Consider the following 57,671-nt stretch of genomic DNA (forward strand, 5'->3'; position numbering starts at 1 on the left):
TGTGCACTCCCTCACCTATGCGCCAGTGCAACCAGTTTGGGGCGAAGCCCTTGGGCGAGCCAAGCAGCATCAACTGGTGACTGTTGGTGGCCAACTCGGCCCAAACGCCGGCTATCTGGGCAAATCTTTGCAGTAACTGCGGAGGCAGGTAACTGAGGTTGAAGCGCCAGCCTTCGCTGGTCTCGAATCCACGGTCGCCGGGCAGCAGCATCAGGCCCAGATCGGGGACCACACGCAGGCTCTGCGCGGCGGTACGCCAGAGCATTTCGGTGCCAAGCCGGGTGTAGTCAGGTTCGTCCCAGAGCCTGCCGGCTTCGAGCAGACTGTAGGCGATCCACAGGTCGGAGTCGGTGGCGTTGTTGCTGTCGAGCACCCGCCACTGACCTTCGCCGTCACGCCCCCATTGCCAGGCTGGCAGCTGTTGGCTCAGGTCGCCGCCGGCCAGGTTGTTGCTGGTCCAGCGCACGAGCTTGTCGAAGCTTTCCCGGTCGTTGGCCAGCAGGGCGAAGAACATGGCATAGCTTTGCCCCTCTGAGGTAGTGATCAACTGGGCTGATGAGCGGTCAATGATGCGCCCGTCCTCGCTCATCATGGCCTGGCGGTAGCGCTCCCAGGCCGGCCACTGGCACTCAGCAGCCATGAGTTGCCAGGGCAGAGCCAGTAGCGACGCGAGTGCCAGGGCGCGCATGGTTGTCCTCAATCCTGTTGGTGCAGACGTCGTTCAGAAACCCAGCGCAGCGCCTGCCACAGCAGGAATGCCGCCAGCAGCATGCACAGGACCGCCATGACCGCCAGCCAGACCGGGTGGTTGGACAGCAGATACCAGAGTTTCAGCCACCAGGGCAGGTAGCCGACGAAGTATTGTGGCCCAACCAACTGACTCTGGACGCCACTTTCGCGGATCACCGCCACCGAGCCACGTACTGCATCCAGCTTGCCCGAGTCGCCCAGCGTTTCACGCAGCAGGCTGAAGTCGGCATCATCGTTGGCCATGAAGGCCACGACGCTGCGCTGGTTGTGGAATGGCGACTGCATGCCGGCAATGGCCGCAATTGGGGCGCGGGCGGTGACGTCAACCCGTGAGTCAGCTGGGAAGGCGGTATGGTCGATACGGTCGACTTTTTCCCGCAGCGGGCTGGAGGCATGCATGATCCAGTCGCTGGAGCGCTCAAGAACCAGGTTCAGATCGGAGCGATCATGTAGGTCGGGAGCCAGTGAGCCCAGAACCAGCAGGTCGGCGTTGGTCTGCCGGGCGGCACTCCAGTCGTCGCTGATCTCGAAGGCCATGGCCGGGTAGCCGGTCTGGGCACCGACGCTGGCAAGAATCTCCAGCAGTGTGGAGAGCTGGACGGCGTTGGGGGCGCTGGGCACGATCACCAGGGTTTCCGAGAGGTCAGCCATACGGCTGAACGGGAAGCCGCTGTGGGCGAAGGCCCAGAGATCCGGCATGGCCATGTAGTGGTAATAACCGGACAGGTCGATGCTGGAGTCTTCATCGATCAGGGCGCGGGTATCGACCGGCAGCGAGGTCTGACAGAAATCGCGCTGGGCGCTGCCGTAGGTACTGGCAAAGCTGAAGTCATAGCGCAGGGTGTTGCGGGCGCCAAGCTTGAGCGAGGGGACCAGCAACCGATCCTGGGCATTGGCGGTTTCTACCGCGGTGACGGCCAGACGCATGCGCTCCAGACGGTTATGAGTGCCGCGCGAGAGTGACAGGCCGGTGATGAACTGGTCATTGAGGCTGATGCTCAGACGTGATTCATCCTTGGTTGCCGGCGGTGTGTAACGATATTTGGTCTGCAGGGGAATGCCCTGGTTGCGCCAGACGAACAGATCTGGCGGCAAGTTGATGTCCACTGTGATCGGGCGCGGTTGCAGGCCGGAGGTATGCAACTGTGTGGGGTAGTCGATCAGCTCGGCAAAGCGCACGGGGCGGTCGGTTGGTGTCCAGTTGGGCGCGTCATAGGGTTTGCGCGGCTGCAGGGTTTGCACTTCGTTGACAACGACCCGCGAACCACGGAACAGGTTGCCGCCCAGGGCCAGAGCGCGGGCACCGTCGAGCAGATCCTGCTCATCCCGGCCCCAGATCACCAGCACTTTGCTGTAGCTGTGCTCGGGGTGGTCGATCAGTTCGACCACGGGGGCTTCTACCGCTGGGAAACGTTCCAGGTCAGCGAGGAAGCTCGGACGCCGGTCATTGGCAGCGAACACAACCGAGCTATGCACTTGGTCCCGGTTTACCCCGGTTGAGGGCAGACGATCGAACAATACTGGGAATTCCGTGCCACGCCAGCCGGCCAAACTGCCGAAATACGAGGCCAGGACCCCGGCAGCTTTCTGCTCACCGAGCGTGGGCTGATCGTGAAAGACCATGTGAACCTGGGTCTTGCCATGATCGCGGGAGTCGAAGAATGGCAAGGGGAAGAATGCCAGGTCATTTCTCAGGGCCACGGCATGCTCGCGCAGGGAAATCTGGCTGCCATGGGCGACATTCAGCCACAGCGCGCTGTTGCCCGGATCTTCGCAGATGTCGGTGTAGTGACCGATGAATTCCAGGCGCACCCGGTTGAAGTCCGACAGCAGGTAGGGGGCCAGGGCGACCTGACGGCGAGTCCGGGTGCCCAGTTGCTCTTCATCGATAACCACTGTGCCCATCAGTACGTCGTTGAGGTAAACCCGCAGGTGCGACAGGTTCGGCAGCAATGCTGGCGAAGGGGTGTAGTCGAGCATCAGGCTGGCGTCACTGGCAATCCGGTCACGGCGCAGGGTGAACTCGATCTGCTGGCTGTTATGAATCCCGAGCAACAGGCTGTCTTTGGGATCACCCAATTCGCCAAAGGTGTGGTTGCTGATCCAGGTCGGCGTGCGCACAACCTCTTCGGTAACAGGCTGCGCAGTCTCGTCTGGCAGAGAGTCTGCTTCTTGAGCGTTGACACTGGCCAGGGCCAGCAGCGCGACAGGGGCGATCAGAAGATGTTTAAAGCGGCTCATATGTTGCCAACCGTTGCTGTGAAGTGGGAATGGTGACGGGCGCAGGGCCGGTCGGCCAGCGCGGGAAAAAACTGCCGATCCAGGCCAGCAGGGACAGAATCGGGTCGATGAATATACGCAGCCAGGCCGGCAGGAACTGATACAGCCGGTAATAGCCTTTGGCACCGACTCGCAGCATGTCCATAAAACTTTGCACCGGGCGTTCCGGGCCGTTGTCCAACTGCCAGTTCAGCCAGGCGTCGGCACGGGCGAAGGTGCACTGGACGAAGTCGATCTTTTGCTTCTGACTCAGTTCGGCAAAGCGGATCCCGACAAACCGTGCGTCGCTGCGGCTGATAACACCGGGGAAGGTGAATTCCTGATCGCCACGGCGCATCAGCAGGGATACCTCCGAGCCAATCGGCAGCGACAGGCTGGTATTGAGTACCAGACCAACCCCGCCGCCTGAGTAATCCTGCAGAACTCCGGGGTAGAGGTGCCCGCTGCCAAGCTTCAGAGCGGCCGGCAACTTGACCTGAACGCGATGGTTTTCACGTACCTGCCGCACTTCGGCAGCAATCGCCACGGCGGCGCCGATCAGCAGCAGGTTGTAGAGCACCCAGAGCGAGGTGATGATCACAGTGCCGACTTCCTGCGGCGGGCCGTAGAGAAAACGCCAGACAGCAAACCCCAGGCCGGTGAAGTTCAGCGCTGCCAGTACCAGGTAGGGGCGGGCGATTTTCCAGTCGAACTGGTTTGACTCGATCAGCCCGCCTTTGGCGGTGACGTTGAACTTGCCCTTGCTGGGGTTGATCAGGGCAACAGTAGTTGGGCGGGCGATATACCAGGCCAACACTGTTTCGTAGACCTCGCCCCAGAAGGTTTTACGATGCTGGCCCTGCATTCGTGAACTGGTCAGGCTCGAGTGCACCATGTGAGGTATCACGTACAGCACGATCATCAAGGCTGGTGCGTAAATGATGTAGGCATGCAGAAGCAGGAAGGCCAGCGGAGCCAATAGGAAGATCAGGCGCGGCAGGCCGGCCAGAAAGTGCAGCATGGCATTGGCGTAACAGATCCGCTGGAACAGGCTCAGGCCCTTGCCGAATAAGGGATTGTCGATACGGAAGATCTGCGCCATACCGCGAGCCCAGCGAATCCGCTGACCGATATGCGCGGACAGGCTTTCGGTTGCCAGACCCGCCGCCTGGGGGATACGCACATAGGCCGAGTTCCAGCCACGCCGGTGCATACGCAGGGCGGTATGAGCGTCCTCGGTCACAGTTTCCACCGCGAAGCCGCCAATCTCTTCCAGCGCCTTGCGCCGCAGTACGGCGCAGGAGCCACAGAAGAAGGTGGCATTCCACATATCGTTGCCGTCTTGAACCAGCCCGTAGAACAGCTCGCCCTCATTGGGGTTGCGGCGAAACACATTGAGGTTGCGCTCGAACGGGTCCGGAGACAGAAAATGGTGTGGGGTCTGGACCAGCGCCATTTTCGGGTCACGCAGGAACCAGCCAACTGTAAACTGCAAAAATGAGCGTACCGGGATATGGTCGCAATCGAAAACTGCGATCAGTTCACCGTCGGTTTTGGTCAGCGCATGGTTGAGGTTCCCCGCCTTGGCGTGGTTGTTGTCGGGGCGGGTGATGTAGCCCACACCGACTTCTGCGGCAAATTTGCGGAACTGTTCGCGACGACCATCATCAAGCAGGTAGATGCGCAGCTTGTCTTTGGGCCAGTCAACACCCATGGCGGCGTAGACAGTGTTGCGGACGACGGACAGTGGCTCGTTGTAGGTGGCGATCATCAAATCCACAGTGGGCCACTGGCTGGAGTCTTTGGGCAGCTCGACAGGTTTGCGTTTCAGCGGCCAGCAGGACTGGATGTAGCCCAGTATCAGGATCAGCCAGGCATAGGTTTCGGCCGCCAGCAGTAACAGGCCGGTGGTCAGGTCGAGCCAGTCGTTCCAGTTCAGTGTTGCGGTGTAGCGCCACCACAGGTAACGACACGAAATCAGCACCGATAGCATGATCATCAGCAGGGTCGGAAATCGCCCTGGCATATGCCGTACCAGCATGGCTACGACCCACAACAGCAACACGAAAACCAGCTGGGCCATGTAACCGAAGGGCTGCGTTATACAGAAAATACCAAGCGCCAGGGTTACCACTCCCAGCAATATATTGACCAGGCGTTGCTGCTGCCGGCTGCTGCGATTCCACCAGTGCCGGCTGCGCTGCATGGGGCGGCTGTCCATGGTTCTGAACGGGACAGACTCCAGATAACCGCGCAGGCGGATGGCAGATGTGCGGTAACCGGCCCGGAATGAGCGCCAGGCATCGCGAATGGCATAGGCCTTGGGCTTGGGTTGATGGTGGATCAGCAACAGCCAGATCGACTGCACTGCATAGCGCAACGGGTCGCCCAGACGCGGCCGCTGGGCGCTGGCGATCTGTGGGAACCAGTAATCGGCATACTTGCGTACCGACCGCCAACTGGGATTTTCCAGGCGCAGAAAGGTCCAGGCCAGCAGGGTACAGAAAGCCAGGAGCAGGGCGGTCAGGGGACCGGCACCGCGCTCTTCGCGCAAGCGACTGTAAGGGAAATAGCGGTCCATCAGGCCGGCTCCCCGCGCAGGGTCAGGCACCAGGTGGCCAGCGTCAGCAGTTCATTGGCTACCAGACTTTGCGGCGCGTGCAGGCCGACCGGAGCCTTGAATGCCAAGGCTTCGCGCATGGCCTCGTCGCGATGAATGATCAAGGGGACTAGGCGGGCAGCAAAACGTTCGCGCCAGAGCAACAGCAGATCACTCTGCAGCCGGCTGGCCGGATCATGGCGGTTGACCAGCAGCAGCCGGTTTGAGGGCTGTTGCTCAAGCAGGATATGGCAACTGGCGTCAGCTTCGACGACCTGAATCTTGATGTCGCAGTTGCTGGCAGCCGTGTGTCCGGGCAGGCGCTGGGGCAGGTCGAGCAACGCCCAGTCATACTGATCACGCAACTGAGCGGTGCGCTCAGCCCAAAGCCCGGGGGAGCTGGCCAGTTTTTGTTCGACAATCCGCTGTTCTGACGTGCTGACCTTGCCATAGGGCAGTATGCAAAGCCCGGGTTCTATCTCCCAGGCCTGCTCGTGCCATGGTTGACCGTCAAGCATTGCCCGGGCCCAGCCGCCGGACTCGCTAACGGCCAGATTGAAATGCAGGCGCAACAGGTTTTCCGGGCATAGGTCCACCAGTATTACCCGCTCCCCAAGAGCATGTAGAGCGTGCCCCATCGCGGCCAGTAGAGAAGTTACCCCCACACCGCCGCGCACACCCTGAAGACTCAAGGAGATCAACGTGTGATCTCCTGTTCCAGTTCGGCCAGTAGCGGCCAGTAGCTACGGGCCTGTTGCACCCGGTTCAGCAGCGAGGTGTCCTGGTAACGCAGTTCCGGCACCCCAGCCTCTGTCAACAAGCGCCCGGTGTCGTTGGCATCCAGTGCCTGCTCAAGGCCCAACTGACTCAGGGGAAGCGTGCGGGGTAGGGTAGCCATGTCCCATTCTCCTTGATACGAACATAGGGTTTGCCGTCATACTCGAGCACCACAGTGCCGGAGTTTTCGGCCACCCAGGGGGTTTCTGGCAGGTCGGCCAGCAGACTGTCCCATGCCAGTGGGGAGTCAGGGCCAGCGGCATGTAGGCGATGAATGATTTCAGCCAGAGCCAGATAGCTGCTTTGGCCGCCGATGCGTGCAGGCTGATTTCGAGCTTCTATATCCATGCCGATGAATTTGATTGCGACCGGCACATGGGTAATGGCCTGGCTGGGGATTTCACGCATGCCTGAGATCTGCATTCGGTCGCCATGCAGGTTGGCGCCATGTTCGGGGACTATCATCACCACGATCCGACGGCCACTGCGTTCAAGTTGCTGAATGAAGGCCGCCAGGTCGTTGACAAGGGTGTTGGCCAACTCCTGATAGTCGGCCCGACGGGTACTGCCATTTGGCAGGACCATGCGGTTGCCGTCATGCAGGGTGGTGGTGTTATAGAACAGGGCGACCGATTCGTCTGCACGGTTTTCGCGCTGTTGCCACCAGCGCGCCAGGACTTCCCTGTCGCGCCAGATTGGCGAGCTGTCGAAGCTGACTACCGCGCGCTGCATGCCGGCGGTATCCAGTTGCGGTTCAGGCAGGTTGCCCTGGGCGCGAACGTCACCGATAAAGTTGTCGAACTGACCATTGTGGTTGAGCAGTACGTTATTGTTGAAACCAAGCTGGCGCAGCTGATCCATCAGGAAACATTGTTCTGGGGTCGAGGCATACAGGCGCTCATGCGAGGACTGTCCGCATCCGGCCCGCAACAAACGTATGGCCGCGGGGCCGCTGTAGGCAGTGGCCGAGTTGAAGTTGTCAAAGATCACGTCCATCTGCTCGAACAGACGGTTTTCCTTCAGGCCAGCGGCGCTCAGGTCATCCCAGGCCAGGGAGCAGACATTGAGCAGCAACAGGTCAAAGGGCTCTGCCGGCGTAGCTACTTCACTAAAGTCGATAAAACGCTCGGCTTCACGGTTGTAGAAGTCCTGCAAGTAGCTGTTCAGAGTCGGGGTGTCCGGCTCAGCACGAGGTGCCTGACCCGGTTGCGTTAGGGTGGCCAGTTCGGTACCGGGAATCTGGGCCAGTACTGGCTGATTGAACGGGGTGAAGTCGGTGAACTGCTGCAAACTCAACCAGCCTAAGCCCAACACAGTAAAGGTGGTTAGCCTGACCCAGTGCTGCAGGTAGAGGTACACGACCAACATGACCAGAATCAGAGCGCTTAACTGCCAGTTGATGAAGCGCTCCAACAGCTCCAGCATGTACATCCAGCTGAAGTCGAGCACTCCGGGTTGTTCCAGCAGTCTGGAAAATGGTGGGAACCAGGTGTCCTGGTAAAACAGGGCAACCCCGATTGGAATGGCGATCAGTGTGCGCAAAATCCTAAGTGGTCGCCAGCCCAGTGGGAACAGCAAAAAGGCCGCAAACGCCAGGTTCGGCAGCAGCTGCAGGTTCAGATAGCCGAGCCAATACAGCACCAGCTTGAGCAGGAAATACAAATTCCAAAGCCCCAGCCCAGTCCAGCTGGACTCGCTTTGCGCAGCAACGGCTGGCAATTCATAGTTACTCATGCTGGTCACTCGAGTCGGCGGTGGACGTTGGTTCTGCCAGGCGGCGCACCCCCCGATATTTCATGTAGCGAGGTAGCATCAGGCCCTCGATCCAGCGCGAGAACTGCTTCCCGATGCTCATGAGGGCAAATACGACCAGCACAGTTAGCACGCTGCTAAGTGCTGCAACTTCAAGCAGTTCCGAATACATCGTCATGTGACTCGTTAAGTTTTAGCGTGATGCGTCGCGGGCTCAGATCGGTGCGGGCAGGCTGCTCCAGCGGGCTGTCCAGCTCATGCTCAACCGGATCGGCTTCGGCGGTCTCTTCGGGTAACTCTGAGTGGGCAAAGATTTCCCTGGGGAGCTGTTCGGGATGCTGAAACAGCTGGCGCTGGGAGAACAGACTGGTCCAGGGCAGCTTGCAGATGTTGCCCAGTGCAGCTTCCAGACCTTCGGCACTACAGGCGAACAGGAACAGATACAGCTTGCCATCAATCATTGTGGCAATATCGCCAAAGCGGCGGATGCTCAATTGCCCAAGACACTGGGCGGGTTTCAGACTGCTGGAGATCTGCAGCTCGACCAACTGATGGGAAATATCGCCGGAGGCGGTTTCGTACACCTGATCAAGGGTGGCCAGAAACTCCGATGGTTGCAGCAAACCACGTACTTGCGGTGGCTGTAATCTGGCCATCAGTGCTTCCATATCATCGCTGGCCGGACGAAACCAGAGCTGCCCCTGAATGCTGTTGATCAACATCAGGAAGTGTTCGCCTGGGGTACGGGCAGGAATGATCAGATTGGCACCGCTGACCAGCAGCAACTGTTGATCGCGGTGACGCAGACAGGCATTCAGCTCCCGGACGACAATTTTTATGGCACTGCCGCAGGCGTTGCGCAGGCGCCTGGCCATACGCGCCAGGGATTCGACCTGACGGTTTTCGTTGACGGCCAGTACCACGGTCGCGGCTTTGGCGTTAAGGGCTCGATTGAACAGGGTTTCCGCTTGCTCGAAGACGAGCCAGCGTGCCGATAGCGAAGGGATGTCTTGCAGAGCGCTGCGTTGTATCAGGAACTGGTCGTGATCCGGGGCATGTAACGCCGACTTGTCCAGCAACCCCAGTTCCCGACCAACAAACGACTGCTTGTGCCATTCCAATTGGTAGGTTCGGGCGGCGCTGACGCCGAGACTGTTGCGCCAGAACTGTACCTGATAGGTAATGCTGCCCTGTTGACGCTGCATAGTGGCAAATCCGGCCATATAGGCGTTCATGCGCACCGGGTCTTGATCAAAGATGGTGCTCAGTCCGTGATTCATTATCACCAGCGTGCAATGGGACTTATGCAGCCAGCGGCTGAGCTGCCGCAGCCAGGAGGCCGCCTCATCATCCTCAATGGCTGACCAGGCCGATTCAGGCAGCACCATAAGCACCAGACTGCCCTTGGTCTTGATGCAGCGCTTGAGCTCGATGAGCAGGTGGCGTACCGCCAAGGGGGCAGCGTCCAGGGCGATGTCGAACAGGCGCAGGCGGTTGGGGCCCTTGTCAGAGGGTATTGGTTCAAGGATGGCGTCGAGCATCCCGTTGGCGGCAATCAGAGTGGTGCTTTGTGTGGAGGGGAGAGCGGCCAAAAACTGCCGTGCCAGGCGGCGGATATCCGACTCCTGCTCAATTGCCAGCCAGTACAGGCAACCCTGATCGAGGGCAGTATGCTCCCGCGGCAGCTTACGAAAAGCTAAAGTAGGGTACTCCAAGTGACTCTCCCATCCTTCCGTAGTTTTTTTCGACATCCAATATCAGTAATCACAGCCCTGATATGACAGAGTGTAGTCAATGTCTTGCCCTATGCAGGGGCAAACAATCATCTGAACCTTTCCATTTCTGTGCTTGGGAAGTGCTGGGGTTTCAGATGCGAGGGGCTGAAGAATTCCCGTACTTGACTTGCTTGCGTGCTGTCATATTTTTGGCGACAAGGTCTTTTTATGAGAATTGAAATGGCAATATGTCAAAGAAGTGTCATTTTGACGGAATGCTCGGAGTAGTGTCAATACGACACTGCCTAGATGGCGTAGAAAAAATAAGGAAACCTGATTTAGGTCAGGTCAAAGGACTCTAGCTGCTGGCCGTTCTGATCGATGGTCAAGACCCAGCCGTACTTGTCCCAGTCGCCAAGCACAATGCGTTGGGCGGGTTGGCCGTCCAGCATCAGATCATGCACGGCAGGCCGGTGGGTATGGCCATGAATCAGGGTGTGCACTTTGAATTTACGCATGACGTCAGCGACGGCGCCCAGATTGACATCGGTGATGTCGCTGGGCTTGAGTCGGGTACGGGCCATGCTTTCGGCGCGCAGTTTGCGGCCGATGCGATAGCGGGTCTTCAGCGGCAGATTGCGCAGGATGAAACGGCTGACCGGGTTACGCAGCCAGCGGCGCATTTTCATGTAGCCCAGGTCATCGATGCAGAGGCTGTCGCCATGCATCAGCAGTACCGGCTCGCCGTTGAGTTCGATGCGTTGGGGGTCGCTCAGCAGGGTGCAGCGCGCTTCACGGCAGAAACGCCGGCCAATCAGAAAGTCACGATTGCCGTGCATCAAAAATACCTTCACGCCCCGGTTTGCCAGTTGGGCGAGGGCGGTGGTAACTTCGCGCGCCAGCGGGTTGGGGTCGTCATCGCCGAGCCAGACCTCGAAGAAGTCACCCAATATATAGAGGGCGTCGGCAGTTGCTGCACGCTCGCGCAGGAAAGACAAGAACGCCCGGGTGATATCCGGGCGTTCGGCTTCCAGATGCAGATCGGAAATGAACAGGTAGCGCAAGTTACTCGACCAGTTCAGCGCGCTCGATGATCACGTCCTCGACCGGCACGTCCTGATGGCCGGCGCGCATGGTGGTCGATACGGCCTTGATCTGGTTGACTACGTCCAGACCCTCGACCACCTGACCGAACACGGCATAACCCCAGCCCTGAATGGTCGGGGCAGTGTGGTTGAGGAAGTCATTATCGGCGACGTTGATGAAGAACTGGGCGCTGGCCGAATGCGGCTCCATGGTCCGGGCCATGGCGATGGTGCCGATCTTGTTGCCGATGCCGTTGTTGGCTTCGTTCTCGATTGGGGCGCGGGTATCTTTCTGCTTCATGCCCGGCTCGAAGCCGCCGCCCTGGATCATGAAGTTACCAATCACCCGGTGAAAGATGGTGTTGTCATAGTGGCCGTCACGGACATACTGCTTGAAGTTTGCAACGGTCTTGGGCGCCTTGTCGGCAAAGAGCTCCAGGGTAATGACGCCATAGTTGGTGTGCAGTTTGACCATGTCGGATAGTCCTCGGGGTTGTTCGCGAATAAATCATTGATCAGTCAGGTACGCGCATTCAGGCGCCTGACCATTTGCGTTATGATAAGCGTTTTGGCCAAGGCGGCCTAGATAAAATCGGCAATGCCCACCGGCAGCGCCCCGAACTGAGTCACATAAACCCTATGAACAAACCGGAATCCACCGCGCCCGCCCACTTCCTTCGCCAGATCGTCCAGGCCGACCTGGAAGCAGGCAAGCACAGCCAGATCGTCACCCGCTTTCCGCCGGAGCCCAACGGCTACCTGCACATCGGGCATGCCAAATCGATCTGTCTGAACTTCGGCCTGGCTGGGGAGTTTGGCGGCGTCTGCAACCTGCGTTTCGATGATACCAACCCGACCAAGGAAGAGCAGGAGTACATTGACGCGATCAAGCAGGACGTCGAGTGGCTGGGTTTCCAGTGGGCGGGCGAAGTGCGTCACGCCTCGGACTACTTCGACCAGTTGCACGCCTGGGCCATCGAGCTGATCAAGGCGGGCAAGGCCTATGTCTGCGACCTGACCCCAGAGCAGGCCCGCGAATACCGTGGCAGCCTGACCGAGCCGGGCAAGAACAGCCCGTTCCGTGATCGCAGTGTCGAGGAAAACCTGGACCTGTTCGCTCGTATGACCGCCGGTGAGTTCGCCGATGGCGCCAAGGTGCTGCGGGCCAAGATCGACATGAGCGCGCCGAACATGAATCTGCGTGATCCGATCATCTACCGCATTCGTCATGCCCATCACCACCAGACCGGCGACAAATGGTGCGTGTACCCTAGCTATGACTTCACCCATGGCCAGTCAGACGCCATCGAGGGCATCACTCACTCGATCTGCACCCTGGAGTTTGAGGATCACCGCCCACTGTACGAATGGTTCCTCGACAACCTGCCGGTACCCTGCAAACCACGCCAGTACGAGTTCGCCCGCCTGAACCTGAACTACACGGTGACCAGCAAGCGCAAGCTCAAGCAACTGGTAGATGAAGGCCATGTGGATGGCTGGGATGATCCGCGCATGTCGACCCTGAGCGCTTTCCGTCGGCGCGGCTACACCCCTGCATCTATTCGCGAGTTTTGCGAACGCATTGGCGTGACCCGCTCTGACGGTGTGGTCGATATGGGCATGCTGGAGTTCTGCATTCGTGACGACCTGGATGCCCATGCGCCGCGGGCCATGTGCGTGCTGCGCCCGCTCAAGGTGGTGATTACCAATTACCCCGAAGGGCAGGTGGAGACCCTGGAACTGCCGCGTCACCCCAAGCAGGATATCGGTGTGCGTGTGCTGCCGTTCAGCCGTGAAATCTACATCGATCGCGACGATTTCATGATCGATCCGCCCAAGGGTTACAAGCGTCTGGAGCCGGGTGGTGAAGTACGCCTGCGCGGCAGCTATGTGATCCGTGCCGACGAGGCGATCACCGACGCCGAGGGCAACATTGTCGAGCTGCGCTGCAGCTACGATCCGGACACTCTGGGCAAGAATCCCGAAGGCCGCAAGGTCAAGGGGGTGATTCACTGGGTGCCGGCGGCTGAAAGCATCGAGTGCGAAGTGCGCCTGTATGATCGCCTGTTCAAGACCGCCAACCCGGACAAGGGTGAAGAGGGTGGCAGTTTCCTCGACAACATCAACCCTGAGTCGCTGGTGGTGCTCAAGGGCTGCCGCGCCGAGCCGTCGCTGGCCGAGGCCAGCCTGGCCGATCGCTTCCAGTTCGAGCGTGAGGGTTACTTCTGCCTGGACAGCAAGGACTCCAGTGCCGAACTGCCGGTGTTCAACCGCACCGTCACCCTGCGTGACTCCTGGGGGGGCTGATGGCGCTGTCGATCTACAACACCCTGAGCAAGGACAAGGCCCCGTTCCAGCCGCTGGAAGGCAATCACGTACGCATGTACGTGTGCGGCATGACCGTATATGACTTCTGTCATATCGGCCATGCCCGGGTGATGGTCGCTTTCGATGTGATCGCGCGCTGGCTGCGCCACAGTGGCTACCAGCTTACCTACGTGCGCAACATCACTGATATCGACGACAAGATCATCAAGCGCGCCAACGAGAACGGCGAGAGCTTCCAGGCCCTGACCGGGCGGATGATCGAGGCCATGCACGAGGATGAGCGCAAGCTCGCAGTGCTGCCGCCGGATCAGGAGCCACGGGCCAGCGAACACATTGCCGGCATGCATACTATGATCCAGACCCTGATCGACAAGGGCTACGCCTATGCCGCCAGCAATGGCGATGTGTATTACCGGGTTGGCAAGTTCGAGGGCTATGGCAAGCTGTCGCGGCGCAAGATTGAGGACCTGAAGATCGGTGCCCGCATCGAGGTCGATGAAGCCAAGCAAGACCCGCTGGATTTCGTGCTGTGGAAAGCGGCCAAGCCTGGCGAGCCGAGTTGGGCCTCGCCTTGGGGCGAGGGTCGCCCCGGCTGGCATATCGAATGCTCGGTCATGTCTACCTGCTGCCTGGGTGATACCTTCGATATCCACGGCGGCGGTCCGGACCTGGTATTTCCACACCATGAGAACGAGATTGCCCAGAGCGAAGCCGCAACGGGCAAACCTTACGCCGCTGCCTGGATGCATGCCGGCGCGGTGCGAGTGGATGGCGAAAAGATGTCCAAGAGTCTGGGCAACTTCTTCACCATCCGCGAGGTGCTGGAGAAGTACCACCCCGAGGTGGTGCGCTACCTGTTGGTGGCCAGTCATTACCGCAGTGCTATCAATTACTCCGAGGATAACCTCAAGGAAGCCAAGTCGGCGCTGGAGCGTTTTTATAATGCTCTCAAGGGGTTGCCTCAGGCTCCTGCGACTGGAGGTGAAGAGTTTGTCGCGCGTTTTGCCGCAGCAATGGATGATGACTTCAACACCCCGGAAGCCTGCGCGGTGCTGTTCGATATGGCTCGTGAGGTCAATCGCCTGAAGGACAGCGATCCCCAGTCTGCTGCGGCCCTGGCCGCACGTCTGCGTGAACTGGCCGGGCTACTGGGCGTGCTACAACTGGATGCCGATGCCTTCCTACAGGCAGGCGCTGCCGGCAAGGTCGATGCGGCTGAGGTGGAAGCGCTGATTCAGGCTCGCCTGCAAGCGCGGGCCGAGAAGAACTGGGCCGAATCCGACCGTATCCGTGATCAGCTCACTGCCATGGGGGTGGTGTTGGAAGATGGCAAGGGCGGTACCACCTGGCGCCTGGCTGATTAGCCTACGGCAGGAGCGTCTGCGAGCACGAATGAATCTTGCAGCCGCATTCGCGGCCGCAGGCCGCTCCTAGCCAGGGTGGTGCATGCGACTCAATCGACTATCGCGCCATTGATAATGGCGCGTAGCTCCTGCCGAATCGCGTAACTGGAAGAAGGGATCAACTGGGTCATGAAGATCATGATCAGATCCTCGACTGGGTCGATGAAGAAATTGGTACTGGCCATACCGCCCCAACCGTACTCGCCGCATGAGCCAATGGTTTGTGATCTGGCGACATCCTGCTTGACCGAGAATCCCAAGCCAAAGCCGGTGCCATCATAGGGCGTTTCGCTGAACGAGCCAGCGCGGGCCAGGCTGGGCAGATCCTGGTTGCCGGGCAGGTGATTCAGGCGCATGAACTCGAGTGTCTTGCGGCCAATGATTCGGGCACCTTCAAACTCGCCGCCATTGGCCAGGGCCTGGGCAAAGCGGTAGTAGTCATCAATGGTCGAGATCAGGCCGCCACCGCCGGAAAGAAAGTTGGGTTTGCGGCTGAAGTGCGATCTGTGCGGGTCGTCCTGCAGGCTGAAGCGATCACCCGGCTGGTACTGATAGCAGGCCGCGAAACGCCCGAGCTTGTCGGCCGGTACGCTGAAGAAGGTATCCTGCATCCCCAACGGCTGAAAAATATGCTCGGCGAAATACTCGTCCAGGCTCTGGCCTGACAGCAGTTGGACCAGATAGCCGCAGACATCGGTAGCCACCGAGTAATTCCACGCGGTTCCCGGTGAGAACTCCAGCGGCAGGCGCGACAGCTCATCCACCAACTGTTCCAGGGTCATCCCGCCGCTGCCATCCAGCTTCAGCTCGCGGTAGGCGGCATCGACGTTGCTGCGATTCATGAAACTGTAGGTCAGGCCCGATTGATGGGTGAGCAGGTCGCGCACGGTCATTGGCCGCTGACAGGCGCTGGTCACGAACTGAGGGTAGACCCCGGCCTTGTAGACACGCAGGTTCTGCCATGAAGGAATGTACTTGCTTACCGGATCATCCAGCAGGAAGCGACCCTGCTCGTAAAGCTGCATCAAAGCGATCGAAGTGATCGGCTTGGTCATCGAATAGATGCGAAACAGCGTGTCGCGCTCAATCGGCAGATTTCGCTCAACATCCCGCAGCCCTTGAGCCTTGCACCAGACTACCTCGCCGCGCCGGGCTACCATGGTCAAGGTGCCAGCCAGTTTTCCGGGGGCCAGATAGGCACGTTGAATGTGCTCGGCAATACGGTCTAGGCGGCCAAGGTCAAGGCCGGCGATCAGGGAGTCAGTCATGCAGGGTGTCCGGTGGATCATTGAGGTGGCTACGTTACCTGTATCTCGTTGACCGCTTCAAGCTTTGTCATTGCCCTCTTGTGGGCGAGATGGCCGATCGGTAAGAATCGTGCCACCTTCAGCCGCATGAGGAATGCCATGAAATGAGCCAAGCGTCTCCCTGTCTGAATTGTGGTGCCTGTTGTGCCACTTTCAGGGTTTCGTTTTACTGGGCAGAAACGGATGCCGCCCCGGAGGGTTCAATCCCCCAACATCTGACGGAACAGGTAACTCCGCATATCAGCTGTATGCGCGGCACTAATCAGAAACCGACGCGCTGCGTGGCGCTACTTGGTGAGGTTGGTGAGGCGGTACGTTGCAGCATCTACGAAAAAAGATCTTCCACCTGCCGGGAGTTCATCTGGCATGGTGAGAATGGTCAGGACAATCTGGATTGTCAGCGCGCCAGGGCCGCCCATGGCCTGCCCCCGCTGCCATCCAATCCCCAAGGCCCGGGCCTGATCCCGATCATCGCTGCGTGAAACTCACGCTCCGCCATAAGGCGGGGCGTGAGTGTTAAGCCGCTTTAACGCCTACTGCTGTTGCTGGGCCTGAACATCATGCGGGCCATTGAACCAGGTGTGGTGGATAGCCTCATGCAGCTCTATGAAGTCGAGCTGAATTTCATCGACGAAGGCATGCAGCCGGTCAGGCTCGGCAGCTAATGGCAAGATATCGGCTTCGGCCAGATGCTTGAGGCAGGCCTCGACCTCCTTTAGCGCTGTTTCATGGCGGGGCAGGGTGCGCAGCCCGGCGGCCAGTTGTTCCAGACTGCAGGCTACCGACCGGGGGAAATGGCGGTCCTGCAACAGGTAGCGCAGTACGTCAGGCCCGCGAATGCGCAGGCGTACATGCTGGCGATACATTTGATAACCGGTCAGGGATTTAAGCACGCTCATCCACTGCAGGGTTTCAAAGGGGGTCAGGTCCTCGGGGCTGCGCGGTAACAGGTTGGCTGAACGCACGTCGATCACTCGGGTGGTCATGTCAGCGCGCTCCAACTGCCTGCCCAGCATCAGGAATGTGCGTGCCGGGGTGTAGCTTAAAGTTCCTTCGATCAAGCCGGTGACGGTCTGGCAGCTACGAATAACCCGACCGAGAAAGGCGTCGCGCCGGCGCGGGGTGATACCGGCTTCCACCTGTTCCTTGACGTTGAGATAGAGCTGGTTGACCTCTTCCCAGATTTCCCGCGGGATGACATCACGAGTGGTGCGCAAATTCTCCCGGGCTGCGGCCAGGGAGCTTATGATCGAGCCGGAATAGCGGGTGTCGCCGCACATGAACGACAGTACGCTGGCTTCATCGCGGACCGGATAATGCTCGTTGAACAGTTCGTCGTTGCCGGTAATGGCAATGATTTCCGACCAGCCGAGTTTGGTCGGGCGCGGTAAATCCAGCAGCAGATTGCTGGTAACGCTGAGCAGGCGGGCGGTGTCTTCGGCTCGCTCAAGGTAGCGGGCCAGCCAGTAAATGTTTTCTGCAACGCGTGAAAGCATGATGTGTCCCTTGCTCAATTGCCTGACAGGTCGACGATCCAGGTGTCCTTGCTGCCGCCACCCTGGGACGAGTTGACCACCAGCGAGCCCTTGGTCAGGGCTACCCGAGTCAGCCCGCCAGTGGTCACCCAAGGCGTTTCGCCAGATAAAATGAAAGGCCTGAGGTCAACGTGCCGGGGCTCCATTGCGCCGTCGCACAAGGTTGGCGAGGTCGACAGGCTCAAGGTCGGTTGAGCCATGTAGTTGCGAGGGTTGGCCTTGATCAGCTCGGCAAATTTCTGGCGTTCTTTCTTGCTGGCATGAGGGCCGATCAGCATACCGTAGCCACCAGACTCGTTGGCCGGCTTGACTACCAGCTTGTCGAGATTGGCCAATACGTAGTCGCGGTCCTGATCGAACATGCACAGATAGCTCGGGACATTGGGTAGCAGCGGTTCCTGGTCCAGATAGTATTTGATGATTTGCGGCACGAAGGCATACACCACCTTGTCGTCGGCCACTCCTGCGCCGGGAGCATTGGCCAGTGCGACATTACCCTTGCGCCAGGCGCGCATCAGGCCGCGCACGCCGAGCATGGAGTCGGGGTTGAACACCTCTGGGTCAAGGAACATGTCGTCCACCCGACGGTAGATTACATCGACCCGGCACAAGCCATCGACCAGGCGCATATACACGCAGTCATCGTCACCCACCACCAGATCGCTGCCCTCAACCAGTTGTACGCCCATTTGCTGGGCCAGGTAGGAGTGCTCGTAGTAGGCTGAGTTGTAGATCCCCGGGGTCAGGATCACGATCACCGGGTCATCGCCGGGACGCGGTGACATTGAGGACAGCATTTCGTAGAGCTGGGAGGTGTAATCGTCGACCGGTTGAATGCGCCCGGTGGCGAACAAATCGGGCAGCACCCGTTTGGTGACATTGCGGTTCTCCAGCATGTAGGACACACCAGAAGGAACCCGCAGGTTGTCTTCCAATACATACAGAGTGCCGTCCTTGTCCCGGACCAGATCGGAGCCGCAGATATGCGCCCAGACGTTGTGCGGGGTATGGATGCCGACGCATTGCGGACGGAAGTTTGCCGACTGGGCCAGTACTTCGGCCGGAAACACGCCGTCCTTGACGATTTTCTGTTCGTGATACAAATCGTCGATGAACAGGTTGAGCGCCTGTACACGCTGCTTGAGACCCGCTTCAGTCCTTTGCCACTCCGGCAGCGGGATGATTCGCGGAACTATGTCGAAAGGCCAGGCCCGGTCGATCATGTTGCCTTCGGTGTAGACCGTGAAGGTGATCCCCATGAGCTGGATTGCCACCTCGGCAGCGGTTTTATGCTCTGCCAGTTCCCGGGCATCCAGGCTGGCCAGGTACTCGCACAGCATTGCCGCTTCGGGGCGGGGCTTGCCGGGTGCTGCAATCAGTTCGTCATAGAACCCCTTGGGGTTGTAGTCCTGCCAGTCGACTTTACTCATGCAAGCTCTCGTTCTACATGCGTGGGTGTTGTGATGGTATTTGCAATTGCCATACCAGAGGGACTTTCCGGGCAGGCTGTTTCATGTGGTTGGAGCACTACAGTGTTTGTAACACTGCTAGTGTTACAGAGTAGCTTAGAAGAGTCGCGGCCGGTTTGCCGGTGGGTTGGCACAGCCATTGCCTTGGATTCCAGCTTGCAGAGCCTTGAACAGGGATAGCTTTACATGACCATACGCGTAGCACTCCGGCACAGTACTCACTACCAGTTCGACCGGCCCGTAGCGGTCTCGCCACACCTGGTCCGGTTGCGTCCAGCCCCCCATTGCCGCACCCCGATCGAAGCCTATAGCCTGAAGGTCGAGGGTGGTGAGTACTTCATCAACTGGCAGCAGGACCCCTTCGGAAATCATGTTGCACGCCTTGTTTTTCCTGAAAAAATCAATGAGTTGAAGATTGATGTTGAAGTTGTTGCTCCGATGACGGTGATCAACCCGTTTGACTTCTTCATTGAGGACTATGCCGAAAATTACCCCTTCAACTACAGCAGCGAACTGCGTCGCGATCTGGCGCCTTATCTGGAGTTGACCGAGTCCGGGCCACTATTGAGCCAATGGCTGGCAGAGGTGCCCAAGGGCGCGCGCCAGACCACTGACTTTCTAGTGGATCTGAACCAGCGTTTACAGGCCGATGTCAGTTATCTGGTCCGCATGGAGCCCGGGGTTCAGACCGGTGAACAGACCCTCGAAAAGGGCAGTGGCTCGTGCCGCGACTCGGCCTGGCTACTGGTTCAGATCCTGCGGCACCTGGGCCTGGCAGCCCGGTTTGTCTCGGGCTACCTGATCCAGCTCACTGCCGATCTCAAGGCGCTCGACGGTCCGAGTGGGCCGGAGGCAGACTTTACTGATCTGCACGCCTGGGCCGAGGTGTTCATACCCGGGGCTGGCTGGATCGGGCTGGACCCGACTTCCGGGCTTTTTGCTGGCGAAGGTCACTTGCCGCTGGCGGCTACCCCCGATCCATCCAGCGCTGCACCGATAACGGGCGCGACCGACAAATGCGAGGTCGAGTTCTCCTTTGCCATGGAAGTAACCCGCATTCATGAAGATCCGCGAGTAACCAAACCCTACACGCTGAACCAATGGCAGCGCATAGATGCCTTGGGAGCGCGGGTTGACCAGCACCTGGAGGCGCTGGATGTGCGTTTGACCATGGGCGGCGAGCCCACTTTTGTATCAGTGGATGATATGGATGCACCGGAATGGAACACGGCGGCCCTGGGGCCGACCAAGCGCCGCTTATCCGAGCAGTTGCTCAAGCGCCTGCGTCGGCATTACGCGCCCGGCTCGCTGGTGCATTACCAGCAGGGCAAATGGTATCCGGGCGAGCCGCTGCCACGCTGGGCCTTGGCCTGTTATTGGCGTCGGGATGGCGTGCCAGTCTGGCGCGATGACCGCTGGCTGGCCGACAGCGCTCAGGATTACGGGTTCGGTGAGCCGGAAGCTCAGCGCTTTGCCACTGCACTGGTACGGCGGCTGGGAGTAGCGGAGCGGTTTCTGATTCCGGGCTACGAGGATGCCTACTATTACCTGTGGCTGGAGCAGACCCTACCGATTGATGTCGAGTTGCAGGGCGAGGATCTCAAGGATGATGCCAATCGGCTGCGCCTGGCCCGCTTGCTTGAGCGCGGACTGGACAGTCTGACCGGCTTGGTCTTGCCCTTGGCCCGCAGTGTCGATGGCCAGCGCTGGTTGTCTGGTGAGTGGCCGGTGCGCCGTGACTATTTGTATCTGGTGCCGGGCGACTCGCCCATGGGATTGCGTCTTCCGCTGAGTGCGCTGCCGGTGCAACGCCGCGATGATCCTTTGCCGCGCTCATTGTTTGAGGCTCCCCCAGCTTTGCCCGACGTGCATGGTGAGGTGGCCAGCCGCTACAGTGCCGCCGAAGCGCCGATTTATGCCGAACCGGGCATGCATCATCAGGCGGTCGGTCAGGATTGGCAGGAGCAGCGCCCCGAGCTGCGCGATCAGGGCATCATCGGGACGGCGCTGTGTATTGAGCCGCGCGATGGCAAGCTGTTTGTCTTTCTGCCACCGTTGGCCCAGCTCGAGGATTTTCTCGCATTGGTTGCGGTGATCGAGCGGACTGCCGCCGATACCGGCTTGCCGGTGTGCCTGGAAGGCTATGCGCCACCTGCCGATCCGCGTCTGGAGAAATTCATGATCACCCCGGACCCGGGGGTGATCGAGGTGAATGTCATGCCGGCTGCTAGCTGGCAGGCACTGGTGCGCAATACCCGGATACTTTATGACGAGGCGCGTCAGACCCGCCTGGGAACCGAGAAATTCATGCTTGATGGCCGGCATACCGGCACCGGTGGCGGCAACCATGTGACCCTGGGTGGTCCCACTCCGCTTGATTCGCCCTTTTTGCGCCGCCCCGACCTGCTGGCCAGCCTGCTGACCTACTGGCAGCATCATCCGAGCTTGTCCTACTTGTTCTCGGGGCTGTTCATTGGCCCGACCAGCCAGGCACCACGGGTTGATGAGGCCCGTCACGAGGCATTGTACGAACTGGAGATTGCTCTGGCCCAGATGCCCGCAGGCGAAGTGCCCCAGCCCTGGCTGGTTGACCGCTTGCTGCGCCATTTGTTGACCGATATCACAGGCAATACTCACCGGGCTGAGTTCTGTATCGACAAGCTGTATTCGCCGGACAGCGCCAGCGGGCGCCTGGGGCTGATCGAGTTGCGTGGCTTTGAAATGCCGCCGCATGCCGACATGAGTCTGATGCAGCAGTTGCTCATCCGCGCACTGGTGGCCCGATTTTGGGCCAAGCCGTATCGCAAGCCATTGGTACGCTGGGGCACGGCCTTGCATGACCGCTGGTTGATGCCGCATTACCTGTGGCAGGACCTGCTGGAAGTGATTGAAGACCTGCGTCGCCATGGTTTCGAGTTTGAGCATGACTGGTTCGCACCGTTTCTCGAATTCCGCTTCCCAATGTGTGGAGAGGTCCAGTATCAAGGCGTGAGCCTGGCCCTGCGTCAGGCGATCGAGCCTTGGCATGTGCTTGGCGAGGAAGCGGCTGGTGGTGGCACTGCCCGCTACGTTGATTCTTCGGTTGAGCGGTTGGAGGTCAAGCTACGCGACTTCAATCAGGCCCGTCATGTGCTGACCTGTAACGGCTTCAAGGTTCCACTGCATGCCACCGGCGTGCCGGGTGAGGCGGTCGCTGCCGTGCGTTATCGGGCCTGGCAACCACCGTCAGCCCTGCACCCGATGATCGAGGTCCAGGCGCCACTGGTGTTCGATCTGATCGACACCTGGAATCAGCGCTCGCTGGGTGGCTGCACCTATCATGTGGTCCATCCGGCTGGACGCAACTATGAACACTTCCCGGTAAATGCCAACGAGGCTGAAGCCCGGCGCCTGGCCAGATTCTGGCATTACGGTCACAGTCAGGGAGCGATTGGCCAGATTCAGCAGGCGCCAGGGCAGGAGTATCCACATACCCTGGATTTGCGTAGGGCAGGGGTGCCGCCCACTGGTTTATAATGCGAACTTCGTTCAATCTGTCGTGATACGGCTCGAATATGCCGTGGAGACAACAATAATGCAGCAAACGAGTGGTCTTGGGGCGGCGCTGGAGGCCTTGTTGGGAGAGTATCCGGGACATGGCCTGTATGATGAGCTGCTTGGTGACAATCGCCAGCCCAGAGCGCACTGGCAAACTTTGCTGGAAGACTTCACTTTGCTGGGGCCAGAGGTGCTGGCCGCACGCTCGGAAGAAGTGCAGAACCTGCTGCATGAGAATGGCGTTACTTTCAATCCCTATGAGGATAATCCCGGACAATTGCGCTCCTGGCAGCTAGATTGCCTGCCCTGGGTAATCAACACTGAGGAGTGGGAAGTGCTGGAGGCCGGCCTGCGTCAGCGCAGTCGGCTGCTGGAGCATCTGATCGATGACCTGTATGGCGAACGTCGGGTCATCACCGAGGGGCTGTTGCCGCCGGAGCTGGTTTATAGCCATCCCGGCTTTCTGTTTTCCGCCGCCGACCTGCCCAATCAATTGGAGCGTCCGCTGCTGATCATCCATGGCACGGATTTGATCCGTGACTCTGATGGAAACTGGCTGGCTCTGGCTGACTGGACCCAGTCGCCAGCCGGGGCTGGCTATGCCCTGGAGAACCGCATCATCCTGTCTCGTGCCTTGCCAAGTATTTACCGGGATGCGCCGATCAAACGTCTGGCTGGTTTTCTGCAGGCACAGCATCGTTGCCTGGCCAGCCTGGCCAACACCCAGCGCGAACAACCCAATATTGTTCTGTTGTCGCCGGGACCAGGCAGCCCGGGTTATTTCGAACACGCCTGGCTGGCCAACTATATGAACTTTTCCCTGGTCGAAGGGGCAGACCTGGTGGTCCGCGATGGTCAGGTATCGGTCCGGGCTCTTGGCGGACTGACCCAGGTGGATGTGATCGTCCGTCAGATCAACGATCCCTGGTGCGACCCGCTGGAGCTTCGCCCGGACTCACTGCTGGGCGTGCCTGGGTTGCTGCAGGCTGCGCGCAATGGCGAGGTGCGTATTGCCAATGCCCTGGGGACTGGAGTGCTCGAGCATCCGGCTCTGGCGGCTTTTCTGCCGATGCTATGCCGCCGGCTGTTGGGCGAAGAGCTGTTACTACCCTGTCGGGAAAGCCTCTGGTGTGGCGACCCGCAGTCGCGGCAACAGGTGATGGCAGGGTTGGATAACTGGCATATCCGCGATGTCACGCAGTCGGGCAAGGTGTTCATTCCTGAACAAATGTCACTGACGGCAGTCGAGGCGTTGCGCCGGGATCTCGACAGGCGCCCCCACTTGTTTACCGCGCAGCGGCCACTGGCATCGTCGGTCGCGCCGGGTTTCAACCCTCATACCCGGCAGCTGGAGCGGCAAAGTACCACTTTGCGATTCTTCAGCCTGGTTGAGCCGGACGATCTGAAAAAACCGGTACAGCAGCGCAATTATCGGGTGATGCCGGGTGGTCTGGCCTGGGTAGGCGAGCCCGGAGCGCCGCTGATGCAGAGCCGCACGGTCAAGGATATCTGGGTCATGGCGCCGGTGCCGCAGCCGCATATCAGTCTGTTGCGTCAGGCTCAGGGGCCGATTGTGGTGACTCGCGATGGCAAGGATCTGCCCTGTCGGGTAGCTGAAAGCTTGTTCTGGATGGGTCGCTATGGCGAACGCCTGGATGCCCGGGCCAGACTGTTGCGTGAGGCGCTGGCGCGACTACTGCAGGAGGATCGGGCCGAGGCCGGAGTACATCTGATGCCGGATCTGCTGGCGGCGCTGGAGATCCCGCTCGATGCCGAAGGCCTGCCGGCAGATCAGGAGGAGAGCGATCCACAGACCCTCAATGGGCGGTTTTCACGTGAATATGTGATCAGCCGTGATCGGTTGCTGCAGCTGTTTGCCGACGACCAGCCTGATGGCCTGCCCATGTTGTTCGGCCATTTTGTGCGCAACAGCCGGGCGGTACGTGACCATCTGGGCGACGATGCCTGGCGGGCGATCAATGTCATGCGTCAGCGTTTCAACAACATCTCGCGGACCAGGGGAATTGTGGTTGGCCAACGTCATCTGGAAGCCATGGTGCTCGATCTGTCGGCCTTCTTCGGGCTGTGCAACGAAACCATGCCGCATCACTACGGCTGGCGTTTTCTCGATATCGGGCGTTTCGTCGAGCGCGCGCTCAACGGTCTTGAGCTGCTCAAGCTGGCGTTGCTGACCGCTCAGCAGCCGGGCATCCCGCTGTGGGAGGTAGTGCTGGCGACTACTGACAACTTCACCGTCTATCGCCGCCGCTATCGCTCCCAACTGCATCCCTCGGCTATTCTCGACCTGTTGCTGTTCGATGAAACCAATCCGCGCTCGATTGGCTACATGCTCAAACGTCTGGGCCGACAAATCGTGCGCCTGCCGTCCCCGGGCAGCTCGCCTTACCGTAATCTTGAAAATCGCCTGATCATCCAGGCCACCAGCGCCTTGCATCTGGTCGATATCGACAGCCTGGCCGATCTTGAGAAGTCGGCCGAGGCCCGGGCGGCTCTGGCGGATCTGCTAGACCGCCTGATCGAGCCCATGGCCGAGTTGTCCAATGCCGTATCCCACAGTCATTTCAGCCACGTTGAAATGCCCCGGCAACTGGTCACCATGCAATACACCCCGACCTGAACGAGCCCTGATCAATGAAATATCAACTGCGCCATACCACGCGCTATGAATACAGCGGCCCGGTCAGCCTGAGCCATAACGAAGCGCGGATCCTGCCCCGACAGTTGTCATGGCAACGCTGTGACAATACCCGCATCGAAATAATTCCAGCTCCGGTTCGCCAGCGTGAACGGACGGATTTCTTTGGAAATCGGGTGGTGAACTTCTCTCTGGAATCCCTGCATGACAGCCTGGAAGTGCATGTATTCAGCGAAGTCACTACCTCGGCGCGACCTGCCCAGGATTTCTTCTCCTCAATGGCCTGGGAATCGGCAGTGGCCGCTTTGCGTGAAGACTGGCGTGACAGCAACGCCGATACGCTCGAGGCCCGACTATATGTAATGGACTCGGCCTTCGTTCAGGCCCATGACCACCTGGCCAGTTACGCGGCCAAAAGCTTCACCCCTGGGCGCAACCTGATCGAGGCAATTCTGGACCTGAATACCAGGATCTTTACCGAGTTTAGTTATGACCCAGGATTCACTACAGTCGCCACCCCATTGGCTGAGGTTCTGGCCAGCCGGCGGGGGGTATGCCAGGACTTTGCCCATCTGACCATCGGCTGCCTGCGCTCGCTGGGGCTGGCGGGGCGTTATGTCAGTGGCTACATGGAAACCCTGCCGCCACCAGGGCAGGAGAAATTGCTGGGTGCCGACGCCACTCACGCCTGGTTGGCAGTTTTCATTCCGGGCTGGGGCTGGCTGGAGATCGACCCCACCAATGGCTGCTTGCCGGATGAGCGCTATATCGTGCTGGGTTGGGGGCGTGATTTTGCCGATGTAACTCCGCTCAAGGGGGTCATGACCGGGGGCGGCGAACATGTGCTCAGTGTGGCCGTTGACGTATTGCCGCTGGGTGATGAGCCAGGGGAGGGCGTATTGGTCTAGGTAACCTCTGAAAAACTACCTGCGTTGGCAATACTGCGTTAAAAACAGCCTCAAAATGCTCATTTACACCACGTAAACTGCGCTTTTTCGGCTGTTTTTGCCTTGTCTTGCCTGCCTCGCCTACGTTTTTCAGAGGTTACCTAGCCACGCATGCAGTGGCTGGTCTGTCTGAAACGAAAAACCCGGCCGAAGCCGGGTTTTTGCTTGGTACAGCAGCCTTACATGTTGGGGTAGTTCGGGCCGCCAGTACCTTCAGGAGCGATCCAGTTGATGTTCTGGGCCGGATCCTTGATGTCGCAAGTCTTGCAGTGTACGCAGTTCTGCGCGTTGATCTGGAAGCGCTTGCTGCCGTCATCGTTCTCGACGATCTCATACACACCAGCCGGGCAGTAACGCTGAGCCGGCTCGTCGTACAGCGGCAGGTTCTTCTCCAGCGGAATGCTCGGGTCCTTAAGAGTCAGGTGAACCGGCTGATCTTCCTCATGGTTGGTGTTGGACAGGAACACCGAGGACAGCTTGTCGAAGCTGATCACTCCATCCGGCTTGGGATAGGTGATCTTCTTGGCTTCGGAAGCCTTCTTCATGCAGGCGTAATCCGGAGTCTTGTCACGCAGGGTGAAAGGGATCTTGCCGCCGAACAGGTTCTGATCCAGCCAGTTGACGCCGCCGCCAATGATGGCGCCGAACTTGTGCACTGCCGGGCCGAAGTTGCGGGCACGGAACAGTTCGTCATACAGCCAGCTCGACTTGAAGCTGTCAACGTAACCGGTCAGCTCGTCGCCACCTTCACTGCCAGCCTTGAGCGCTTCGACAATGGCGTCGGCGGCCAGCATACCGGATTTCATAGCGGTGTGGCTGCCCTTGATCTTGGCAAAGTTCAGGGTGCCCAGATCGCAACCAATCAACGCACCACCGGGGAAGACCATCTTCGGCAGCGAGTTGAAACCACCCTTGCAGATGGCGCGGGCACCATAAGCAACGCGCTTGCCGCCTTCCAGGTACTGCTTGATCACCGGGTGGTGCTTGTAGCGCTGGAACTCGTCGAACGGCGACAGATGCGGATTGGCGTAGGACAGGTCGATGATCAGACCAACGACGACCTGGTTGTTTTCCAGGTGATAGAGGAAGGAACCACCGGTGTTTTCGGTGCCCATGATATCCATCGGCCAGCCGGCGGTGTGAACTACCAGACCCTGCTGGTGCTTGGCCGGATCGATATCCCAGATTTCCTTGATGCCGATACCGTAGTGCTGGGCGTCAGCGTCGCTGTCAAGATTGTACTTTTTGATCAGCTGCTTGCCGATGTGGCCACGGCAACCTTCAGCGAACAGGGTGTACTTGGCGCGCAGCTCCATACCCGGGGTATAGAAGCCTTCTTTGGGGTTGCCTTCACGGTCGACACCCAGATCGCCAGTGAGGATCCCCTTGACCACGCCGTTCTCATCGATCAGTGCTTCCTGGGCGGCGAAGCCCGGATATACCTCTACGCCCAGGTTCTCAGCCTGCTGGGCCAGCCAGCGGCACAGGTTGCCCAGGGAGATGATGTAGTTGCCTTCATTGTGCATGGTTTTGGGCACAAAGAAGTCGGGAACCTTGGTGGCTTTCTCTTCACTGGTCAGGACGTAGATATCGTCACGAATGACCGGAGTGTTCAGCGGGGCTTCCAGTTCTTTCCAGTTGGGGAACAGCTCGTTAAGCGCACGCGGCTCGAAAACCGCACCGGAGAGAATGTGGGCGCCGACTTCGGAACCTTTCTCCACCACGCAGACACTGATTTCCTGCCCGGCTTCAGCAGCTTGCTGCTTGATGCGGCAAGCGGCGGACAGACCGGACGGACCAGCGCCCACGATGACAACGTCAAACTCCATGAATTCGCGTTCCACAAGCAATCTCCTACACTAGGCCAGCTAAATAACGGTTTTTTTAGATCTTCCCTGATCGGTTTAGCCGAGCATTATAACAGTCTGTCTCATCGGCTCCAATCCAAAGATCGAACTGGCAGCCCCTGACAATACGACTTTAGACCTAACGGACTATTGACCCTCACACAGAGGGCCGGCATGATAGTTGCCCTGAATGATAATCTCGATTTAGTCTGATTGTGAACGATTTGTTGTTGTTCGGTCACTTTTTGGCATCGAGTGGTTGCACCCAAGACTCATGAGGTAGCCATGAAGGTACTAGTAGCCGTTAAGCGCGTGGTCGACTACAACGTCAAGGTTCGCGTCAAGGCGGACAACAGCGGTGTCGATCTTGCCAACGTCAAGATGTCCATGAACCCCTTCTGCGAAATCGCCGTAGAAGAGGCCGTGCGCCTGAAAGAGAAGGGCGTGGCAACTGAAATCGTTGCCGTTTCCGTAGGCCCGACCGCCGCTCAGGAGCAACTGCGCACCGCGCTGGCTCTGGGTGCCGACCGCGCCGTGCTGGTTGAGTCTGCCGATGAGTTGAACTCGCTGGCCATCGCCAAGCTGCTCAAGGCCGTGGTTGACAAGGAACAGCCGCAACTGGTCATCCTTGGCAAGCAGGCCATCGATTCCGACAACAACCAGACTGGCCAGATGCTCGCAGCCCTGTCCGGCTACGCCCAGGGCACCTTCGCCTCGGCGGTCAATGTCGAAGGCGACCGGGTCAAGGTCACCCGCGAGATCGATGGCGGTCTGCAGACCGTTGATCTGAAACTGCCGGCCATCGTCACCACCGACCTGCGCCTGAACGAGCCGCGTTACGCTTCGCTGCCGAACATCATGAAGGCCAAGAAGAAGCCGCTGGAAACCCTCAAGCCGGAAGAGCTGGGTGTCAGCACCGCCTCGACCGTGACCACCCTGAAGGTTGAAGCCCCGGCTGCCCGCAGCGCCGGCATCAAGGTCAAGAGCGTCGACGAACTGATCGACAAACTCAAGAACGAAGCCAAGGTGATCTGAACATGAGCATTCTGGTTATTGCCGAACACAACAACGCCGCACTGAACGCCGCGACCCTGAACACCGTGGCTGCTGCCCAGGCCATCGGTGGCGACATCCATGTGCTGGTAGCCGGTCAAGGCTGTGGCGCCGCGGCTGAAGCTGCGGCCAAGGTCGCCGGTGTGAGCAAGGTTTTGGTTGCTGACAACGCCGCCTACGCCCATCAGTTGCCGGAAAACCTGGCGCTGCTGATTGCCGAAGTCGGCAAGGGCTACAGCCACATCCTGGCTCCGGCCAGCACCAACGGCAAGAACTACGCCCCGCGCGTAGCCGCGCTGCTGGACGTCGATCAGATCTCCGAGATCATCGCGGTCGAAAGCGCCGACACCTTCAAGCGTCCGATCTACGCCGGTAATGCGATTGCCACCGTGCAGTCCAGCGCTGCGGTCAAGGTCATCACCGTCCGCGCCACCGGCTTTGACGCCGTGGCCGCCGAAGGTGGCAGCGCCGCCGTAGAAGCGGTTGCCAGCGCCACTGACGCCGGCATCTCGGCCTTCGTTGGCGAAGAGCTGGCCAAGTCTGACCGTCCCGAGCTGGCCGGTGCCAAGATCGTCATTTCTGGCGGCCGTGGCATGCAGAATGGCGACAACTTCGAGATGCTCTACAAGCTGGCCGACAAGCTCGGCGCGGCGGTAGGCGCCTCGCGTGCCGCAGTGGACGCCGGCTTCGTGCCGAACGACATGCAGGTTGGCCAGACCGGCAAGATCGTTGCTCCGCAGCTGTACGTGGCGGTCGGCATCAGCGGTGCGATCCAGCACCTGGCCGGTATGAAAGACTCCAAGGTGATCGTCGCGATCAACAAGGACGAAGAAGCCCCGATCTTCCAGGTTGCCGACTACGGTCTGGTCGCTGACCTGTTCGAGGCGGTACCGGAGCTGGAAGGCAAGCTGTAAGCCTCAGGCTGCAAGTACGACGAGAACCCCGGCCTGGTGCCGGGGTTTTTGTTTGTCTGGATTCTCTGCCGCCGCTGTGGATTGCCACGGGCCTGCGGCCCTCGCAATGACGAGGAGTGAGAGATCAGCCTTGTGCCCACTCCTGTTCCTGCAGGGCTCGCCAGAGAATCTTGCCGGTCGGTGACTTGGGCAGGGCGCTGACGAACTCCACCAGTTTGGGGCATTTGTAGGCCGACATGTTGCCCTGGCACCAGGCGATGATCTCCTCGGCGCTGGCCTGCTGGCCCGCTGCAAGAACAATTACCGCCTTGGTGGTTTCCCCACGCCGGGCATCCGGGGCTGATATGACGCAAACCTCCTGTACGGCGGGGTGGCCATAGAGCAGTGCTTCGACTTCGGCCGGCCAGACCTTGTATCCGGAGGCGTTGATCATCCGTTTGACCCGGTCAACCAGGAAAAAATAGCCCTGCTCATCGTAATAACCCAGATCGCCGGTCCGGAAGAAGCGCTTACCATCCAGTTCAATGAAGGCCTCGGCTGTTGCATCGGGGCGATTCCAATAGCCCTGGAATACCTGCTCACCATGGATGACGATCTCTCCGGTCACTCCAGGCTCCACCTCGCTCAGGGTCTCAAGGCTGACCACGCGAGAGTCCACGCCGATGATCGGAATACCCAGGCACTGTGGCTTGGGGGCGTGGTAAGGATTCATGTGAGTGGCGCTGATGGTTTCCGACAGACCATAGCCTTCAGCGTATTCCAGCCCGGTCTTGAGCTTGAGTTTTTCCGCCACTGCGACCGGCATCGCCGCGCCGCCGCCACCAATTGCCTTGAGGCTGCTGAGATCGTATTGGTCGATCTGTGGGTCAGAGAGCAGGTCGACCACCATGGTCGAAATGTTCCGCCAACTGGTAATGCCATGGCGCTGGATGAGCTGGGCAGCGGCCTTGCGATCCCAGCGGGTCATCACTACCTGGGTGCCGCCGATATAGATCGAACAGTTCATGCAGACCTGCATCCCGGTGACATGGAACATGGGGACCGATACGAGTTGCACGCTGTCATGCTGGGCATTGCCCCAGACCGAACAATACACGGTGGTAGCCATGACGCTGTGATGGGTATGCACACACCCCTTGGGGTTGCCGGTAGTACCTGAACTGTAGGGAATGACGCAAAGATCGTCCGGACCGGCGGTCAAGGGCCCCGGCTGATGCTTGGCGGCCAATGCCTGCTGCCAGGCAGTGAGACCCGGCAGTTCGGGAATCTCGTTGGCGAGCTGGACCGCTTCGGGCAAGTCGATCCCGTCGCATTCGCCAGCATATTCGCTATAGGCGCTGACGATGACTTCACGCAACCCATGCTGGCCGACCAGCGGGGCGATGTTCTCCAGCAGCTCCAGGCCGCACAGCGCCACTTCGGCCTGGGTATCCTCCAGCAAATACTCCAGCTCGGCCTTGCGGTTCATCGGGTTGACCGGTACCACCACGGCGTTGGCCCGCAAGATCGCATAGAACCCGATGACGAACTGCGGGCTGTTCTGCATGTATAACAACACCCGGTCTCCGGCCTTGACGCCAGCCTGCTGCAGGTAACCTGCCAGCGCCTCGGCCTGTTGCTGCAGTTCACGGTAGCTCAGTGCCGCACCGTAGTAGATGATCGCCGGATGTTCCGGGTAGCGCAGGGCTGACACGCTGAGATTGCTGTACAAACTGGTAGTGGGCAGTTCAAGAAAGTGCGGGACGGACTCGGGCCAGACGGCGTAATGGCGGTCAAACATGGGGCTGGGGCTCCTCTGCTGGTTGTGTGGGCAGACTACGCCGACAACCGTCAGGACAGAACGAACAACAATCCTGGTGTTAACCCGGCATAAGGGCGGCGAAGCGAGTAGTGCGAAAGGGCAGGCTTGCTGCTCAAGTAGCAGGGCTTTAGTGCAAAAGTGGAGTTAAAGAGCAATGAAAGGCGTGGGACAGTGACCTGAATAAATCCAATAACAGGGAGGTCCCGTGAAAGAGAGTGAGCTCTGTCGCCATCTATTGGGTGTAGAGGCACCTTGGGATGTTTGCCGTATACGTGTCGATACCTATGCCAAGGAACTGCACGCTTACCTGAGTACCACGAAAAGTGGCTGGTTCGGCCGCTACCTGCCTGACAAGCCTCGCGCGCGCTGGCGACATACCAACGTTGGTGGCTACCGCACCTATATTCATGCTGACCTGAGCGAAGCACCGGCTTACCCAGCACCGCCGGCGTTCATCGGTGCACCGGGCAACGATTTCACCCAGGGTTTGGCCCACAACGTAATTCGCTGCCTGCAGGCGGGGCTGCGCTATCGTGAAGTCTGCGAATTGCTTGAAATCGACATCCATCTGGCCTGGCAGATCAAGCATGCAATCAGTGGTATCGAGTCAGGTAGTACCGCAATGGTGCTTGATGAAACTGTTGCCCAGAGTGGCATCCCGCCAAGTCACCATCCCATCTGGACCCGACTACTGGAAAGCGGTGATGTCTGCCAGATCCGCCTGCTGAGCCTGAAATTATTGCTGTCACGGGCTCGTCAGGACTTCTCCAGACTTTCGGATGATGAGGTTAAAGCAATAAAAATCAATGAAATACGTAGGTTTTTTATAAAACACGAGAAGCAACTGACCAGTGAAATCGCGCAGTTGAACGCAGCCTGCCAGCAGGGGGATGGGCGATGAAGCACGCCAGCCAACTGATGAGTGTCGTCGAGGCCTCGCAATTGATCGAGCAGGGGGCCAGTCTGGTGATTGCCGGGAGCACCGAGAGCCTCGAAAGGTTACCTGCGGGCAACTGGATTGGGGGTACCACACCGTATTTCATGACCGAGGCTGGAGGGCTCTGCGACCAGCAGCAGGTGTTCGTGCAGGCGCTGGGACTGCCGGTCGCCCGAATCGCCAGCTATGACCGTGTGCAACTACCGCATGTGCTGGAGGATGCTCCGGAGCACGGTCTTACTCTGCTGATTCTACCGGCCGCCAGTCAGGTGCTGGAGGACTATGCACAACAGGCCCCAGACTATGCCGACATGTTCATCAAGCCTATCGCTGGCTGGGTAGCCGGGATGCACCTGGATCAGGTTGGGCAGGCCCGCGCGCTGGTATACAACGGCCAGGAAGGCCGCTCATATGCTGACCAGGCTGTCGCCCTGCATTGCCCGTTGCCCGAGAACCTTCTGGCGCATATCGAGATCGTCAATTTATTTCAGCCTGGCAGTGGGCCGGTATTGCGCTTCGGGGAAACCGGATTCTCTGCGGCAGACTGTCTGGCAGATGAGCAGCCTGCCAATCTGGCGAGCCTGATTCGTGAGCGGCAAATAGATACCCGCGTGCCATTGGTGGCCGACTATTGCGGAGCGCTGATCAATGTCAGTGTGCAGGCAGTCGATGAACACAAGGTACAGTTCTACGCGCCAGTGTTTGCTGGGGTCGATTACCGTTTTGCCGAGCCGCTGGAGGATTATCCGAGCCAGTTCATTGAGGCACTGCCCGCGCAGGAGGGCGAGATGCTGCTGGGCTGCAACTGCATTCTCAATTATCTGTACTCGCAACTGGAGGGGCGCTGCACTGGGGCTTTGACCGGGCCTATCACCTTTGGCGAGGTTGCCTATCAATTGCTCAATCAGACCGCTGTGCGGATCAGTCTTATTGAGAGCTGAACGGCCCGGTTACATGCTGGCGCTTCTGGCTTGACGCAGACGCCGCCAATGGCCGAGACAGGTATTGAGCTGAGCGAGGGTGTTAATGCCCTTGGCTCGGGCTTTACTGAGCAGAATCAGGGTCAATTCGGCAGTAGCTAGGGCGTCAGCGGCGGCATTATGCCGCTGGCTGATGCTCAGACCGAAATAGTCCAGCCACTCGTCAAGGCCGCCACGTCCCACCCGAGCTTCCGGGCAAAGCATTGGTGCCAGTTCAGCCACGTCAATGAACTTGTGGCTCAGGCGGTAGCCCAGATCCTGACGCAGACCGCGGCTCAGCATCCGTTGGTCGAAGGCGGCATGAAAGGCCAGGAAAACGCTTTCGCCGGCGAACTCAACGAAGTCGAGCAGGGCGTCTTCAGCTTCCATGCCCTGTTCGATCTCGCTGGGTGCGATGCCGTGAATCAGTACACTCTCGGTCACCTGATGATTGGCCCGATACAGCGTGCACTCGTACTGGCTGCCCATATCGATGGCGCCCTGTTCGATCACTACCGCACCGATCGACAGAATCTGGTCGCGCTGGACGTTAAGCCCGCTGGTTTCCAGATCGACCACCACCAGGCGGGTCTGACTAAGTGGCGTGTCATCCAAGGGTTGGGGCGGGGGTAACGCCTCGCGCCGGGCATGCTGTTCCGGGCTCAGTTGGCAGGGACGCAGGCGGGGAAACCAGGCAAGTGGGCTCATAGCTGATACCTCAGGGCCAGGCTCGATTGCAGACGTTTGGCCTGGCGGAAGGATTCTCTAAGAATACGCCGATCCAGATGGTTGAGCGTGTCTGGATCGACCCGGTTGCTGAAAGGCAGTTGATCGCGATCCTGGCACTGATGCTGCTGCATCCGAATCAACTGAATGAAGTGATAGGCCTCTTCGTAGGCATCGGCATCTTTGGCATCGATTACCCCCTTGTCGCGCAACTGGCGAAAGCGTTCGAGGGTGTTGCAGTCGCTGATGCCGTGGGAGAGGGCAAGAATTCTGGCGCCATCGACGAAGGGAACCAGCCCTTCGGTTTTCAGGTCCAGGGTGTCTTTGTCGGCCCCTTTGCGGGCCACCACGAAGTCCCTGAACCGTCCAATCGGTGGGCGGCTGAGCATTGCATGCTGGGCCAGCATGTGCTGGAACAGGTCATTGGCTGCGACCTTTTCCAGCACCTCATTGAACATGCTTTCAGCGCCTGCTGCCTCACCCCAGATCACCCGGAAGTCGAAGTAGATCGATGACGCCAGCAAGTTGTCCGGGGTGGCGGAGCGGATCAGTTTATCGAACCGGGCGGCCCATTCATCGCGCGACAGGCACAGCTCGGGATTGCTGGCCATGATGTTACCCTTGCACAGGGTAAAGCCGCATTCGGCCAGGCCCTTATTGATCCGCATGGCCAGAGGCAGCAGTCGGGAGCGAATTTTGGCGGCTTCGGCTGACGAGGCGGCCTCGAACAGAATGCCGTTGTCCTGATCGGTGTGCAGGGTCTGTTCCCGGCGGCCTTCGCTGCCAAAACTCAGCCAGGTAAAGGGTACGCCAGGATCCCCCATTTCCTCGATACACAGCTCGATCACCCGGCATACGGTGTGATCGTTGAGCAGGGTGATGATATGGGTAATCTGGGTTGAACTGGCGCCATGGGCCAGCATGTTCTCAACCAGGTGGCGGATATCGGTACGCAGGGCTGCCAATGTGCCGATTCGACTGGCTTGGCGGATAGTCCGCGCCAGGTGAACCAGATCGACCCGTTGCAAGGAAAACAGGTCGCGCTCTGACACCACTCCGACCAGGCGTTCCTGCTCGACTACGCAGATATGCGCGATATGCTTGCCGGTCATGGCGATCGCCGCATCGAAGGCCGAGTCGGACGGATGCAGGTAGAACGGCCTGGGGGTCATGACCTGCTCAATCGGGGCATGCATTTCAACCGCGCCATCGGCCACGACCCGGCGCAGGTCACGCAGGGTAAAGATGCCCAGCAGGTGCTGCCGGTCGTCGACCACCACGATGCTGCCAACGCTGGCTTCATGCATATGGTGTACGGCTTCGCGGATCGGAGTGTCGGGATTGCAGGTTACCGGGTTGCGCACGGCCAGATCACCCAGGCGACTATCCAGCGAATACTGTGCACCGAGGGTTTCAGCGGCCTGAAGCTGGGCCTGTTGGTTGACCTGGTCGAGCAGGCTGCTGACTCCGCGCAGGGCAAAGTCACGGAAGCTGGGCGACATGGCGAACAGTCGCACGAACTCGGCGCGGGGCAGAGCCAGGCAAAAGGTATCCTGGCCGGCAAGATGTTCGGTCCGGGTGGCCCGTTCGCCAATCAGCGCAGCGAGGGGGAAACATTCGCCGACACTGATCTCGAAAGTGGTTTCCGGGGTTTGCTGGCCAGCAATCATGCGCTCGCCACGAATCAGCCCCTGCTTGACGATATAGAAGTGCTGTACCGGGCCATCCTGCGGGCGAATGATGGCCTCGCCCTCGGCGTAGAAACGTAGCTGGCAATGTTCAACCAGATAGGCCAGGTGGCTGGTCTCCATCTGGTTGAAGGGCGGGTAATTGAGCAGAAACGTCATGGTGCCATGCACGTTCTGCAGCACTGCAGCTTTACCCGCCAGGGCAAACGCATCTTCCTTCGTCATGACCGTAGGCCTTTATTGTATGGGGTCAGTGTGCGCTACCAATGGCGGGTTTCACATCCGACGTAAGTCTAGTTCCCTTAAAAAACGTGGGGTTTAATCTGCCGTAATACAAAAACAATCAGGCATGACACCCCTATGACCCGCACATCAACCTATCAGCATGATTATCTTCAAGCCCTGGAACAACCAGAAATGTTCTGGGCCGAACAGGCCGCCGCTCTAAATTGGCAGACGCCGCCGAAAACCATTCTGGAGCCTGGCGCGGACGGCTATTACCGCTGGTTCCCCGATGGACGCCTGAATACCGCCTGGCTGGCGCTTGACGCTCAGGTCGCCGCGGGCCGGGGTGAACAAGCGGCACTGATCTATGATTCACCGGTTACTGGCGCACGCGAACACATCAGCTATCGGCAACTGACCGAACGGGTCGCCCGCTGCGCCGGTATGCTGCGTGAATTGGGCGTCGGTCGCGGAGACAGGGTAATCATCTATATGCCGATGGTGCCTGAGGCGGTTGTCGCCATGCTCGGCTGTGCACGTCTTGGGGCAGTACATTGTGTGGTATTTGGCGGTTTTGCCGCCCACGAGCTGGCAGTCCGGATCGATGACGCTCAGGCCGATGTAGTGATCACCGCATCCTGCGGCATCGAGGTGGACAAGGTTCTGGCCTACAAACCGCTGGTCGATGCGGCAATCACCGAAGCCCGGCATACCGTCAAGCACTGTGTGGTACTGCAACGCCCGCAATGCCAGGCTGAACTCTACCAGGATCGCGATCTGGACTGGCGCCAGGCTATGGCCAATGCCGAACCAGTGGAAGCGGTCGCTGTCGCTGCCACCGACCCACTGTATATCCTCTATACCTCCGGTACGACCGGCAAACCCAAGGGCGTGGTGCGCGACCACGGCGGTCATGCGGTAGCTATGCGCTACAGCATGGAAGCGGTGTATGGCATGCAGCCCGGGGACGTGTTCTGGGCCGCCTCGGATGTGGGCTGGGTCGTGGGGCATTCCTACATTGTCTATGGGCCCTTGCTCAGTGGCTGCACCAGTGTTCTGTACGAAGGTAAACCAGTACGCACTCCGGATGCCGGCGGCTTTTGGCGAGTCTGTGCAGAATATAAGGTCAAGGCACTGTTTGCCGCGCCGACGGCATTCCGGGCAATCCGCAAGGAAGACCCGGAAGCGGACCTGGCCAAACAATATGACCTGTCGCACCTGCAACGGCTGTTCCTGGCAGGTGAGCGCCTTGATCCGCCAACCTGGGCCTGGCTGGAACAGCACTTCCAGCGCCCGATCATTGATCACTGGTGGCAGACCGAGACAGGCTGGGCGATTGCTGCCAACCCTGCCGGCTATGAGCTGCAACAAGCCAAACCGGGCTCGGCAACCTGGCCGATGCCAGGATTTCAGCTTAGTGTTCTGGATGATGAGGGTCAGCCTGTGCCGGCCGGCGTACAGGGTAATATCGCGCTCAAGCTACCGTTGCCGCCGGGCTGTCTGAGCGGTATCTGGGGTAACCCGCAACGTTTCCGTGACGGTTATCTGAGTCACTTCCCTGGCTTCTATCAGTCCGGTGATGCAGGTTATCTGGATGAAGACGGCTATGTCTTCGTCATGGGGCGTACAGATGACATCATCAATGTCGCTGGTCACCGGCTCTCCACCGGTGAGATGGAGGAGGTACTCGGCTCACATCCAGCGGTGGCCGAGTGTGCGGTGATTGGTGTACCTGACGAACTCAAGGGCGAATTGCCGCTGGGATTGGTCGTGCTGAAAAATGGTGTCGAGCTGCAAGAGCCACAGCTTTGTGCCGAGCTGTCTGCACTGGTCCGCCGCGATATCGGTGCGCTCGCCTGTTTTAATCGCGCCTTGGTGGTCAAGCGTCTGCCCAAAACCCGCTCGGGCAAGATTCTGCGCCGGATCATGCGACAGATGGCCGCGGGGCAGAGCTTCCAGACGCCGTCAACTATCGATGACCCTGCCTGTCTGGATGAGCTGGCCAATCAGTTGAGGGGGAGGAGATAGAGCCTGAGTAGAGCACCGCTAAAGAAAAGCAGCCACATGAAGTGATAAGGCCATCACAGTGCCACTAAAAACCGGAACTTATCGTCTTTTTCCTGGTTCCGGAACCGTTTCACAATTCTGGGTGATTTGCTAAGGTGTGGACTTGTGAATAACGGAGTGGATACCACTCCACTTGCCTGGTTGCCGGAGCCAGTCAGGGAATAACAAGGCTGTCCGGCAGCATTGAGTGCAAGGGGTCACAATTGATCAAGGTACTGGTGGTCGACGACCATGATCTCGTCCGCATGGGCATTAGTCGTATGCTGGGCGATGTGCCGGGTCTGGCGGTAGTAGGTGAGGCGGAGAGTGGGGAGCGAGCGGTTTCCCTGGCTAGGTCACTCAAGCCCGACGTAGTGCTCATGGATGTGCGTATGCCGGGAATTGGCGGCCTGGAAGCCACCCGAAAACTGGTCCAGCACGACAAGCATCTTAAGGTCATAGCGGTAACGGTATGCGACGAGGAGCCTTTCCCGACCCGTCTGATGCAGGCTGGGGCGGCCGGCTACGTCACCAAGGGGGCGGCGCTGGAAGAAATGGTCAGCGCCATCCGTCAGGTGCACTCGGGCCAGCGTTACATCAGCCCGACGATTGCCCAGCAACTGGCCCTCAAGTCCTTTGCCCCGACAACCGATTCGCCATTTGACAGTTTGTCCGAGCGAGAAATCCAGATCGCCCTGATGATCGTCAGTTGCGAGAAAGTCCAGAGCATTTCCGACAAGCTGTGCCTCAGCCCGAAGACCGTGAATACCTATCGTTATCGTATCTTTGACAAGCTGGGCATCACTAGCGATGTCGAGCTGACCCTGCTGGCAGTGCGCCATGGCATGGTCGATACCAACCGCGCATGAATGCAGTGGTGTTTGATGCTGCGGCCTTTCTGGCCACGGCAAGCAACAAGCCTGGCGTTTACCGGATGCTCGACGAGCAGGGTGAACTGCTCTATGTGGGTAAAGCCAAGAACCTCAAGAAACGCCTGTCCAGCTATTTCCGCAAAACCGGCCTGAGCCCCAAGACCGAGGCGTTGGTCGCGCGTATCCGGCAGATTGACACCACCATCACCGCCAATGAAACCGAGGCGTTGTTGCTGGAACAGAGCCTGATCAAACAAGTGCGCCCGCCGTACAACATCCTGCTGCGTGACGACAAGTCCTACCCCTATGTCTACCTGTCCAGCCAGGACCAGTTTCCCCGGCTGGGGCTGCACCGTGGCGCGAAGAAGGCCAAGGGCCGCTATTTCGGACCTTATCCAAGCGCCGGGGCAATCCGGGAAAGCCTTAATCTGCTGCAAAAGGCTTTTCAGGTGCGCCAGTGTGAGGACAGCTATTTTCGCAATCGCACCCGGCCCTGTCTGCAATATCAGATCAAACGCTGCAAAGGTCCCTGTGTCGGCTTGGTCGATCCGCAGGAATATGCCGAGGACGTGCGCCATTCGGTGATGTTTCTGGAAGGTCGCAGCAATGCCCTGGCCAGTGAGCTGAGTCAGAGTATGGAGCGGGCCGCCGAGCACCTGAATTTTGAGCGTGCGGCTGAATTGCGTGACCAGATAGCGCTGCTGCGCCAGGTGCAGGACCAGCAGAGCATGGATACCGAGCAGGGCAACGTCGATATCGTTGCCGCTGCTGTGGCGCCTGGTGGCGCTTGTGTGCATGTGGTTATGGTGCGTCAGGGCAGGGTACTTGGCAGCAAGAACCATTTCCCGCGGGTGCCGATCGAGCAGACAGCCGGGGAAGTGCTGGCGGCGTTTCTGCCGCAGTACTACCTGGGCGTCAGTGAGCGTGAAGTGCCGGGCGAGATCATCGTCAATGCCGTGCATGACGACTTCCCGGTGATCATCGAGGCCTTGGCCCAGGCCCGTGGCTTTGGTGTCACCATCAGCCATCGGGTGCGCGGTACACGTGGCCGCTGGCAAGGCCTGGCGGTGACCAATGCCGAACAGGCCCTGGCCGGGATGCTTGCCAACCGCCAGCATGTGCAGGCACGTTTCGAAGCCTTGCAGGAAGCGCTGGGCCTGGATGAACCACCAACCCGACTGGAGTGCTTCGATATCAGCCACTCCAGCGGCGAGGCGACAGTCGCTTCCTGCGTAGTGTTCGGCCCGGAAGGACCGCTGAAAAGCGATTATCGGCGCTACAACATCGAAGGGGTGACGGCTGGTGACGACTACGCCGCCATGCGCCAAGCCTTGAGCCGACGCTTCAGCAAACTCAAGGACGGCGAGGGCAAGATACCCGATATCCTGCTGGTCGATGGCGGCAAGGGACAAATGAGCATGGCCCTGGAGGTGATTCAGGAGCTGGCTATTCATGACCTGACCCTGCTCGGGGTGGCCAAGGGCGTAACGCGCAAGCCTGGGCTGGAAACTCTGTACCTCAACGACACCCACCATGAACTGGTGCTACCCGCGCACTCGCCAGCGCTGCACCTGATTCAGCACATACGTGATGAAGCTCACCGCTTTGCCATCACCGGACACCGTCAGCGGCGGGGCAAAGCCAGAACCACCTCGCCACTGGAGGGGATCGCCGGGGTTGGGCCCAAGCGCCGCCGGGAGCTGCTCAAGCATTTTGGTGGACTGCAGGCACTGGATCGCGCCAGCGTGCAGGAAATTGCCAAAGTGCCAGGCATCAATAAAAAGTTGGCCGAACTGATTTACGCCACCTTGCACAGTGATTAGCTGGTAGTTTTTAACGCGTTATTCCCGGCATAGGTAGTTTCACGGCAGCCTGTTAGAATGCCTGCTTACTCAGCGTTGTAGATTGAACATGAATATCCCGAACATACTGACCGTGATGCGGGTGGTGTTGATCCCCATCTTCATTCTGCTGTACTACCTGCCGTTCCACTGGAGTTATTTGGGGGCTGCCATCATTTTCACCCTGGCCAGCGTGACCGACTGGCTGGATGGTTACCTGGCGCGCAGGCTACAACAGAGCACACCCTTTGGTGCCTTTCTCGACCCGGTCGCCGATAAGCTGATGGTTGCGGTCGCCTTGATTCTGCTGGTTCAGAGTCATGGCAACTTCTGGATCACCGCTCCGGCAGTGGTCATCATCGGCCGTGAGATCGTGATTTCCGCATTGCGCGAATGGATGGCCGAGCTGGGAGCCAGAGCCCATGTGGCGGTTTCCAATCTGGGCAAATACAAGACCGCAGCCCAGATGGTGGCTTTGGTCGTGTTGCTGGCCAATCCGCCGGTACTGACCTACTGGGTGATTATTGGCTATGTGCTGCTGATGATTTCGGCCGTTCTGACGCTCTGGTCCATGGTGGTCTACCTGAAGGCCGCCTGGCCTCACATGAGCATGGGCTCTGATCAAAAAAACGACAAATAACTTTTTTCGAATCAATGACTTGACAGCTTGGCGCAGATCGCTAGAATGAGCGCCATTGCAACGCGGGAATAGCTCAGTTGGTAGAGCACGACCTTGCCAAGGTCGGGGTCGCGAGTTCGAGTCTCGTTTCCCGCTCCAAACATCGAAAGGCCGACCAGAATTTATCTGGCCGGCCTTTTTCGTTATTGCCTGTTGCCCTTCTACTGACCTGCTGCGACAGCTCACTTCTTTGCCCCCGTCGTGAGGCAATTACCTAAGACTAATGTCGGGGATTCACTCTTAAGCGTTCTTTAGCAGAATGAATTCACGGAAGACTCCAGCGTTCGTGGAATTTCCCAATTTGGTCTTAACAAGAAAGTGGAGAGCAATACGATGGCAGATAAAGAAAAAGCTGCTGCATACTGGTCGGCGAACCTTCGCTTGATCCTAGGTAGCCTTGTGATCTGGGCATTATGTTCCTTTGGCTTTGGCATCCTTCTACGGCCCATGCTGTCTGGCATTCCCGTAGGTGGGGCCGATCTCGGCTTCTGGTTCGCTCAGCAAGGCTCGATTCTGATCTTTCTGGCTTTGATCTTCTTCTATGCCTGGAGAATGAACAAGCTGGATAAAGAATTCGGCCTGGAGGAATAAGAGAATGAGCCAATTTGTAATCAACCTGCTCTTTGTTGGCGCCTCCTTCATGCTCTATATCGGTATTGCGATTTGGGCTCGGGCTGGTTCCACCAAAGAGTTCTATGTTGCTGGTGGTGGCGTACACCCGGTCACCAACGGCATGGCAACTGCAGCTGACTGGATGTCTGCGGCTTCCTTTATCTCGATGGCTGGCCTGATCTCGGTCGGCTACGTCAACTCTTCCTTCCTGATGGGCTGGACTGGCGGTTTCGTGCTGCTGGCCATGCTGCTGGCGCCTTACCTGCGCAAGTTCGGCAAGTTTACCGTGCCGGATTTCGTGGGTGACCGTTTCAACAGCAAAGCTGCTCGGGTAGTGGCGGTTATCTGTCTGCTGGTAATCTCGACCACTTATGTAATTGGTCAGATGACCGGGGCAGGGGTGGCATTTGCCCGCTTCCTCGAAGTGAGCAGCACCACCGGCCTGATCATCGCCTCCTGCATCGTGTTCGTCTACGCGGTATTGGGCGGCATGAAGGGCATCACCTACACCCAGGTGGCACAGTATGTGGTACTGATCGTGGCCTACACCATTCCGGCGATCTTCATCTCTCTGCAGATGACCGGTCACCTGCTGCCGCAGACTGGCCTGTTCGGTACTCACACCGAATCAGGTCTCCCGATGCTGCAGAAGCTGGATGAAGTGGTTCGTGAGCTGGGCTTCCAGGACTACACCGCTGACGTCTCCAACAAGCTGAACATGTTCCTGTTCACCATGTCGCTGATGATCGGTACCGCTGGTCTGCCGCACGTGATCATTCGCTTCTTCACCGTACCGAAGGTGGCTGATGCGCGCTGGTCTGCTGGTTGGGCGCTGGTGTTTATCGCCATCCTCTACACCACTGCTCCGGCTGTGGCTTCCATGGGTCGCCTGAACCTGATCAACACCATCTACCCGGATGGTCCGAGCGCTCCGGCACTGGAATACGCTGAGCGCCCGCAGTGGCTGCAGACCTGGGAAGATACTGGCCTGGTTCGTTTCGAGGACAAGAACAACGACGGTCGTATCCAGATGTACAACGAGGTACCTGCCTTTGCTGAAACTGCTGAAGCACGTGGCTGGGCCGGCAACGAGCTGGTGGTCAACAACGATATTCTGGTACTGGCCAACCCCGAAATCGCCAATCTGCCGGGCTGGGTCATCGGTCTGATTGCTGCCGGTGGTATTGCCGCGGCACTCTCGACCGCAGCAGGTCTATTGCTGGCGATCTCCTCGGCTATCAGTCATGACCTGATCAAGAACATGATCAATCCCAAAATCAGTGAGAAGGGGGAAATGCTCGCCGCGCGTATTTCCATGGCGGTGGCCATTGCGATTGCCACCTGGCTAGGGATCAATCCACCGGGCTTTGCAGCACAGGTGGTGGCCCTGGCCTTTGGTATCGCCGCAGCGTCGATCTTCCCGGTACTGATGATGGGTATCTTCTCCAAGCGCATCAACAGCAAAGGCGCGGTATTGGGCATGCTGGCCGGTCTGCTGAGCACCACCATTTACATCTTCCTGTATCTGGGCTGGTTCTTCATTCCGGGCACCAACACCCTGGCCAACGTTCCGGACAATTGGTTGTTCGGTATCTCCCCGCTGTCGTTCGGTGCGGTGGGCGCGGTTATCAACTTTGCCGTAGCCTTTGGGGTATCCTATCTGACCGAAGAGCCGCCGCAGGAAATCCAGGATCTGGTGGAAAGCGTTCGCTATCCCAAGGGTGCTGGTGGTGCTGTGGCACACTGAGAGTAATCCTGAGCGTAGTGCTATGCTGCGCTCATGACTCAACCCGCGGGCTTCCTCTTCGGAAGCCCGCCTTGTTTTCGAGACATACTTTATGATCTGGCATTTGGTCGCACTGGCCGCAGCAGGTTTGGGGGCAGCAGGGATCGGGTTTCTGTTGCGAGCAGCATCTGGCAGGAAACTGCCGAAATGGATAGTTCCGGTCTTTGCCGGTATGGGGATGCTGACTTACCAGATCTACTACGAGTATTACTGGTTCGAGCACAAGCAGAGCCAACTGCCTGCAAGTTCCGTGGTGGTCGCTACCGAACAGCAGCAGGCGATCTGGCGGCCCTGGACCTATCTGCTGCCAATGACGGTCGGTTTCAGTGTGGTGGATCGCAGCAACCTGACAGAAGTCCAGCTGGATGACAATCGGATCAAACGTTTCATCCTGTATCGCTTCCAGAAAGAGTACGTGGATCTGGTCAGCCACCAGCCTCATCTGCTCAACTGTGACACTCAGGAGCTGGTCCCAGAGGCCGATGACGGCAGCCTGCGGCCTGAGCTGATGCGTAAACTGGATAGCGACGATCCATTGTATCTGGCTGTTTGCCGCTAGGGCGCAAAGCAAGTGCAGTGAAGTTCTCAGACTGCGCTTGCCAAGCACCAGCAATTAGGACATAATGCTGCCCGTCGACAGCAAGGCAGCAAAAATGCCAGTCTTATCAATAGGATAAGATCATTTTTTGAGCAAAGCCGGTTCGACGCCGTTACGCGATCTCACCCACTGCGTAATGGTCCCTATGAGGCCGGGTGGCAGAGTGGTTATGCAGCGGATTGCAAATCCGTGAACGCCGGTTCGATTCCGACCTCGGCCTCCATTTATTTCCTCGCCCGGATGGCGAAACTGGTAGACGCACGAGACTTAAAATTACCTGTGTCCTTGCCGACTCCGCACCAGATGGGCACCCCGGAACCCGTTCCGGGACACGTTGATGACGAGTAACAAAAGGCCGTAACCTGTTGTTTTTACAAGCCCGGATGATGAAACTGGTAGACATACCGGACTTAAAATCCGGAGCCGAAAGGCGTGCGGGTTCGATTCCCGCTCCGGGCACCAGCACCTCGCGCACCGTCCAGCGAACCGTCTTGGCGGGCGCACACCTCCCATGAGCATCGACGACGCCACCCTCGCCAAGGCGCGGGCCGCTTGGGACGCCTGCCTCCAGCAGGAGCGCGAAGCCCAGGAGGCGCAGCAGCGCCTGACAGCAGCGCGGAAGGAAGTCGCCACATTCCACCGGCGCATGACTGCCGCCTGGGAAAACCTCTCCGAAGAAGCACGCGCACAGGTGGCATGGACGGCACAGCACACCGCTGGCGCTGCCCCTGTCGAGGCCGCTCTGCTCACCCTCCAAGAAACTGTCGAGACCGTCCTATTCGAGGTGGGCCGCAAGCGCCGGGGTCACTACTCAGGCGTCAGCTTGGAGGCTATCCGTGCGGTCGCCCGAGCGCTGGTCATCCGTAGCTACGGCAGCAGCCAGCGGGCGAATCCCTTGCCCGACGAGAGCCGACTCCTGGCCGTGTGCAAGGCGCTCGACGCCCGCGTGACGTTACGCAACGTCCGCAACGCTCTCAAGACCCGCAAATAGCCCTCGAAAATCGCACCCTATTGGCGGGTCTATGTGCCCAGGGCTGCGCCTGAGAAAGTTCGCTCCACACGAGGCAGCGCGGTGCCGCCTCGGTTCATCAGGAGTGCAACATGGATACCACCAAACTCATTCGCATACAGCGCCAGGTCTCAATTTCCCGTCAAGCTCGCAAACAGAAGCCGCTTCCATATCTCCACGCGAACATTTTGTCTGTCCTGCAGATGAGCCCCTATGGGCTTACCGTGGAGCGGATATGCGAGGCCGTTGGGAGAACTCAACGGTCTGTTCCGACCGTCCGGGAGGCGCTTTACGAGCTGATGTATGTGGAGGGCTACCCAATCTTCGCTGAGCGTTGGGGGTACTTTGTCCTGCGTGAACGCGCTCCCGAATTTCGGACTAACGGTGATTCAGTGAGCAGTTTTCACGACAGTCTGGACATAGACGATGACGACCTCTGGGCTCAATATCCTCCGACTCAATCGTCGAAGGATGGTTGCTGAGGGTTTCTGGCCTCGTGTCCCTTGCGGGTGCCCGGTCTCCCTGGGCTTGGCAGGCGCTGCACGGTTCGCCCGACAAACAGCGAACCGCCTGGGCCGAGCTGGCCCAGCGGGGCAGCCCGCCCCGCTGGGCGAATCTCAGCAAGTGCATGATGCTGTTGCCTTTTCTCCGCTCTGCTCAATGATTCGGTCATCGGCGGCGGTCGCGCTGCCGGAACAGAAAAGGAGAGCCACCATGATCCGCATTGCTGACGTCACCATCACCCGCTTCGCCGACCTGAACGAAGTCTCCACCGCCGACCTGCTGGCCTACTACAACAGCGTCACCGGCAAGAACACCAAGCAATTCCTGAAACGCGCCAAGGGCATGCAGCAGGTCTGGGCCTTGATCGCGCCGCAGCTCGCCCAGGTCGAAGGGGCTGCCCAGGAGGAGCCCGCCGAGGTTACGCCGGAGCAGGCCGAGAGCGTGCAGGAGCCCGCCACCCTGGCCACCGTGGAGGCAGCCCCCGCCACCGCGCCTAGCACCGCCGAGGAGCCCGCAGAGGGCGCAGCCACCGCCGAGGCCAAGGCCAAGCCCGCCGGACTCAAGGCCCGCGTGGAAGACCTCCTGGCGGCCCTCGCCAGCGGCCCGCGTACCGTCGCCGAGCTGGCCGGGGCGCTGGGCATGGAACAGAAGAAGGTGCGTTCCACCATCGACACTGCCCGCCGTGTCGGCCACACCATCGCCTGTGTCGGGCGCGGAACCTTCGCGCTGCCAGAAGCGGCCCAGTAAGTCGCAGTTACTCGCGGGTGCCCGTCTGCCCAGGGCTGGCGGCACCCAAGGGTGCAGCGAACCGTGCGAGCGCACTGTCTGATGGCCAAAAAGAACCCCGGCGCTTTGCAGGGCCGGGGCGAAGGTGCAGTCGGAGCAACAGGAGTGGAACGATTAGACCGGCAGCATGACCTCGTGGCCGCCACGGCCCAGGTGCGGCAGCCCTTCGGCGTTGCCGGGCTGGCTCACGGGCGGATGGCCCTCAACAGCGAAGGCGGTCGTCGCGCCGATCTCAACAATAGCGAAGTTGTCGAAGGCGTCGATCTCCACACGCTTGCACAGGGCGCGGGCGGCAGCCGGAGCGGAAGCTGCATCGGCAGCGGGCACGACGATGGCGTTCAGGCCATCGGCGCGACGGAAGTGCGGTTCAGCGGGGTACAGCAGGAAGGTAGCCATGGTTAGATCTCCTCAGAGGCTTGGATGAAACGAAGGTTGGCGCGGAGTCGGCCTCCGAGCTGGCGGAACACGAACAGGCCGGGTTCTTGGGTGCGATCCACGATGCCGGGGCCGTGTGCGCCCTGCTCGGCGTCGGCCCAGCCGTCGGCGTAGCCCTTCAGCGGCAGATAGCCCAGGAACGGCATCACGCGCTGGGCGTTCGCTCCGGCCAAGGTGCAGCAGGTGCGGGCCGTCTTCACGTCCGGGCGGTCTTTGCCGTGGGCATGCGCCATCAGGCAGGCAGAAGCCAGGGCGGCGGCGTCGCGGTCGTCGAGGGTGTCGATGATCCGCTGGGCCAGCTCGGCGTCGGTCAGCGATTGGAGATGGGCGTTCATTCGTCACCCCCTTCAGCACCAGCAGCGGCTTCACGGTCGCGCAGGGCGCGTTCGATGCGGGCGGTCGGGTTGGTGGTGCCATTCACGACTTCGCCGTAAAGCGACAGGCCATCAGCCAGGGCGGCCTCGGCTTCCTCGAACTCGACCATCGGCGCGAACACCTCGTGCTCTTCGGGGAAGATGTCGAGGACGGCTGCCGGGTGGAACGGGCGCTTGTCGGTCGGCATACCCGAGACCACAGCGATAACAGCGGCGGCCAGCTCGGCGTCGCCCAGGGAGGCGGCACGCTCGGCGGCGTTCTTCAGGGCCACCGGGCCAGCACTGGCGAGGTTCTGCGTGTAGGTGGCGCGGCGCGGGCTGCCCAGGGTGGCGGCATCCAGCGCGGAGAACGGGTTGTCATAGACGCCCTTGCCCAGCTCCAGCACGTTGCGGGCGGTCGCCAGATCCTTTGCCAGGCGCTCGGCGGTCTCCTTCGCGGCGGCCCGCTGGGCTGCGACCAGGGTGTCGGCCTTGCGCTTGGCGAAGGTCTGGCGCTCCTGGGCGGTCATGGTGATCTTGGAGACTTCCTCCATCGCACGCTTCTGGGCAATTTCGCGGGCGTCGGTCAGCGACTTGCGCAGGCTCTGGAGGTTGGTGGCGTGGGACTTCAGGATGGAGCGAAGTTCCTGCACGTTCGCACGGGACGGGATTTTCTTCAGATTCAACTTGGACATGCTTCTCACCTTTGAGAAATCGGAGCCGAACCATTTCGGCTTCCTTGGTGAGAATCATTCCTGTCTCTGGCCGCGTCGGCTCTCAGTTTTTAGCGGGGCGCGAGTGGCCCAGGAAGGCCACAGCTAACGTCCAGTTACCCCAGGCGGCCCCGCCGGATGGGCGCTCCAGGCTGCTGGACTGTTCGCCCCGGCGCATCGCGCACTGCCCTGGGCACAGGGATGGGCAGGCGGGTGGTGCCTCGGGCCTTCTCCCCATAGGCTGCCTCCCAGCGGTCGAGCCCTTCCTCGTCCTGCCGGTAGTCCGGCATCAGGAAGCCGAACGGGGTTCGCCGGGGCGGCACCCCGGCTTCCTCCTCGAAGCTGACAAGCCCCTCCACCTGGGCCAGGAAGTCGCCGATCATGCTTCCGCCTCCAGCAGCCCAGCGGGCTCCGGTTCTACCTCCAGAAGGTCGCCCCGTGCCAGCGCAATCTCGGTGAGCAGGCCCAGGAGCTGCTGGCGCTTGCCTTCGTCGAGCAGCAGCACGTCCTCGGGCTTCAGTGTCAGCGCGTGCCCGCCGTACAGCTCCTGGGTGACGTTCAGGTTCGCGCTCAGTTCGACGGCCCGGCGCTCGATGTACTTCTGCGGGAGGAGCGCCTTGGCACGCAGCTCCAGCAGGCGGTCGCTGTACTTCGTCACCGTCCCGACCAGCTCGCCCTTCTGATAGACCGGCTCGTCGTAGCCCTCCACAGCGCGGCGGTGAATCTCCAGCTCCACGCTGCCGGTCGCCTGCTCGATGGCGTCATCCCACGCGGCGGCGAACTCGGGATCGTTTTTCCGCAGGATGTAGAACGAAGGGGCGCACGTCCCCTTAGCGTGTGGGCTGGCGGCCCGAGCGGCGGCACTCACGATTCCGTGGCGGCGTAGCTCCGACAGGAAGACCTCCTTGCGCTCCTCGGTCAGCGCAGCCATCGGTACCCGGTCGCCCCGTTTCCGGCCCACAGGTGCGCCGGGGCGTGCCCCGCCTCCAGTCTTCGGCTTGATACTCATCTCAGTGTCCCTCTCCAAACTGGGCCACCGCACGCAGGCGGATGGCCTCATCATCAACGGATAACGCGCTCGTGAAGAGCTGGCGCTGTCGTGCCCAGGAGCCCCGCCTGTCTGTCAGGAACCGTCGCGCCGTTCGGACGAGATGCTCGGGCGTGAAGCCTCCGCTTCCCTTCGCGTACTTCACCGTTTCGGGCGTCGCGTTTGCGTCGTTCCATGCCTGGAGAAGGACGGCAGCGGCGAGCTGGCGCTCGGGGCTGTCGTGGGCTTCGTCCTCGTCCTGCTCGATTCGGTGCAGGTCGATTCCTCTCTGGGCTGGTGCGCGGGCGGTCAATGTCATGCGGGTTCCTTGGTGCTTGCGTTCTCAAGGAAATGATCTCGGCCCAGCGGTGGCGGCGATATCAGTTTTGGCAGGTAGCGACAGGCCCAAGAAGGCGCTGCGCGGTGCGCTCCACGGTCGGCAGCGGCTGGCCCAGGGTGGTGGGCTGGTCTCGCTGGCGGGGCGTGGTAACTCGAACTTACCGGGGCGTTCCGCTACACCTCCTAGGCGGGCCTAGGGGCGGCGGCGCGGCCCAGGCAGGCCAGCGGCTGGGTGCGGCCCTGGCGGGCGCTCTCGGTGCTGCGAGGGCGGCCCAGGCGGCGGGATGCGCAGGCGGGGTGGCTCCCGTGCGCGGGCGCGATGTGTCAGTTGAAATGGATATGTCAGGAGTAGCAGCCGGGCCGGGCCGTGCTGCCCAGCAGCGGGAAGTAGCGGGCGGGAATTCCCGTGTTATTCCGCACTGCGGGAAACGCCCAAACCCTGTAGCTACGGGGCTCCTAGCCGGTTATTTCCCGTTTTCCCTCTTTAAGTAAAGAGAGGAAAAAGGAGTAGCACCACACTGCTGTGGTGCACTGCACTGCTACTGGGCAAGTTGCACTGCCGGAACGGGAAAGCGGGAACATTCCCGGCGCAAACCCTGTAGCCACGCGGCCTAGCGGGTTTCCCGGCGGGGCGGGAAATTGGCGTTCCCGTTCCCGCCCTGGGCAGCCCAGCCGTGCATACGCAAAAAGGCCGCCTCGGTGGGCGGCCTCCTGCAAGCGTGTTGGACGTTAGGCCGTTGCGCTTCGCACCAGAGCGAGAATCCGCTCCCGAAGGTCGGCGTTCTGGAGTGCCTGGAACACCTCCCACTCGTCGCCCGTCATGTGCTCGACATGCGAGACATCATCGTCGCCCAGGTCGTCGGAGGGGTGATCCTGGATGGAGTACGGCAGCCACTTTTCCACCGGCTCCTCCCACTGACAAGGCGCACCGGAGAAGGCATTCCAGGCTTCCCGCGCACGCTCCACCGACCCGCTCAGCATGATGCGACGCTTGTTACCAGTGACCTTCGCCTTGCGGAACCCGAGCTTGGCGAACTCCTTCTCCAAGTCTTCGACGCTGACCGGGCGGGTCTTTAGGCGCATCCCGATCCACTGGGCCAGCTTGTCCGGGTGGAGGCCGACTTCGCCAGTCTTCTTCACATGAACCATCCGCTCGGCATAGCCCGGATTCGCCTCGTTCGGCAGCCATTCAGGCGGAAGTTGCCCCGTCCGGAACATCTCGCGGATGAAGCCGCGAATCGGCCCGAGGCTCCGTGCCTGCTGCTCTTCCAGCGCCCGCGTCCGAGGCACAGCGCGGACGTTGAAGTCGCTGATGTCGTAGTGCATCAGGAAATGCAGAAGGTTCTCACGCCCGCCAGCTTCCATAGCCCGGTTCAGTTCGCCGAAGTAGGCGGTGTCCTGCATCCGTTCAGAGCCAACATCCAGCACGAAGAACCGGCGCTCGAACTCCCCTGCGGGCACGACCCAGGCTTCGTTCGAGGCCATGATGATGTGCAGGCAGTTCCGGGCAGCCTCCGTGTCGAAGCCCTTACGCTCGATGGCGATTGTTTCCTCCGTAATGAGAGACTTGAGCGTGGATTCGTGCCTCTTGTCGCCCGCGTAGAGTGCTTCGTCGCCGAACAGCACGACGCAGTCGCGCAGGTGGGCGTTGAAGTTGCCAGTAACGTGGCGGGAGTCGGTAACAGGCAGGTAGTGCCGCCCGAACAGCCCGCCGAACACCTTCGCAAGGAAGCCCTTACCCGTGCCACGCTTGCCCCGCAGGACGACGGCCACCTCTCCTGGGCAGCCCGGCTGCTGCACCGCCCGCGCCATCCAACCGAGCAGGTAGCGATAGTGCTCCTCGTCGCCCGAACAGACGTTATCGCGAATATGGTCCAGGAACGGCAGGTGCTTGTCTCCGGCGGCAGCATCCACCGCGAACCCCTTCCAGGTGTTGTACACGTCGGGCGGGGTGTCTTGCCCAGGGGCGAAAGTGACCCGCTCGTACTGGCGACGGTTCGGGTGCGCCAGCCACCAAGCCCCAGCGGGCTTCGCGACCGGGTTGCCCTTGGCGTCGGTGCCCAGATCAACCATGACGTTGAGGAAGCGGTTCTTGAAGTCGGCGAAGCTCTGCGCCACGAGATTGACTCGCCCGAGCCCTTCGTCGGTCACTTCGCTGACCACAACGCACTTGCCCCCGAAGTTCCCGACGACAGCGAACTCCTCGTTGAGCTTGCGCAGCATCGGATGGATGGAGTCCTCGTGCGCCCGTTCGATCTGGCGCAGGGCGTATTTCTCCGGGCGCTTGTGTTCCACCACGGACTCAGCGATGCCGAACGACTCGTCGGTGAGCACCGAGAAAATCACCTCGTCGGGCACCCCCTGGCGCACCAGTTCGCACGTGCAGGCAAAGAGCGCCTCGGAGCGGCTCGGGTACTTGGTGGGGTTGTCGGGGTCGTTGCCCTGGACGATGAGAACCTTCAGCCAGTCCGGCACGTTCCATTTGTCGAGGGCATCCACCGACTCCAGGCGTTCCACCTCGTCCAGCGAGACAGCGGCGAGAGCCGCGCCACGAGCGCCCACCGTAGCTGGCGCGGCGGCACCCTGGGCCGGAGCCTGCTGGAAGCTCTCCAGCCCATAGACGCGCTCGGGGTACAGCTCCACGAGGGTGGCCGGGGCGGCGGTGCGGCCCTTGGCCCGCTTCTTGGCGTCCGGGTTGTTGATGCTGCCCGGCAGGCGCAGGATGCGATCCACGTTGTGGCAGTTGTCAGCCCCGCCGGACTCGCCCTTGCCGAACACGCCCTGAATCCAGCGGGTGTAACGCTCGGCCTCTACCGCCTGGGCCTCGGAACCGTCCAGGAGGATTGGCTCGCGCAGCGCCCACAGCGCCTGGGCACCAGCGCCGGAGCTGATGATTGCGGTGGGCGGCGGCAGCTCCTTCGGCAGGTTGTGCGTCAGGCGGCCGATGATGCGCTGGCGCTCCTCGCCCACGTCCTCCCCGGCACGCGGGTCGATATCCACGTGCAGGAAGCGCACGGCGGTAACGTCCGACTTGGCGGCCTTCTTCTCCAGCCCGTCGCGGGTGGGGTTCAGGTGGTAATAGACGTTGTTCTCGGCGTTGCCCGCCAGCCAGGCAGCCAGCTTGGCCTCTTGCCCAGGGACGAACAGCTTGGGCCGGAACACCTTCTTCTCGGGGCTGGCATACGAGAGCAGCCACGGGCCTTCCGGGCGGAGCCACTGCAAGAAACTGACAGCGGCGGCGGTGTCGATGATTGCCGGGGCAGCCTGTGCCACCGAGAATTCAGCTTGAGTATCGCTTCCTTCTCGCTTTGCTCCGAAAGCCCCGTCTTCTGTCGCCCCGGAAGCGGGGCTTTCACCTTTTCGGGTGTCCAGAAAATCGCTCACAGGCCACCCCCTTTGGTTTCAAAGCGGGGCTGCGCCAGGACGAAGGCGTCCAGCTCGTGAATGTCGTACAGGACAACGCTGCCGAACTTGCGGTACGGCGGGCCTTTTTTCAGCTCGCGCAGTCGGGCGAGGTGCGGCACGGAAACGCCCAGGTACTCGGCAGCTTCACGGGCGCGGAGCCACCGCTTCGGGACGTTGAAGGAGATTTCTTCGGCGAGGTCGCCGTCTTGGGCAGGGACGTTGGACATGAGAGTCTCCGAATCTGATGTCGCCAAGATCCGGAGCCGCCCCGAGACAATGCCGGGCGAAGCATGAGAACCCACTCGGCGGGAACGGGTTCGGCTGTTAGCTGCGGACTGCCACCGCTACTGGTCGGCCCTCCGTAGGCCGTCCTGGTTCGTCCTGTCGATTCAGGCACGCTCTCGCTAACGCCCCCAATTATCTGGCATCTACGCTCCCAGCCGCAACAGGACAACCGTTCCTCCTGACACCGGCCAGCGCCATTCCTGAGATGTCATGAGAAAGGTACGCGGTCGGTCTCGCGGTGCGCGCACTGCCCAGGGAGCGCCAGCGGCCCGCCAGACCATGCCAGAGTGGTAACGCGGCGTTACCCGGTTATGCGCTCAGCTTTCTGCGCTAGACGGACTGCCCCATGGCCCATATCATGCATGCTGAATCAATTCTTGGGGGCATGGATGTGCTTGCATGGGGCTCGATAACTACTAACAACGCATTGAATGCGCTGACTTCTGCACTGCAACCGCTTTGTGGCGTGCAAGTAAACTATCTTCAGCTTCCGGCTGATCTCGCCTTGCAGATCGAACCATCTCAGGTGGGAACAATTGTTGGGACCCTGACTGACCTTCTTCTGCCGCGCATTGCGCTTGAGCAGGGTATTGGCCTAACGAAGGCAGCGGGAATTCTGGGTGACCGGGAGGGCTACCCCGATTTCGAGCATAACTCCGGGTATCGAATTGAGTTGAAGGGAGCCTTCCGGGACAACCCCCATGTGCCGATGAAGAGGCCGCCAACCCCCAGAGAGCCGTCAGCACGCCTCACACAGAAAGTTACCGTTAAGAACGTTGATCCAGACAGGGATGCCTTACTGATACTGGTCTATGAACTGCGACCAACTCGTAATGACCCTTCTCTTCTTTCGCCAACCATTGTTGATCTTGGGTTATTCCCAGTCATCGAGTGCATAAATGCGCGTGACCATCGCATGATAAGCGGCGGAGGCCGGTGGTTTGGAAACTATGAGACGCCCACAATCCTCAGCAAGGCGGGAAAGAGGGCTATCGCAGGCGGGGTGTCCTTGAATTCAAATGGATACGGTCGGAAGGAAAGTGAAGGCTATCACTTCAACGAAGATACCAACTTTGGAAAGCTGAAGCGCATACCATATCGCCCGCTCCAGGAGTTTCTGAAGCGGGCGGGCTGTCAATTTGCAGCTACAGGGAGTTACCCGGTGTCGTGGTCAATGTCGAAGCAGGACCAAGAGTTCGCGCTGGCCCTCGATATGACGGCGGAGAACGGTAGTGATTCTCTCGCAGATCCCAACTTCTAGGTAGCGCTCTCCTACCGGCGAGTTCAGCAGGAGGTCAATGCTGATGCGCGGGTGATGCCCGCCTGTCGCGGCGGCAGAAAGCATTTCCTGTATGGGCTCGCTAAGCAACCATGCGACCAGTCCGGCAATACTTCTACCTTCCTCAAGCGAGCGCAAGACGAAGAACTCCGTCGAGCAGTAAAGGTGGTCAACGCCAAGAAGATCACACGTACCGGGCGGAATAAACGTAACTTGCCGGAGATAGGGGCGGAGGCGTGAAATGATTACGTCCCCGTCCCTAATAATCTTTTTGTTACTTGTTCGTCCGGAGACCGGATCGCCCAGGATCGTAATGTCCAGCAGTCCTTCGCGAGCATTCCCCGTGTCGAGCACAAATCGGGCGTCTTCCGGCGGAATCTGCGTCTGAGTGATGGACTGCACAATCTCGCTCAAGAGTTTGCCGTCCGCAAGCTGGCTTGCGGTCTCGCTGGCGAGCCAGTGCTCTGGCGAGAGGCTGAAGTCAGCACCTGTTTCTGAGAACGATCGAGTTATCCAGCGCACATTACGCTCCTAATACGGGGTGCAATCTCATCAAGGTCATGGTCGAGCGAGCGGTACGCCGGTGCGTCAGTATCGGCATCGGGTCGGTAGTTCGGCGAGCCGTTACTAGATTTTCCTGCCGCATCCGAGCGGAAGAAGTGAACCTCGGACTCATAGGGTGAGAGTGAGGGGGCTTGCTTGACTGCGAAGATGACTGCTGCCTTTTGCGTGGTGTAGGGCAGAAAGGTGTAACGGTGGAGGCTTACCACCGCTCGGATTTCGCTGTTCTTGCCCAACCAAAGGCGCACATCACGAAAGACACGGCTACTCACTTTGTTATCGGGGAGGACAATGGCAAGCCGCCCTCCAACTTTAAGCAGTCGGATGCATCTTTCTATAAATAAAACGTCACGCTCAAGGCGCTTCCCTGAAACCCTAGCAACATCATAGGCGGCGGAAAACGTCTCTGCCGCGACATCGCCTGCGAATGGGGGGTTGGTCAAAATAACATCGAAGCCTGGGAAATCTGGTCCCATGAGAGCTTCAATCGTGTCGCCCGCTTCGCCCAAGAGGGTTCGTTCTGGTAATCGTAGGCTATCAACCTGTTCAACGTTGATAGCACCCTTAGTGCCGATGAGTGAGACAACTTTAGCGACTTGGCAGGCTCGATGTGAGTAGTCGAAACCGTAAAGGCTAGACGCGTTGCCGTACTTCTCGATGCCGTAGCTGTGCGCGGATTTGAGAAATGCAGCGCTGCCGCAAGCTGGGTCGCAAACCAGTTCGCCCGGCTTGGGATCAACTGCTTCGACACACATGTCGATAACGTGACGGGGGGTGAAATACTGTCCCTTGTCAGCTTTGTAGGAACGGCTTGTTAGCTGCTCGAACGCTTGGTCGAGAGCGGTGAAATCTTGCCCTCGGATACTAGTCGTACCGAAGACCCTGCGAACTTCATCGAAGATGCTATCAGGGGTCTGAAGCTCTAGTACGCCATCGAGAATAAACGCGATTTCTGGGCCGTGTTCCGTGAGGAGCTGGTCACAGCTTGTTTTGTCGGGCAGCTCCGTCTGTCCGTTTCCTTCTGCAAAATACTTAGCCAGGATCAGCCTGATGATTTCATAGAACTCATCCACCCCGCTGTTGGCCATGATGATCTCCTGCATCCGGCGGATGCGGGAGACGAAATCTACCCCGAATTGATGTCTTTTTGCCATGTGACGAGTGACGACCGTGCTGTTGTGACCTAGGTCATTATTATGGAGGTGGCCTTCAGAAGGCAATAGGTAAGTCCCATTGGGGTGGCGAAAACGATCTCGCTACCCGTTGCGGGTCGCCTGGGCGCCCCTGGGCTGTTACGCCACAGCCCGCCTAGGGAAGGCTAGGACGTTGCCGTGAATTTGGCCCAGGAGGTAGGCCGAAACGCGGCCCTGCGCCTCTCTGAGCGTTGCTCCAAGCGCCGAGCCGTGGATGTAGCCGCCCGTTACGCCCGGCAGTTGGTGGTTGAGCAGGAGCTTGATCGTGAAGGGGTCTAGCCCAACGGCTGCGGCGGCGGTCGCGTAGGAGTGGCGCAGAGCGTGCGGATTCACCAGTCCAGCGTGCCTGACGTGGGACTGGGTGAGGTGCCCCTTGCCCGAGGTGTGCGACGGGAAGAGCCACGGGTAATCCTTGCCGAAGACCTCGGCGTTCTCCTTGACGCGCTGGCGCACCATATCCACGAGGAAGGCCGACAGCGGCAGGTCGAAGGCCCGCTTCGGCCCGCCCTTCGGGTTGGGCACGTGCAGGAAGCCGTTCTCCAAGTCCAGGTGCTCGATGCGGGCCTCGCTGGCGGCACCCCGGCGCATGCCGGTGAATGCCAAGAACAGATACCAGTCTCGCGTCACCGGGTTGCGAAGCCCCTGCACCGCTGCCCAGAAGGCGGGCCAGTCGGTAACGATGACATCCCGGCGCTTCTCGTCATTGAAATCCACCGCGTCGGTGGGCGGCGGCGGGAGGTCTCGCATCTTGCGGCGGGCGTGCCGATAGACAGCCCGGACGAGGCGCATGGTCTGGTTGGCAGCCACTGGCCCGTTGTTCTTGGTAATGGTGCGGTGGCGCTCATCCACGCCCAGGGTGTCGTCGCCGATCTCGCGCAGCGGGCGGTCGGCCCAGTCCTTGAGGTAACGCTCGAACAGGTTCCGGTAGCCCAGGACGGTGCTCGGGCGGCGGGCCTTGCGCTCGCAGCGGTCGATGTAGGAGTCTAGCGCCTGGGCGAAGGTGAATTCCTTCTTCGGCTCTGGCAGCGCCTCGGGCTCGGCGGGCTTGTTCGGGTCGATGCCTGCCCGGAGCTGGTTGA

At 59.9% G+C, this 57,671-nt stretch carries 47 protein-coding genes and 3 tRNA genes (2 of these 50 only partly in view); 24 read left to right on the forward strand and 26 right to left on the reverse strand.

Features of this window, described 5'->3' with window-relative positions; all coding sequences use genetic code 11:
• The 9 genes from bcsZ to BVH74_RS13655 all read right to left on the reverse strand — a co-directional run.
• Window positions 1-688, reverse strand: the 5' portion of a protein-coding gene (bcsZ, locus tag BVH74_RS13610; RefSeq protein WP_080050588.1) for a cellulose synthase complex periplasmic endoglucanase BcsZ. Its footprint begins 416 nt before the window's first position; 688 of the gene's 1,104 nt are visible here — the first part of the coding sequence; the start codon lies at window positions 686-688; the stop codon falls past the left edge of the window.
• A gap of 8 nt (window positions 689-696) precedes the next feature.
• Entirely contained in the window at window positions 697-2,991 is a 2,295-nt protein-coding gene (bcsB, locus tag BVH74_RS13615) for a cellulose biosynthesis cyclic di-GMP-binding regulatory protein BcsB (RefSeq protein ID WP_080050589.1), read from the reverse strand.
• Window positions 2,978-5,590 carry a UDP-forming cellulose synthase catalytic subunit gene (bcsA, locus tag BVH74_RS13620; protein WP_080050590.1) on the reverse strand — a complete coding sequence of 871 codons (2,613 nt, stop codon included), beginning with the start codon at window positions 5,588-5,590 and terminating at the stop codon, window positions 2,978-2,980. Before bcsA ends, bcsB begins: the two co-directional genes overlap by 14 nt.
• Window positions 5,590-6,309: a cellulose biosynthesis protein BcsQ gene (bcsQ, locus tag BVH74_RS13625; protein ID WP_080050591.1), complete on the reverse strand. Its 720-nt coding sequence runs from the start codon at window positions 6,307-6,309 to the stop codon at window positions 5,590-5,592. The genes bcsA and bcsQ overlap by 1 nt, the downstream gene beginning before the upstream one ends.
• Window positions 6,306-6,506 (reverse strand): BcsR/BcsP family cellulose biosynthesis protein, encoded by a 201-nt coding sequence (gene bcsR, locus BVH74_RS13630; RefSeq protein WP_080050592.1) that lies wholly within the window; start codon window positions 6,504-6,506, stop codon window positions 6,306-6,308. Before bcsR ends, bcsQ begins: the two co-directional genes overlap by 4 nt.
• Window positions 6,476-8,119, reverse strand: coding sequence for a cellulose biosynthesis protein BcsG (gene bcsG / locus BVH74_RS13635; RefSeq protein ID WP_080050593.1), 1,644 nt, complete (start codon window positions 8,117-8,119; stop codon window positions 6,476-6,478). The genes bcsR and bcsG overlap by 31 nt, the downstream gene beginning before the upstream one ends.
• Before the next feature lie 170 nt (window positions 8,120-8,289).
• Complete coding sequence (gene bcsE, locus BVH74_RS13645) at window positions 8,290-9,852, reverse strand: cellulose biosynthesis protein BcsE (RefSeq protein WP_177344533.1); 1,563 nt, start codon at window positions 9,850-9,852, stop codon at window positions 8,290-8,292.
• Between the two features lie 338 nt (window positions 9,853-10,190).
• Entirely contained in the window at window positions 10,191-10,916 is a 726-nt protein-coding gene (gene lpxH, locus BVH74_RS13650) for a UDP-2,3-diacylglucosamine diphosphatase (RefSeq protein WP_080050596.1), read from the reverse strand.
• Window position 10,917: 1 nt separating this feature from the next.
• Complete coding sequence (locus BVH74_RS13655) at window positions 10,918-11,412, reverse strand: peptidylprolyl isomerase (protein ID WP_080050597.1); 495 nt, start codon at window positions 11,410-11,412, stop codon at window positions 10,918-10,920.
• Between the two features lie 164 nt (window positions 11,413-11,576).
• On the opposite strand from BVH74_RS13655, the gene BVH74_RS13660 reads away from it, so the two are divergent.
• Entirely contained in the window at window positions 11,577-13,244 is a 1,668-nt protein-coding gene (locus BVH74_RS13660; protein ID WP_080050598.1) for a glutamine--tRNA ligase/YqeY domain fusion protein, read from the forward strand.
• Complete coding sequence (cysS, locus tag BVH74_RS13665; protein ID WP_080050599.1) at window positions 13,244-14,629, forward strand: cysteine--tRNA ligase; 1,386 nt, start codon at window positions 13,244-13,246, stop codon at window positions 14,627-14,629. Before BVH74_RS13660 ends, cysS begins: the two co-directional genes overlap by 1 nt.
• A gap of 89 nt (window positions 14,630-14,718) precedes the next feature.
• Here the strand turns inward: cysS and BVH74_RS13670 are convergent, their stop codons facing one another.
• Window positions 14,719-15,936: a serine hydrolase domain-containing protein gene (locus BVH74_RS13670; protein ID WP_080050600.1), complete on the reverse strand. Its 1,218-nt coding sequence runs from the start codon at window positions 15,934-15,936 to the stop codon at window positions 14,719-14,721.
• A 143-nt stretch (window positions 15,937-16,079) separates the two neighbouring features.
• Here BVH74_RS13670 and BVH74_RS13675 point away from each other — a divergent pair, with 143 nt between their 5' ends.
• Window positions 16,080-16,457 carry a YkgJ family cysteine cluster protein gene (locus BVH74_RS13675; protein WP_080050601.1) on the forward strand — a complete coding sequence of 126 codons (378 nt, stop codon included), beginning with the start codon at window positions 16,080-16,082 and terminating at the stop codon, window positions 16,455-16,457.
• Between the two features lie 51 nt (window positions 16,458-16,508).
• Here the strand turns inward: BVH74_RS13675 and BVH74_RS13680 are convergent, their stop codons facing one another.
• Window positions 16,509-17,471 carry an alpha-E domain-containing protein gene (locus BVH74_RS13680; RefSeq protein WP_080050602.1) on the reverse strand — a complete coding sequence of 321 codons (963 nt, stop codon included), beginning with the start codon at window positions 17,469-17,471 and terminating at the stop codon, window positions 16,509-16,511.
• Between the two features lie 14 nt (window positions 17,472-17,485).
• Window positions 17,486-18,940: a circularly permuted type 2 ATP-grasp protein gene (locus tag BVH74_RS13685; protein ID WP_080050603.1), complete on the reverse strand. Its 1,455-nt coding sequence runs from the start codon at window positions 18,938-18,940 to the stop codon at window positions 17,486-17,488.
• Window positions 18,941-19,165: 225 nt separating this feature from the next.
• Between BVH74_RS13685 and BVH74_RS13690 the strand changes: the two genes are divergently transcribed.
• From BVH74_RS13690 to BVH74_RS13700, 3 genes are read left to right on the forward strand one after another with little or no spacing between them, the layout of a single operon-like run.
• Window positions 19,166-22,495: a transglutaminase family protein gene (locus tag BVH74_RS13690; protein WP_080050604.1), complete on the forward strand. Its 3,330-nt coding sequence runs from the start codon at window positions 19,166-19,168 to the stop codon at window positions 22,493-22,495.
• Between the two features lie 58 nt (window positions 22,496-22,553).
• On the forward strand, window positions 22,554-25,154 hold the full coding sequence (locus BVH74_RS13695; RefSeq protein WP_080050605.1) for a circularly permuted type 2 ATP-grasp protein: 2,601 nt from the start codon (window positions 22,554-22,556) through the stop codon (window positions 25,152-25,154).
• 14 nt (window positions 25,155-25,168) lie between these two features.
• Window positions 25,169-26,080: a transglutaminase family protein gene (locus tag BVH74_RS13700; protein ID WP_080050607.1), complete on the forward strand. Its 912-nt coding sequence runs from the start codon at window positions 25,169-25,171 to the stop codon at window positions 26,078-26,080.
• 218 nt (window positions 26,081-26,298) lie between these two features.
• On the opposite strand, the gene BVH74_RS13705 is transcribed toward BVH74_RS13700, so the two are convergent.
• Complete coding sequence (locus BVH74_RS13705) at window positions 26,299-27,963, reverse strand: electron transfer flavoprotein-ubiquinone oxidoreductase (RefSeq protein WP_080050608.1); 1,665 nt, start codon at window positions 27,961-27,963, stop codon at window positions 26,299-26,301.
• A 288-nt stretch (window positions 27,964-28,251) separates the two neighbouring features.
• Between BVH74_RS13705 and BVH74_RS13710 the strand changes: the two genes are divergently transcribed.
• Complete coding sequence (locus tag BVH74_RS13710; protein WP_080050610.1) at window positions 28,252-29,001, forward strand: electron transfer flavoprotein subunit beta/FixA family protein; 750 nt, start codon at window positions 28,252-28,254, stop codon at window positions 28,999-29,001.
• Window positions 29,002-29,003: 2 nt separating this feature from the next.
• Window positions 29,004-29,933 (forward strand): electron transfer flavoprotein subunit alpha/FixB family protein, encoded by a 930-nt coding sequence (locus BVH74_RS13715; protein ID WP_080049089.1) that lies wholly within the window; start codon window positions 29,004-29,006, stop codon window positions 29,931-29,933.
• Window positions 29,934-30,057: 124 nt separating this feature from the next.
• On the opposite strand, the gene BVH74_RS13720 is transcribed toward BVH74_RS13715, so the two are convergent.
• Window positions 30,058-31,713 (reverse strand): long-chain fatty acid--CoA ligase, encoded by a 1,656-nt coding sequence (locus tag BVH74_RS13720; RefSeq protein WP_080050611.1) that lies wholly within the window; start codon window positions 31,711-31,713, stop codon window positions 30,058-30,060.
• Between the two features lie 226 nt (window positions 31,714-31,939).
• Between BVH74_RS13720 and BVH74_RS13725 the strand changes: the two genes are divergently transcribed.
• Window positions 31,940-32,635 (forward strand): hypothetical protein, encoded by a 696-nt coding sequence (locus tag BVH74_RS13725; protein WP_080050612.1) that lies wholly within the window; start codon window positions 31,940-31,942, stop codon window positions 32,633-32,635.
• Window positions 32,632-33,612 carry a DUF6976 family protein gene (locus tag BVH74_RS13730; RefSeq protein WP_080050613.1) on the forward strand — a complete coding sequence of 327 codons (981 nt, stop codon included), beginning with the start codon at window positions 32,632-32,634 and terminating at the stop codon, window positions 33,610-33,612. The genes BVH74_RS13725 and BVH74_RS13730 overlap by 4 nt, the downstream gene beginning before the upstream one ends.
• A 9-nt stretch (window positions 33,613-33,621) precedes the next feature.
• On the opposite strand, the gene BVH74_RS13735 is transcribed toward BVH74_RS13730, so the two are convergent.
• Both BVH74_RS13735 and BVH74_RS13740 read right to left on the reverse strand, forming a co-directional pair.
• Window positions 33,622-34,338 (reverse strand): 3'-5' exonuclease, encoded by a 717-nt coding sequence (locus BVH74_RS13735; RefSeq protein ID WP_080050614.1) that lies wholly within the window; start codon window positions 34,336-34,338, stop codon window positions 33,622-33,624.
• Window positions 34,335-36,269: a putative nucleotidyltransferase substrate binding domain-containing protein gene (locus tag BVH74_RS13740; RefSeq protein ID WP_080050616.1), complete on the reverse strand. Its 1,935-nt coding sequence runs from the start codon at window positions 36,267-36,269 to the stop codon at window positions 34,335-34,337. Before BVH74_RS13740 ends, BVH74_RS13735 begins: the two co-directional genes overlap by 4 nt.
• 135 nt (window positions 36,270-36,404) lie before the next feature.
• Here BVH74_RS13740 and BVH74_RS13745 point away from each other — a divergent pair, with 135 nt between their 5' ends.
• The 13 genes from BVH74_RS13745 to BVH74_RS13805 all read left to right on the forward strand — a co-directional run bounded on the left by BVH74_RS13745 (window position 36,405) and on the right by BVH74_RS13805 (window position 46,963).
• On the forward strand, window positions 36,405-38,297 hold the full coding sequence (locus BVH74_RS13745; RefSeq protein WP_080050617.1) for a propionyl-CoA synthetase: 1,893 nt from the start codon (window positions 36,405-36,407) through the stop codon (window positions 38,295-38,297).
• A 242-nt stretch (window positions 38,298-38,539) separates the two neighbouring features.
• Window positions 38,540-39,184, forward strand: coding sequence for a response regulator transcription factor GacA (gene gacA, locus BVH74_RS13750; RefSeq protein ID WP_080050618.1), 645 nt, complete (start codon window positions 38,540-38,542; stop codon window positions 39,182-39,184).
• A complete protein-coding gene (gene uvrC / locus BVH74_RS13755; protein ID WP_080050619.1) occupies window positions 39,181-41,010 on the forward strand; it encodes an excinuclease ABC subunit UvrC in 1,830 nt (609 codons plus the stop codon). The genes gacA and uvrC overlap by 4 nt, the downstream gene beginning before the upstream one ends.
• An 88-nt stretch (window positions 41,011-41,098) precedes the next feature.
• The gene (pgsA, locus tag BVH74_RS13760) at window positions 41,099-41,668 is read left to right on the forward strand and encodes a CDP-diacylglycerol--glycerol-3-phosphate 3-phosphatidyltransferase (protein WP_080050620.1); all 570 of its coding nucleotides are present in this window, start codon (window positions 41,099-41,101) and stop codon (window positions 41,666-41,668) included.
• Between the two features lie 62 nt (window positions 41,669-41,730).
• Window positions 41,731-41,806, forward strand: a tRNA-Gly gene (locus BVH74_RS13765).
• 234 nt (window positions 41,807-42,040) lie between these two features.
• Window positions 42,041-42,298, forward strand: a complete 258-nt coding sequence (locus BVH74_RS13770; RefSeq protein ID WP_080050622.1) for a DUF4212 domain-containing protein — start codon at window positions 42,041-42,043, stop codon at window positions 42,296-42,298.
• Window positions 42,299-42,302: 4 nt separating this feature from the next.
• Window positions 42,303-44,066 carry a sodium:solute symporter family protein gene (locus tag BVH74_RS13775; protein WP_080050623.1) on the forward strand — a complete coding sequence of 588 codons (1,764 nt, stop codon included), beginning with the start codon at window positions 42,303-42,305 and terminating at the stop codon, window positions 44,064-44,066.
• Window positions 44,067-44,157: 91 nt separating this feature from the next.
• Window positions 44,158-44,664 carry a hypothetical protein gene (locus BVH74_RS13780; RefSeq protein WP_080050624.1) on the forward strand — a complete coding sequence of 169 codons (507 nt, stop codon included), beginning with the start codon at window positions 44,158-44,160 and terminating at the stop codon, window positions 44,662-44,664.
• 188 nt (window positions 44,665-44,852) lie between these two features.
• Window positions 44,853-44,926 (forward strand) — tRNA-Cys (locus BVH74_RS13785).
• 154 nt (window positions 44,927-45,080) lie between these two features.
• Window positions 45,081-45,165: transfer RNA gene (locus BVH74_RS13790), tRNA-Leu, on the forward strand.
• Window positions 45,166-45,214: 49 nt separating this feature from the next.
• A complete protein-coding gene (locus tag BVH74_RS13795) occupies window positions 45,215-45,694 on the forward strand; it encodes a hypothetical protein (protein WP_080050625.1) in 480 nt (159 codons plus the stop codon).
• A 110-nt stretch (window positions 45,695-45,804) separates the two neighbouring features.
• Entirely contained in the window at window positions 45,805-46,194 is a 390-nt protein-coding gene (locus BVH74_RS13800) for a hypothetical protein (RefSeq protein WP_080050626.1), read from the forward strand.
• 232 nt (window positions 46,195-46,426) lie between these two features.
• Window positions 46,427-46,963 carry a hypothetical protein gene (locus BVH74_RS13805; RefSeq protein ID WP_080050627.1) on the forward strand — a complete coding sequence of 179 codons (537 nt, stop codon included), beginning with the start codon at window positions 46,427-46,429 and terminating at the stop codon, window positions 46,961-46,963.
• A 153-nt stretch (window positions 46,964-47,116) separates the two neighbouring features.
• On the opposite strand, the gene BVH74_RS13810 is transcribed toward BVH74_RS13805, so the two are convergent.
• From BVH74_RS13810 to BVH74_RS13845, 8 genes are all read right to left on the reverse strand, one after another.
• The gene (locus BVH74_RS13810) at window positions 47,117-47,398 is read right to left on the reverse strand and encodes a hypothetical protein (RefSeq protein ID WP_080050628.1); all 282 of its coding nucleotides are present in this window, start codon (window positions 47,396-47,398) and stop codon (window positions 47,117-47,119) included.
• A 2-nt stretch (window positions 47,399-47,400) separates the two neighbouring features.
• Window positions 47,401-47,772, reverse strand: coding sequence for a hypothetical protein (locus tag BVH74_RS13815; protein WP_080050629.1), 372 nt, complete (start codon window positions 47,770-47,772; stop codon window positions 47,401-47,403).
• Window positions 47,769-48,485, reverse strand: a complete 717-nt coding sequence (locus BVH74_RS13820; RefSeq protein ID WP_080050630.1) for a hypothetical protein — start codon at window positions 48,483-48,485, stop codon at window positions 47,769-47,771. Before BVH74_RS13820 ends, BVH74_RS13815 begins: the two co-directional genes overlap by 4 nt.
• A 134-nt stretch (window positions 48,486-48,619) precedes the next feature.
• Window positions 48,620-48,886: a hypothetical protein gene (locus tag BVH74_RS13825; RefSeq protein WP_080050632.1), complete on the reverse strand. Its 267-nt coding sequence runs from the start codon at window positions 48,884-48,886 to the stop codon at window positions 48,620-48,622.
• Window positions 48,883-49,512 carry a hypothetical protein gene (locus tag BVH74_RS13830; protein ID WP_080050634.1) on the reverse strand — a complete coding sequence of 210 codons (630 nt, stop codon included), beginning with the start codon at window positions 49,510-49,512 and terminating at the stop codon, window positions 48,883-48,885. The genes BVH74_RS13825 and BVH74_RS13830 overlap by 4 nt, the downstream gene beginning before the upstream one ends.
• Window position 49,513: 1 nt before the next feature.
• Window positions 49,514-49,849, reverse strand: a complete 336-nt coding sequence (locus BVH74_RS13835) for a hypothetical protein (RefSeq protein WP_080050635.1) — start codon at window positions 49,847-49,849, stop codon at window positions 49,514-49,516.
• A 749-nt stretch (window positions 49,850-50,598) separates the two neighbouring features.
• Entirely contained in the window at window positions 50,599-53,253 is a 2,655-nt protein-coding gene (locus BVH74_RS13840) for a primase-helicase family protein (RefSeq protein WP_155121725.1), read from the reverse strand.
• Window positions 53,250-53,501 carry a helix-turn-helix transcriptional regulator gene (locus BVH74_RS13845; protein WP_080050638.1) on the reverse strand — a complete coding sequence of 84 codons (252 nt, stop codon included), beginning with the start codon at window positions 53,499-53,501 and terminating at the stop codon, window positions 53,250-53,252. Before BVH74_RS13845 ends, BVH74_RS13840 begins: the two co-directional genes overlap by 4 nt.
• Window positions 53,502-53,905: 404 nt before the next feature.
• Between BVH74_RS13845 and BVH74_RS13850 the strand changes: the two genes are divergently transcribed.
• Window positions 53,906-54,820, forward strand: a complete 915-nt coding sequence (locus BVH74_RS13850; protein WP_080050639.1) for a hypothetical protein — start codon at window positions 53,906-53,908, stop codon at window positions 54,818-54,820.
• Window positions 54,821-55,347: 527 nt separating this feature from the next.
• Here the strand turns inward: BVH74_RS13850 and BVH74_RS13860 are convergent.
• Entirely contained in the window at window positions 55,348-56,487 is a 1,140-nt protein-coding gene (locus BVH74_RS13860) for an HsdM family class I SAM-dependent methyltransferase (RefSeq protein ID WP_177344534.1), read from the reverse strand.
• Window positions 56,488-56,691: 204 nt separating this feature from the next.
• Window positions 56,692-57,671 carry the 3' portion of a tyrosine-type recombinase/integrase gene (locus tag BVH74_RS13865; protein WP_177344535.1) on the reverse strand. 298 nt of this gene lie beyond the right edge of the window, so only the last 980 of its 1,278 coding nucleotides appear in the window; the start codon falls outside the window, past its right edge — the gene reads right to left on this strand; it ends in the stop codon at window positions 56,692-56,694.

The organism is Halopseudomonas phragmitis, from assembly GCF_002056295.1.
Taxonomy (GTDB): Bacteria; Pseudomonadota; Gammaproteobacteria; order Pseudomonadales; family Pseudomonadaceae; genus Halopseudomonas; species Halopseudomonas phragmitis.

Coding starts and splice junctions, on each gene's coding strand:
- bcsB (WP_080050589.1), bottom strand. CDS start 2,991: ATGAGCCGCTTTAAACATCTTCTGATCGCCCCTGTCGCGCTGCTGGCC.
- bcsA (WP_080050590.1), bottom strand. CDS start 5,590: ATGGACCGCTATTTCCCTTACAGTCGCTTGCGCGAAGAGCGCGGTGCC.
- bcsR (WP_080050592.1), bottom strand. CDS start 6,506: ATGGCTACCCTACCCCGCACGCTTCCCCTGAGTCAGTTGGGCCTTGAG.
- bcsG (WP_080050593.1), bottom strand. CDS start 8,119: ATGAGTAACTATGAATTGCCAGCCGTTGCTGCGCAAAGCGAGTCCAGC.
- BVH74_RS13655 (WP_080050597.1), bottom strand. CDS start 11,412: ATGGTCAAACTGCACACCAACTATGGCGTCATTACCCTGGAGCTCTTT.
- BVH74_RS13660 (WP_080050598.1), top strand. CDS start 11,577: ATGAACAAACCGGAATCCACCGCGCCCGCCCACTTCCTTCGCCAGATC.
- cysS (WP_080050599.1), top strand. CDS start 13,244: ATGGCGCTGTCGATCTACAACACCCTGAGCAAGGACAAGGCCCCGTTC.
- BVH74_RS13670 (WP_080050600.1), bottom strand. CDS start 15,936: ATGACTGACTCCCTGATCGCCGGCCTTGACCTTGGCCGCCTAGACCGT.
- BVH74_RS13675 (WP_080050601.1), top strand. CDS start 16,080: ATGAGCCAAGCGTCTCCCTGTCTGAATTGTGGTGCCTGTTGTGCCACT.
- BVH74_RS13680 (WP_080050602.1), bottom strand. CDS start 17,471: ATGCTTTCACGCGTTGCAGAAAACATTTACTGGCTGGCCCGCTACCTT.
- BVH74_RS13685 (WP_080050603.1), bottom strand. CDS start 18,940: ATGAGTAAAGTCGACTGGCAGGACTACAACCCCAAGGGGTTCTATGAC.
- BVH74_RS13690 (WP_080050604.1), top strand. CDS start 19,166: ATGACCATACGCGTAGCACTCCGGCACAGTACTCACTACCAGTTCGAC.
- BVH74_RS13695 (WP_080050605.1), top strand. CDS start 22,554: ATGCAGCAAACGAGTGGTCTTGGGGCGGCGCTGGAGGCCTTGTTGGGA.
- BVH74_RS13700 (WP_080050607.1), top strand. CDS start 25,169: ATGAAATATCAACTGCGCCATACCACGCGCTATGAATACAGCGGCCCG.
- BVH74_RS13710 (WP_080050610.1), top strand. CDS start 28,252: ATGAAGGTACTAGTAGCCGTTAAGCGCGTGGTCGACTACAACGTCAAG.
- BVH74_RS13715 (WP_080049089.1), top strand. CDS start 29,004: ATGAGCATTCTGGTTATTGCCGAACACAACAACGCCGCACTGAACGCC.
- BVH74_RS13720 (WP_080050611.1), bottom strand. CDS start 31,713: ATGTTTGACCGCCATTACGCCGTCTGGCCCGAGTCCGTCCCGCACTTT.
- BVH74_RS13730 (WP_080050613.1), top strand. CDS start 32,632: ATGAAGCACGCCAGCCAACTGATGAGTGTCGTCGAGGCCTCGCAATTG.
- BVH74_RS13735 (WP_080050614.1), bottom strand. CDS start 34,338: ATGAGCCCACTTGCCTGGTTTCCCCGCCTGCGTCCCTGCCAACTGAGC.
- BVH74_RS13740 (WP_080050616.1), bottom strand. CDS start 36,269: ATGACGAAGGAAGATGCGTTTGCCCTGGCGGGTAAAGCTGCAGTGCTG.
- BVH74_RS13745 (WP_080050617.1), top strand. CDS start 36,405: ATGACCCGCACATCAACCTATCAGCATGATTATCTTCAAGCCCTGGAA.
- uvrC (WP_080050619.1), top strand. CDS start 39,181: ATGAATGCAGTGGTGTTTGATGCTGCGGCCTTTCTGGCCACGGCAAGC.
- pgsA (WP_080050620.1), top strand. CDS start 41,099: ATGAATATCCCGAACATACTGACCGTGATGCGGGTGGTGTTGATCCCC.
- BVH74_RS13770 (WP_080050622.1), top strand. CDS start 42,041: ATGGCAGATAAAGAAAAAGCTGCTGCATACTGGTCGGCGAACCTTCGC.
- BVH74_RS13775 (WP_080050623.1), top strand. CDS start 42,303: ATGAGCCAATTTGTAATCAACCTGCTCTTTGTTGGCGCCTCCTTCATG.
- BVH74_RS13780 (WP_080050624.1), top strand. CDS start 44,158: ATGATCTGGCATTTGGTCGCACTGGCCGCAGCAGGTTTGGGGGCAGCA.
- BVH74_RS13795 (WP_080050625.1), top strand. CDS start 45,215: ATGAGCATCGACGACGCCACCCTCGCCAAGGCGCGGGCCGCTTGGGAC.
- BVH74_RS13800 (WP_080050626.1), top strand. CDS start 45,805: ATGGATACCACCAAACTCATTCGCATACAGCGCCAGGTCTCAATTTCC.
- BVH74_RS13805 (WP_080050627.1), top strand. CDS start 46,427: ATGATCCGCATTGCTGACGTCACCATCACCCGCTTCGCCGACCTGAAC.
- BVH74_RS13810 (WP_080050628.1), bottom strand. CDS start 47,398: ATGGCTACCTTCCTGCTGTACCCCGCTGAACCGCACTTCCGTCGCGCC.
- BVH74_RS13815 (WP_080050629.1), bottom strand. CDS start 47,772: ATGAACGCCCATCTCCAATCGCTGACCGACGCCGAGCTGGCCCAGCGG.
- BVH74_RS13820 (WP_080050630.1), bottom strand. CDS start 48,485: ATGTCCAAGTTGAATCTGAAGAAAATCCCGTCCCGTGCGAACGTGCAG.
- BVH74_RS13825 (WP_080050632.1), bottom strand. CDS start 48,886: ATGATCGGCGACTTCCTGGCCCAGGTGGAGGGGCTTGTCAGCTTCGAG.
- BVH74_RS13830 (WP_080050634.1), bottom strand. CDS start 49,512: ATGAGTATCAAGCCGAAGACTGGAGGCGGGGCACGCCCCGGCGCACCT.
- BVH74_RS13835 (WP_080050635.1), bottom strand. CDS start 49,849: ATGACATTGACCGCCCGCGCACCAGCCCAGAGAGGAATCGACCTGCAC.
- BVH74_RS13845 (WP_080050638.1), bottom strand. CDS start 53,501: ATGTCCAACGTCCCTGCCCAAGACGGCGACCTCGCCGAAGAAATCTCC.
- BVH74_RS13850 (WP_080050639.1), top strand. CDS start 53,906: ATGGCCCATATCATGCATGCTGAATCAATTCTTGGGGGCATGGATGTG.
- BVH74_RS13860 (WP_177344534.1), bottom strand. CDS start 56,487: ATGGCCAACAGCGGGGTGGATGAGTTCTATGAAATCATCAGGCTGATC.